This is a genomic window from Dyadobacter sandarakinus (assembly GCF_016894445.1).
Lineage (GTDB): Bacteria > Bacteroidota > Bacteroidia > Cytophagales > Spirosomataceae > Dyadobacter > Dyadobacter sandarakinus.
Genome location: NZ_CP056775.1, coordinates 4557274 through 4614944, shown reverse-complemented (window position 1 = coordinate 4614944; position 57671 = coordinate 4557274). Strand labels below are relative to the sequence as shown.

Here is a 57671-nt window from a genome sequence, read left to right as displayed (position 1 = left end):
AACTGTAAATGAATGATGGTTTGACTATCGGTCAGCTCTACTCTCTTGATTTTCACGTAGGTCGCCGACTGCTCTTCTACCTTGGGATTTTCAGTAACCTGCGCACAGGCAGCACTCACTGAAAGCCAGATGAAGCAAAAGAAACCGGAAAGCAACTTAGGGTTCATAACTGTTGACGGATGGTTTTAAAATCAAATAACAGCAAGAACGCAGGTAAGAGGCAGGATAGTTTGTTAAAAATTGTTAAACACCAAAGTTAAACCCTTTCAGGAAATATAAGCTGACCAGAACTGGGGATCGTAGCGCTCCCAGGCGTGACAGGCAAAAGGCAGTTTGTGACCGGTCAGTTCGAAGGTAGCAGCCGGGCTTTTTTCAAATGCAAAATGCAATGCCTCCCGCCACTCCGGCAATTTCAAAAATAGCTTCATCGGCAACAACCGCGTGGATTCCTGTGAAAAAAGCATATCCTCATTACCTTTCCAGGCCGGGTAAAAGCGGTTGTAAATTTGGAGATAGCGGATGATGGCAGGAATACGCCGGAGCGAAAGGCCTCCATTGAAAACCACCCGCCTGCCCGACAGCCCTTTCGCCATGATATGGGCCTGGGCACCCGCTAATGCATTAAATGCAGGCTGATGAAGAGACGGTGCACCGATATAGTCATACCCCTTGGCACACCATTCCGCGAGCTCGTTCCTGAACACGTAAGCATCGAGCTGGTAAATCAGGATGTATTCAAATGAGGAAAAAAGCTGGTAAAAACCGACTGACGTAAGCAAACTGTTGTAAGCTGCAATGCTTTCAAAAGACGCATCATCAAGCGATAAGATATCAAGTGTCGGGTATTGATCCTGCAATTCCTGTACATCCAGCCTGTGCGGCTTTATGATTTTTACAGGATAATGCCCAAGCACCGCTATGCACTGCCGCAGCGATAATGCTTCATTCGCTGATAGCGGGTACTGGTATACCGGAATGATCACCGCAGCCGAAGTGCCAGGTTTTTTCACGTTTAAATGAATATTTATTCGAGTAAATCGCCGATGGCAGGTAGCCACCAGTCTTTACTGCTGAAACGATAATAGCCGCGGATCAGCTGATTGACAATCGGTGTCACACGCTGGTACCTCTTCTCGGGCAGTGACGCCCGGCTGTAAAAGTGTTTCTGTGAAAGATGGAGCCTTGCCAGCTTTTCCCTGGGCACAAATGGTACCGACCTGAGGAGCATGTACAGATCATGCAGCTTACCGGCTTTTTCCCGCAGCGGCAGCAGCTTTTGCTCACGTTCCCTCGTAAATCTGTCTTTCAGCTGCACCTTCTCCATTTTAGCCCCAAACCCTACCTGCTGGCTCGAATGCACGCGGTAGGAGATCAGGGTGTCTGCAATGAAATCAATTTTGTTCTGCAGGCTGAGGAGCATTGCAATCCATGCGTCGTGGATCAGGTCGGGAACGTGGGTAGGAAAAGGAGTGAGCCTTTCGAGTGCAGATTTCCGCAAAGCCAGCGTAGCGCCCGTTACCACAAACCCATGGAACAGAATCTCATGCGGCTTGCCGTCTGTCCATTGCTTTTGGCTTACTTCATCAAACTCAATTTCCTGCCAGATGGTCCGCCCCGTAGGTTGGGAATCATCATTAACCATCATCGCATCCGAAAATACGGCATCAATATCTGGGTGAGTATCGAGGTAATTTTTTTGTACACTTACCTTGTCGGCCCGCCAGATATCGTCCTGGTCGCACAGGAATATAAGGTCACCACTGCATAGGGAGAGGCACTTTTCGAAGTTCCTGGTAGAGCCCAGATTCTGCTCATTAATATGAATCTGTACAGGAAAGGAGACTGTTTTTGCAAAATCCCGGATGATCTGCACGGTGGAATCCGATGACCGGTCGTCGCACACAATCAGCTCGTCAACTGGTACCGTCTGCCCTGCAATGCTCTTCAACTGCTCAGGCAGGAACCGCTCGCCGTTGTAAGTGCACATAGCTACTGAAACCATACAAATCGTAATCTAAAAGGGCTGCAAGTTAGTGCCGAAATACGGTTTTGAGAAATCAGCACATCATTTCGGGTCAGGGTTGCGGAGTATTGCATCATCGAGTTCAACCACCTTCCGGTCCACGGCCCATTGCAGCATTTCCGAGTAGGGTGCTGCTTCCCGGTAGTATACCAGGGCTGTGCCAGGGTCTTTTTGCCAGCGTTTGATTGTCTGCACCAGCCCGGTATTTGTCTTTTCAAGCTCGCGCAGATTGTTATAGTACACAACGCCCCAAAGTACAACAGACGCAAAGACAATCGGGTTAATCCATTTTTTTCGTAAAATCTTCAAATCAAGCCCAATCAGGAACAGGAGTACCGGAATACTGGCGGTAAAAAACATGTACCTTGGTGCAATGCCGCCCGCTGCTTTGGTGTCAAACCTGGATATAGATATGATGAGGCCCGTCAGGATGGGCAGCGTTAGCAGGCCGTAAAGCAACGGGTTACGGAATGCATAGCCACTCCGCAGCAGCCACAGCCAGAACACAAGTACAGCCAGCCCGGCACCCATGCAAAGAATGATGTTGGGTACCTGTCCGGCAGCCGGATTGATATAGATAAAGCTGCCCAGAAAAGTAAAAAACAGCCGTGCCATCCAGTCTATACGGAAGGGCACTACCTTGGCCGCACTTTCGGGCATGTGCAGGAAGGTTAGCAGGGAAAGTATCGCCGAAACCAGGAGCCAGCTGTACAGCATTGTTTTTTTCTTTTGTACAAAAAGTAAAAAAGCACCGACCGGAAGTACCAGAAATCCGTTTCCGAAAGTAAATACTGCAATAGTAGCCGCAGCCAGGGCCGCTGCAAAATGCCCGCTAAATGCCCTGGTCGAACGATCGAGCAGGAAGAGGCTGAGAAATGAGAAGAAAAATACCGTATAATGCTGTATTCCGCCCCAGTAATAGAATGTTACCTGCCAGAAAGCCAGTCCGAACAGGAATGTGACCGCAAAAAGTACATTTCCTGCATTGAGCAACCCATTGCGGCGCATGATGGCGAGCATGAGCCCAAAAAATCCGAATAAAAAGCAGTTCTGAAAATAAACCAGGTGTGCAAAGCTGAGCTTGTGAAAAATGGCGTAATAAAGGGCAGCAGCTGATTTGGAGATCAGGATACGATGCTCATTGTGCCGGCTGAAGAGCGTTGCAGCCTTTTCGCCGACCGTGGTGTTTTCAAAATAAAACTTCCGGATGAATGCCAGCGTCGTGTCGTAATCATCAAAAGAAGGCAGGCCGGGGGTGTGCTGTAAAAGGGTAAAAAGGAAGGTGAAAACAAGGGCAATACATAAAGCTATCGATGGATATTTGGGCATATCTGATATTTTTGTCAAAAAACTTTATGGCTTCCTGGGGCTCATAAAGTTAAGGTCAGAAGTCGGATTTCTGAATTTTAATTACCAAATACACCTTAATGGCTTTACCCGATCAGCTTAAAAAAGCGGTAATTCAGATGCCCGCGAAGGAAAAGGACAAGCTGCTGCTGCGGCTGATTGCGAAGGATAAGGCGCTGGTTGACAAGCTGCACTTCGAGCTGATTGAAGACAGCGCAACCATACCGGAGAGGCGTGAGGAGCTGACATCACGCATCATCAGAATTTCAAAATTCAACCAGAACACACCCGGCTGGGTACTGGCCGACATACGCGGGCTGAGTTCTGATATTGCCTACCATGTAAAGGTGACCAAAGACAAGCAGGGCGGCCTGGAACTGAACCTGCTGCTGCTCAACACCTTCCTGGAAACACACCGCGATACGCTCAAAACCTATTCGAGCCGCGCTGATCCGTGTGCATTGTACATCGCCAAAAAAGCACAAACCGTCGTAAACGGACTCAATCGCCTCAACGAAGATTACAGGTTCGATTATTTAGAGGATGTGAACCGTATGCTGAAGGCTGTATTCAGCCTGTGTTCAAAGCAGTACGCACGCCAGCTCGAACTGCCCGAAGTGTGGCACATTTGAGCAAAACTTGATACCGGGTCTATGAGAAAAGTTGCCTTGCTCATTATTGATGCACAGTTTGATTTCTGTAATCCTGCGGGTACCCTGTACGTACCGGGTGCTGAAAAGGACGTGGAGCGCATAGCCGCCCTGATCGCACTGGAAGGTGAAAAGATCGACAGCATTTTTGTGACGCTGGATACGCATCGGGTGCTGGATATCGCACACCCGCTGTTTTGGGAAGATGCCAACGGAAACACAGTAGCGCCATTTACATTGATTACCGCTGATGCCGTAAAAGCCGGCAGATGGGTGCCGCGCTACCACTACGAGTATGTGCTCACATACCTGGAAAAGCTGGAAAGTGAGGGAGCATTCGGGCATTTCATCTGGCCGGAGCATTGTCTTGTCGGATCAAAAGGAGCTGCACTGGACGATACCGTGCTGAGTGCGGTACTCGCCTGGACCCATCGTACAGGCAAAGACTACACGGCCATTGTAAAAGGTACCAACCCGCTGACCGAGCATTTCGGGATTTTCAGGGCGCAGGTACCTGTGGAGGGAGCACCCGAAACCAGTCTCGACCAGGCGCTGCTGGCTTCGCTTGGTACGTTTGATGAAATACTGATTGCCGGAGAAGCCCGCTCGCATTGCGTGGCAACCAGCATTGATCAGCTTCTGAAATATGTCCCTGAATTGGCTCCGAAAGTGAAAGTACTGACCGACTGCATGTCGGACGTAACCAACTGGGGCCACCTGGCCGATCCCATCTTTGCGGATGCATCAGAAAAGGGAATGGTTTTTACAACTTCCACAACTGCATTGCGGAATGGGTAAACCCATCGCCAGGCTCCTGAATCATTAAACTAAATACCCCGGCTTTTGGTTAGTAAAAGGATAGGGCTGCCGCCGGTAGCCCTCGTTTTTTCACCTGATTTTTTATGACGAACTCACCCGTAAAGCGGATTGAAGCTTCCCGATTTGATGATCTTGACCCCAGAAAATACATTCTGATCAAAGGTGCCAAGGTCAATAATCTTAAGAATGTTGACATAGCAATACCCAGAAACAAGCTGGTGGTCGTGACCGGGCTCTCGGGCTCGGGAAAATCATCCCTGGCTTTTGATACCCTTTTTGCCGAAGGCCAGCGGATGTACGTGGAAAGTCTGAGCAGCTATGCCAGGCAGTTTCTCGGACGTATGGAAAAGCCTGAGGTGGAGTATATCAAAGGGATTTCGCCGGCCATCGCCATTGAGCAGAAGGTGAATACCAGGAACCCGCGCTCAACTGTGGGGACTTCCACCGAAATTTATGATTACCTGAAACTTCTTTTCGCACGGGTAGGGCGCACGTACTCGCCGGTGTCCGGTGAAATAGTGAAAAAAGATGCCGTGACCGACGTGGTCAACTTCATACTCGGGCATGAAGAGGGCAGCCGGGTAATGGTACTCGCGCCTTTGCTGGTGCGCGAGGGCCGTACACAGCAGGAGGAACTTACCATTCTGCTTTCCAAAGGCTACAACCGCATTGAGCTCAATGATGAGGTTGTGGCGATTGAAGAAGTACTTGAAAAGCCGGAAGCTTATGCCCAGGCAGGTAACCGTATCAACATTGTGGTAGACCGGGCCGGTGTCCGGCACGACGATGAAGATACGCAGTACCGCCTTTCGGATTCGGTGCAGACTGCCTTTTTTGAAGGAGAAGGAGATTGCATGGTGCAGGTAGTGGGTGGCGAAAGAAAGTTCTTTTCGGATCGGTTTGAGCTTGACGGAATAATTTTCGAGGAGCCGAGTGTCAATTTGTTCAGTTTCAATAATCCTTATGGCGCTTGTAAAAGGTGTGAGGGTTTTGGTAAAATCCTGGGTATTGACCCGGACCTGATCATTCCCGACAAAAACCTTTCTGTATACGAAGGTGCTATTGCACCCTGGCGTTCTGAAAAGATGAGTGAGTGGCTGGTGCCTCTTGTGCGCAATGGTACCAAATTCGACTTCCCCATTCATCGTCCGTATAAAGATCTTACACAGGCTCAGAAAGACCTGCTCTGGACCGGAAACCAGTACTTTCAGGGGATCAATGCATTTATTGCCGAAATCGAAACACAGACTTACAAGATCCAGTACCGGGTAATGCTGTCGCGGTTTCGAGGCCGTACCACCTGTCCTGACTGCCGGGGCTCGCGCCTGAGAAAGGATGCGTCGTACGTGAAAGTAGGCGGCAAGTCTATTACGGATCTGGTATTAATGCCCATCGCCGAGGTTTCGACATTTTTTGCGACCCTCACCCTCAATGAGCATGAGCGCGAGGTAGGACGCCGGGTTTTGGTAGAAATCCAGAACCGCCTGGAATACATGATCCGAGTAGGCCTGGGTTATCTTACACTCAACCGGCTGACCAGTACACTTTCCGGAGGTGAATTTCAGCGGATCAAGCTGGCTACTTCCCTCGGAAGTGCATTGGTAGGGTCCATGTACATTCTGGATGAGCCCAGTATCGGATTGCATCCGAGGGATACGAAGCGCCTCGTAGGTGTTTTGGAATCTCTGCGTGACCTTGGAAATACGGTGATTGTGGTAGAGCACGAGGAAGAAGTCATGCATGCAGCCGACCAGATCATCGACATTGGTCCGGAAGCCGGCACCGGGGGCGGACATGTTGTTTTTCAGGGAAGCTGGGAAGATATCAGGGAGTTGGGCAATGAGGACCAGGAAGAACAAACCGAATTTCCATCACATACGCTGGACTTCCTCCTGGGCAAAGAAGACATTCCTCTGACTAAAATCAGGAGAAAACCATTGCATTTTCTCGAAATTAAAGGTGCCAGAGAAAACAACCTGAAAGACCTTGATGTAAAAATTCCGCTGAATGTACTGACCGTGGTCACAGGAGTGAGCGGCTCGGGTAAGTCGACGCTCATCCGCAAGGTTTTTTATCCTGCACTGATGCGCACCAAAGGCGAGTTCAGCGAAGACGTGGGCAAATTTGATGAGCTCAGCGGCAGTATTGACAGGATTGAAGCCATAGAAATGATCGATCAGAACCCGATCGGGAAATCGTCGCGGTCTAATCCGGTTACTTACATCAAAGCCTACGATTACATCCGCCAGATGATGGCCGACCAGCCACTATCGAAAGCCAGGGGCTACAAGCCTTCCCATTTTTCATTTAATGTGGACGGGGGCCGCTGCGAGGTTTGTCAGGGTGAGGGCCAGGTCAAAATCGAAATGCAGTTTATGGCCGATATATACCTGACCTGTGAGGGATGCAATGGAAAACGCTTCAAACAGGAAATACAGGAAGTACGCTATCAGGACAAAGACGTGGCTGCAATCCTCGACATGACGGTGGATGAAGCCATCGAATTTTTCAGGGATGTGGAGCCGAAACTGGTCGAAAAACTGCTGCCTTTGCAGGAAGTAGGGCTGGGTTATGTGGGTTTGGGCCAGTCGTCCAATACTTTGTCCGGCGGGGAGGCACAGCGTGTAAAGCTGGCGTCATTCTTAGGAAAAGGCAGCAGCAGCAAAGGGAAGACGCTCTTTATCTTCGACGAACCTACCACGGGCCTCCATTTTCATGATATCAAGAAGTTGCTGAAAGCGATCAATGCATTGGTGGAGCAGGGTGACACCGTGATCATCATTGAACATAACATGGAGGTGATCAAGAGTGCGGACTGGATCCTGGATCTCGGGCCGGAAGGTGGCGACGGCGGCGGGTACCTCACTTTTGCAGGTACACCCGAAGAAATGATCAAACTTTCCGGGAATTACACTGCTGACTTTTTAAAAGAAAAAATACCGCATTGATGCCGCTCCGGATTGAAGGTGTAGCCTGATCGTTTTTCAGGAGAGTAGTTATTTTAGAGTATGATATTTGTTCAAAAAGCTTATTCAGTCTGAAATAACGTCTGTTTTTATGAAACTATACAAAACTCAAAACGGCATTTTGCTTGAAAAAAGCGACCTTTTCTACCGTCTGCACCAGACAGACTGGGATGAGGTCGTCAACCGCGATAACCTGTACGACTGGCTCGAAATCCATTCAGCCGATCTCATTCCGCTGACATTTACGGATGATATCCCGATGCCTGAGCTGCTGGCGCCGATCGGTTCGCAGGAGGTGTGGGCGTCAGGCGTTACTTACTACCGCAGCCGCACAGCACGGATGGAAGAGTCGGAAGTTGCCGGAGGAGGTTCTTTTTATGACAGGGTTTACGAGGCAGAGCGGCCCGAGTTGTTTTTCAAATCATCACCTGCGCGGGTAGTAGGTAATCATGGTACGGTACGTATCCGGCGCGACTCGTCCTGGAATGTCCCCGAGCCTGAACTGACGCTTTTTGCTTCGTCTACGGGAACGCTGGTGGGTTATACCATCGGCAACGATATGAGTTCAAGGAGCATTGAAGGAGAGAACCCCCTGTACCTGCCGCAGGCCAAAACCTACACCGGCAGCGCTGCATTGGGTCCCTGCCTGTATGTACCCGAATATGCATTGCCCGAGGATACAGTCATTGACATTGCAATTGTACGTGGCGGCACCGAAGTATTTGCAGGAGAAGTTACGCTCGCGCAAATGAAGCGGAAGGCAGACGAGCTGCTTAAATTCCTTTTCAGGGAGCTGGATTTTCCGCAGGGTGCGTATTTGATGACGGGTACAGGCATTGTACCGGAGTCTGATTTCACACTGGAAAAAGGCGATATAATCCACATTTCAATCGAACCCATCGGTACCCTGACGAATGTCGTGGGGTAAAATAAAAAAGAGCTGAGGCGCACCGCCTCAGCTCTTTTTGTTGGTCTGTTACCTGGCTCAGCTCAGGGCAGGATACCCAACGAATGCATATACCACACATTTAACCATTTCAACAAGCTTGGTAACGATCGTCTTGTCGGTTTCCGCGGCTGCTTCCTTGTTAAAAAATGATTCGGGACCTTCTTCGAGTACACGCTCATTCAGCGTAGTTGCCTTGCTGATAACTTTGTTCTGACCGGCTGAAACCTGGTTTTGGGGTTTCACTTTCCAGGTCCGCGCCTTTTTTACTGCGGGCTTTTCCGCAGGAGCGTAAACACCCTGCAGCTTTTTGTGGGCTACAAACATATTGTGTGAATACCCGGTAGCACCTGCGTGAAGGCTGAAAAGTAAAAAGATAATAAACAATTTAACAGTTTTCATGGCTCAGCGTTGTTTCAGTCGTTCAGAAATCAGTGTAACTAATTGACTCTACAAATATATATGTTTCATTAGGTATCTTGCAATACATAGTACCTTGTTTTTAACAAAAATTATGAAATTTTTTTATCAGGTACTTTTTGCAGGTCAGCCGCCGGTTTACAGATGTGAAGTTACCTTCAAACGTTGCAGCTGAGAAATAAAAAATGATGAAGCGGGGTGAATGATGCCTGAAACAAAGTATGATCCCGATGAAACGTAAAATGCCAGATCGGAGACCTGGCATTTTGATATAATAAAAAAGACGTAATTACTTCTCCCTGAAGAACATCGTGATAGGTACGCCTGAAAAATCAAAGTTTTCCCGCATACGATTTTCGAGGTAACGCTTGTACGGTTCCTGAACATACTTGGGATGACTTGAAAAGAACACGAAGGTCGGCGAGGGGGTAGGCAACTGGATCATGTACTTGATATTGATGTACTTACCCCTGTGTGCCGGCGGCGGATATTTTTCAATTTCAGCCTGCATGACGTCGTTCAGCTTGGAAGTCGAGATCTTCTTCGTCTTGTTCTGGTACACTTCCATTGCTTTTTCCATTACCTGGTGTATGCGCTGCTTTTCTACCACCGAAGCAAAGATGATCGGCATGTAGTTCATGGGCGCCAGCTTTTCCAGCAGGTTTTTCTTGTAAGCATCGGCCGTTTTAGAATCCTTTTCTACAAGGTCCCATTTGTTGACCATGATCACGATCCCTTTTTTCGCTTTATCGGCTTGTCCGATGATGTTCATGTCCTGGCCTTCAAGTCCCAGTGTAGCGTCCAGCAGTACAATCACCACATCAGACTCTTCCATGGCTTTTACGGAGCGCAGTGTGGAGTAATATTCAATATCCTCTTTTACGCGTGATTTGCGGCGGATTCCCGCCGTATCGGTAAGGATAAATTCCATCCCGAATGCCTTGTAATGCGTGTGGATCGCATCGCGGGTGGTGCCGGCGATATCGGTTACAATGCTCCTGTCGGTACCGGTCAGTACGTTCAGGAATGATGATTTGCCTACATTCGGACGGCCCATGATCGCAATGCGCGGAATACCCTGCTCAGGATTTTCAACGCCTGCCGTATCAAAGTGTTTGATCACCTCGTCCAGCAGCTCGCCCGTACCAAAGCCTGTCTGCGCAGAAATCGCAAAGATCTGTTCGCCCAGTCCCAGTTCGTAAAACTCCGCTGCCGACTGGTAGCGTTCGGTTGTTTCGGCCTTGTTGGCTACGAGATACACCGGCTTTTTGAACCGGCGCAGCACGTTTGCAAAATCCTTGTCAAGATCGGTCAGGCCCGTCATGGTATCTACCATAAACAGCACCACGGTCGATTCCTCAATGGCAAGCTCCACCTGATCGCGGATCGCGCCTTCAAATATATCTTCCGAGCCAACTACGTAGCCGCCCGTATCTATAACTGTAAAATACTGATCAGTCCATTCCCCGTAACCATAATGGCGGTCGCGGGTAACACCGCTCTGGTTGTCCATAATCGCCTTGCGGCTTTCGGTGAGGCGGTTGAATAATGTGGATTTCCCGACATTCGGCCGGCCCACAATTGAAATAATATTTGTCATTACTTAGCTTTTAAATAGTCCGGACAAGCTGCGAAGCCTGTCCTTCGGTCTTTTTGTTTATAAAAAATTAATCATTGTTGTTATATCCGAACTGCCGGAGCTTGTTCTCCTTGCTGCGCCAGTCGGGCTCTACCTTTACATGCTGCTCAAGGAAAACTTTCTTGCCGAAAAATGCTTCCAGGTCCTGGCGGGCCTGAATGCCTATTTTTTTCAGCATTTCACCTTTCTCACCGATAATAATACCTTTCTGACTTTTGCGCTCCACAAGGATCTCGGCACGGATCACGATGATATCCTCCTTCTCCTTGAACTCGCTGACAACCACTTCGGAGCTGTAAGGAATTTCCTGCCGGTAGTTCAGAAATATCTTTTCGCGGATAATTTCGGAAGCGAAAAAACGCTCAGGCTTGTCGGTTAGTTCGTCTTCATCAAAATAGGGTGGGTGAAAAGGAAGGCGGGTTATAACAGCATCAAAAAGGGTCTGGATGTTAAATTGTTCCAATGCCGAAATGGGCACGATTGCAGCAGGATCCACCTCATTCTGCCACTCTTCCATTTTCAGCTTCACATCCGCTTCATTGGAAAGATCCGTTTTGTTAAGGACCAGGATAACCGGCGACGCGGTTCTGGACAGCAGGGGAAGTACTTCATGCCCGGCAGCTTTCTCACCAATTTCCACCACAAACAATACCATGTCCGCATCTTCCAGCGAGCCCTTTACAAAGGTCATCATGGAGTCATGCAACTTGTACGAAGGCTTCATCACGCCGGGTGTATCCGAGTACACAAGCTGAAAGGGAACATCTTCGTGCGTTCCGTTAAGGATACCCATAATCCGGTGACGGGTAGTTTGGGCTTTAGATGTGATAATGGACATTTTTTCGCCCACCAGCACATTCATCAGGGTCGACTTCCCGACGTTGGGCTTTCCAATAATGCTCACAAACCCTGCCCGATAGCTGCGAAATGGAATATCTGGTTCTGTTGATTCACTCATGTAAGTGTCAAAAAGCGGCTCCGCTTTTACTTTTTTTATTTTTTTTACAAAAGTAGTTGTTTTTTCCCAAACGGCCGTGTATGTTTGCACTCCCATTCACCAACACCGCGGGATGGAGCAGTTGGTAGCTCGTTGGGCTCATAACCCAAAGGTCGCTGGTTCGAGTCCAGCTCCCGCTACACCGAAAGCCACTTGAAAAAGTGGCTTTTTTTATTTTTAGCACTTTCGGGAAGATGCTGGCACCGTCCTGTTTTTATCCGGTAAAAGTTTCTGTAACAAAAAAATACCCCCGTAAAGCAACTGACTTCGCAGGGGTATTTTTTTGTTACAGAAACCTATTTTCTATCATCCGCATTTGGAGGAGCCGCAGTCTTTGCAGGTAAGACAGCCTTCCTGGTACATCAGGTTGGTGGAGCTGCAATTGAGGCATTTTTGTCTGGCAGCCTCGGTACCGTCGGGAATGTAGCGTTTCAATGCGCGCGCCACGCCCGCTTTCCAGGTGTTGATCGCTTCATCAAGCTGAAGGCTGCTGATCAGGTCTACTACCTTTTCAATGGGCATGCCATGGCGCAGGGTACTTGATATCAGTTTTGCATAGTTCCAGTACTCAGGGTTAAACTTGTACGATAGCCCTTCAATGGTCGTCTTATAGCCCCGTGCATTTTTGTATTGGAAATCATACCGGGAGCTTCCGTCATTTTCCCGGTTTTTGATGATCAAACCTTCATTTACCCAGCGCGGCAGCAGGATACCATCGTCATCATCGGCGAAGCCTGTAAATATTTCATAAGGCCGGCCGTCAAGAATGCCGATGAATGCAATCCACTTGTCCTTTTTGTTTTGAAAACGAACAATATCAGCTTCCAGCACCTGCGGACGCTCGGTAGGAAAAGGCGCCAGGGCAGCAGCTTCCGCCTTGTCTTCTTTTTCCGATGCGGCAATCAGCACGCCGGAGCGTGAGCCGTCGCGGTACACGGTTACGCCTTTGCAGCCTGCTTTCCAGGCTTCAAGGTAACATTCGCCGACCAGCTCTTCGGTCACATCATTGGGCATGTTGATCGTCACGCTGATCGAATGATCTACCCATTTCTGGATCGCGCCCTGCATCTTCACCTTTTTCAGGTAATCCACATCATTGGAAGTTGCCTTGTAGTAGGGCGATTTTTTGACAAGTTCGTCAAGCTCTTTCTGGCTGTAATTGCGCGTAATATCGTAACCATTTACCTCCATCCATTGCCTGAACCGGTGGTGAAATACGATGTACTCTTCCCAGGAATCGCCTACCTCATCCACAAAGTCCACCCGCACGTCCTTATCATTGGGATTAACTTTCCTTCTTCTTTTATAAACCGGCAAAAACACCGGCTCAATGCCCGAAGTGGTTTGTGACATCAGGCTTGTGGTACCAGTGGGAGCAATGGTCAGCAATGCAATGTTTCGGCGGCCGTATTCAAGCATTTCATAGTACAACTGTGCATCTGCTTCTTTCAGGCGCAGGATAAATGGATTGTTTTTCTCCCGCTCGGAGTCAAAAATGGTGAAAGCACCTCTTTCGCGGGCTGTATGTACCGAGCTGCGGTAAGCTTCCAGCGCCACTGTTTTATGTATTTCTACCGAAAAGCTTGTTCCTTCGTCGCTTCCGTAGCGCAGGCCCAATGCCGCCAGCATATCACCTTCAGCCGTAATGCCGATCCCTGTCCGGCGGCCTTCGCGGGCTTTGGTTTGTATGTTCAGCCAAAGGTTGCGTTCAACGCGTTTCACTTCTTCCTCTTCCGGATCTTCCTCAATTTTCCGCAGGATCGCATCCACTTTTTCAAGTTCCAGGTCGATGATATCGTCCATCATCCGCTGGGCTGCGCCAATGTGCTTTTTAAACAGGTCCCAGTTGAATTTTGCACCCGGTGTAAATGGGTCTTCCACGTAAGAGAACAGGTTGATGGCCAGCAGGCGGCACGAATCGTAAGCGCAAAGCGGGATCTCGCCGCATGGATTGGTGCTGATGGTGCGGTAGCCCAGGTCGGCGTAGCAGTCCGGTACCGACTCGCGGATAATGGTGTCCCAGAACAGGATTCCCGGCTCGGCAGACTGCCAGGCATTGTGCACGATTTTTTTCCAGAGGCCTGCCGCGTCAATTTCTTGCTTGTGGGTGGGTTCCGGGCTGTCAACAGGGTATTGCTGTACGTAAGCTCCGTTGGAGTCCACAGCACGCATGAACTCATCGTCAATCCGTACGGAAACATTGGCGCCGGTCACTTTGCCCTGTTCCAGCTTGGCATCAATGAACTTTTCGGAATCGGGATGCCGGATTGCCACAGAGAGCATTAATGCGCCCCGCCTGCCATCCTGCGCTACTTCACGGGTGGAATTGGAAAAGCGCTCCATAAACGGCACAATACCGGTTGATGTAAGCGCAGAGTTTTTGACCGGAGAGCCTTTCGGGCGGATGTAGGAGAGGTCGTGACCCACACCTCCGCGGCGCTTCATCAGCTGCACCTGCTCCTGATCGATCTTCATAATACCGCCATAGGAATCGGAATTTCCATTATTACCGATCACGAAACAGTTGGACAGGGAGGCAATTTGATAGGGATTGCCAATGCCTGTCATGGGACTGCCCTGCGGAATGATGTATTTAAAATCTTTTACCAGATCAAAGATTTCATCCTCGCTCAGCGGATTCGGATATCGTTGCTCAATGCGCGCGATCTCACCCGCGATCCGGTGATGCATATCGTCCGGTGTACGCTCGTAGAGGTTTCCATAAGAGTCTTTCAGTGCATATTTATTCACCCAAACGCGGGCTGCAAGGTCGTCTCCCCTGAAATATTGAAGTGAAGCCTGAAATGCTTCGTCGGTAGTGTAGGTACGCTCTGTTGGTGAAGATTTTACGGATTCCATAAGCGTTTATGTGCTGAGTTTTGTGTCAAATGTATTTAAACAAATATAGAAAATTGGTAAGGCAGATGAGCATTAAAAAATAGAATGTTCACAATCTACTTTCATAAACAATTGAAATACAGAATAATATTTGTAGTACTATATAAAAAAGTTTACTAAAACTTAGAACATGCTTTTGCAGCAGCGTACAGGTGTTTCCATTTTCCTGGAACAAAAAAGACCGGCTTATGGAAGCCGGCCATTTCTCATTACTATGGCGAAATTTATTTTTTGATCACAGTATCTTCAATCAGGCGGACCCAACCGGGTAATTCGGGCAGGCCGGGCTTGCGTTTACCGAAAAACTGGTTGAACATGACCCCGTCCTTATCAATAAGCTCAATACCCGTAACAACACCATCCTCGGTGGGCTTTCTCACCACCCAAGCCTGGTCGATAGCATCCTGCCGCAGATGCAGGTTGAAGTCCGGGTCCATGATGTTGAGCCAGGGACCCATCACAAATATTTTGTTGATCGGGCCGGTATGGATCTGGATGCAGTTCTGATTGGACACAAATACCATAATTGGCACCTGCCGCTCCGAGGTTCCTTCAAACACCGCTTTCAGACTTTCGGGTTGGATCTGCCAGGCGTAACCCTGGGGTGCATTGCGCAATGCCTGACTGCGCGACAACTTGTACTTGCGCAGCAATGTGAAGAAATCATGCGTGTCTTTGAGGGCCAGCCACTCCTGCTGAAATGCCGCTTTGTCCAGCGCAGGCTCCTCTATTTGTTCAGCGGCACTTTCAGGTTTTTCTTTTACAAAAAGGTTTACATCCTGATCCTCGGCCCTGTATCTGGCTACAAGTGCGTCGTAAGCTTCCCTGTTGCTTTTTTCGGTCAGGTAAATCTTGTGTGCGGCTTCGCCGAAACTATTGAAGAATTGCAGGCTGTGCCGCTCATTTTCGTGTACGGCAAAGCCAAACTTCCAGTCGCCCAGGAAAAGGCGCAGGTCAATGTCCGGTCCGAGCACCAGCCCTACATGATTGTTGAAAGACACATTTTCATAAACGCCCTTGCGCTCATGTACCACATGATCGTTCCGCGTAAGTGCCATCACCTGGCCCAGTAAGCCCACCTCCCTGATCAGATCCCGGAAGTCGCCGCTGAGCAGGGTAGCGTTTTCACCTGATCCGGTAGCGACGAGCTCGGCCTCGGAAGTGCCCAGCTCACGGGCCGCATCGCGGATGCGGGTTTTAGGATTAGTGGTCTTAAAGTCGGCCCAGCGTTCTTTCAGTTCGGCCCGGGAGGTAGGTAATTCGGTTTTCATAGCTGGTAGCGTTTTTTGTTACAATCAATTTTGCGGTATCGCTGTCGCCATGGCCACGTCAGGTACGATGACCGCGTGGCTGGCATGGGCCGGGTGAAAAATGCGGACCGGCAATCCGAATGCGGCTTTGATGTTGCTTTCGGTAAGTACCGCAGGGGGCGTGCCGGAAGCAAAGCTTTTTCCGTCTTGGAGCAGCAGCACGTGGCCGGCATATTGGAGCGCTTGGTTGAGGTCATGTACAACGGCAATCACAGAAAAACCCTGGTCCGTCATTTCCCGCGCAATCCTGAATGTTTCATGCTGGTGCAGGAGGTCCATGCCCGTAGTAGGTTCGTCCAGCAGGATGAGGCCGTTTTCCACTTCCCAGATCTGCGCCAGGGTTCGGGCGAGCTGCACCCGCTGCTGCTCTCCGCCCGACAGAGTAGGGTAGAGCCGGTCTTTCAAATTAAAAATGCCGGTCTTATGCAGGCACAAATCCACAATCGCCAGGTCGCGGCGTGCCGGAATCGTATCGTAAAAAGGATAGCGGCCCATCAGTACGATCTCCCTGGCAGTAAACTGCAGGGTAATGGTGTTTTGCTGGGAGAGCACAGCGCGTTTTCCGGCAAGTTCCCTGAGCGGATAGGTTTTCAGTTCACGTCCGTGAAAAAGAATGCTGCCTGCTGAAAGCGGGTGTTCTGCGGAGAGCAATCGGATGAATGTCGATTTGCCGGCACCATTTGCACCGGTGACTGCCCAAAACTCGCCCGGCTTCACAGTCAAACTTATATTTTCCAGTAAAACCTCGTTTTTAATCCTGAATGAAACATTTTTTGCCTCGATCATAGCCTCTTTCTTTTTTGTTCCCAAAGAATATACAGGAAAAAAGGGGTACCCAGCAAGGCAGTAAGTATGCCGATCGGCAGCTCGGAAGGCGCTACAATCGTGCGTGAGAGGGTATCTGCAAGGGTAAGTACGATTGCCCCGCCCAGGGCCGAACCGATGATCAGCGTGCGGTGGCCGGGCCCGAAAGCTGCGCGGATCATGTGCGGCACCACCAGCCCGACAAATCCAATGGTACCGGCAATTGCTACTGACGCACCCACACCGAGCGTAGCAAGTATAATAACCTGTCTTTTCAGGGTTTTAAGATTCACCCCCAGGCTGGCAGCCTGACTTTCACCCAGTACCAGCAGGTTCAACGATTTGGAGAGCTGGGGCAGGAACAACAGCGGCACACCGACAAACGGAGCCAGAGTCAGAACCGCAGTCCAGCTGGCACCACCCAGGCTGCCCAGGTTCCAGAATGTAATGGAACGCAGCTGGGCATCGTCGGCCAGGTAGGTCATCAGCCCAGTGGTTGCACCTACAAATGCATTGATTGCAATACCGCACAGGAGCAGGGTAGTAATGCTTTTTTCACCCATAACTTTCGAAAGCTGGTACACCAGCAGGGTCGTCAGGGCAGCGCCCGCAAAGGATACAAACGATATGGCATAGGTACCGGCAAGCTCATTGAGCATGCTGAAATACCTGATGTTGAGCATCATGACAAGTACTGCAAACATGGATGCCCCGGAAGTTACGCCGATGAGTGCAGCATCTGCAATGGGATTGCGGAACAAACCCTGCAGGGATGCGCCCGCTGTACCCAATGCTGCGCCTACCAGTACTGCCAGGCATACCCGCGGCAGCCGTATGACCCAGAACACAATCGATTTTTGCTCTTCAACCAGCAGCTCGGGTACAATACCCAGCTTGAAACCCACAATACGGGCGAGCTCGGGCAGTGAGATGGACAGCGCACCCGTACAGGCGGCATAAACCATGCTGGCAACCAGCAACAGTCCCAGCAGACCGATCATCCGGCCTGAGTGCGATGGCATGGGTGCCGGTTCCACTGTCTCAGGGTGTGGAGCATGCAGGGTCGGGCTGATCTTTTCTGCGAGCATGGCTATTTTACTTTTTGGGCCAGTTCCAGGGCGGCTTTCCCCAGCCTGGGACCGAATCCGGTGAGGTACTGCCCGTCCATGGTGACTATTTTCCGGTTTCGTCCTGCGCTGGTACTTGCCACGCCGGGTACTTTCAGCAGTCCGTCTATACCTTCCAGACTTTCCAGTCCGCTGTCAAACAGTACGAGTACGTCCGGGTTGGCTGCTATGAGCGATTCGGCAGTGAGTGGCTTGAATTCCGTAAAACCCTGCACGGCATTTTTGTGGCCGGTAAGCTCAAACATCTTGTCGACCGAGGTGCCTGTACCCGACACCATGAGCGTGCCGGTGCCGCGTGCGTAGATAAAGAGCAGCTTTTTAGGCGCAGCCGGTTTTTTAATTTTTGACAAATCACTTTCCAAAGTTTTCACCAGCTTTTCGGCCTGTGGCTTTGCATTGAAATAAGCGCCTGCCTCCCGGATCAGCCTGATTGTGCCTTCACGGGTGTAATCATGCCTGAACTCGACAACCTTTTTGCCGCTGCTGCCCAGCTGCTTTACTACTGCGGGCGAGAGCATGCTTTTATCCGTATAAATGACGACGTCGGGGTTGAGGGATAAAATACCTTCGGCCGCAATGCTACGGTTATGGCCGATCCTGGGGATCTTTTCAAGCGAGGCCGGGTAAGTACTTGTTACATCCACACCCACCAGCTGCTTTTCGAGGCCGATGCCAGCCAAGATTTCACTTAATGTACCATTTGCAGATACAATCCGGAGGGACTGGGCTGCTGAATCAGCGTGGATGACCAGGAAGGAGAGTGCCAGGCACCCCAGTTTCCGTAGCAGGGGAGGTAACATGCAGTTTTATTTTCGTGCCGGGCAAATATAGATTATTATTTAGACCAAATATAAATAATGTTTAAATATTTTCCCGGGCGGGTTTTGACGCGACTGCACGGCCTTTAATATTGTATATTCAAAAACCACGGCTTTGCAGCCTGCCCCTGATCCCTGATAACCTGTTATTCAAATTGAAAAAACTCTTCACAAACCTGACCTTCTGGGTCCTGACTGCCATTACCTGCGGGGCTTTGCTCGGGCACTATGATCCTGATACGGCCATCAAAATGGAATTTCTCGGCAAAGGGTTTATCCAGATCGTCAAGGTATTTATCAACCCGATCATTTTCCTGACGATCACGCTCGGCATTATCGGCATGGGAGATCTGAAAAAAGTAGGGAAGGTCGGCGCCAAAGCATTGATCTACTTTGAAATCGTGACCACACTTGCATTGATCGTAGGGATCATTGTGGCCAATATCCTGCGCCCCGGCGACGGGGTCGCCACCGGAAATCTACAGAAAGGTGACATTTCGGGTTATACCAGCAAGGTGCAGGATTTCAGCTGGTGGCAGTTTTTTCTGGACAATGTAACCTTGCAGGTACTGCTCGTCTCGCTGGTGCTCGGGATTCTGCTGAGCAGGTATGCCGGTCGCGATCAGGTGATTGTTAAGCTTAATTTTGTATCAAAATACGTGTTTCGTGCTTTGCGGTTTGTCATGCTGCTGGCACCGGTGGGTGCATTCGGGGGAATGGCCTATACCATTGGAAAGTACGGCATCCATACCTTGCTGCCCCTCGCCAAGCTGATGGGAACGGTATATGCAACCATGACAATCTTTATTTTCGGCGTTCTGGGGCTTATTCTGCGTACTTACAAGGTGAGTCTCTGGGGTTATCTCAAATACATCCGCGAAGAGCTGCTGATCGTGCTGGGTACTTCATCGTCTGAGGCAGCACTGCCTTCGCTGATGGAAAAGCTGGAACGTATGGGATGTTCCAAGCCGGTAGTGGGGCTGGTAGTCCCGGCAGGTTACTCCTTCAACCTCGACGGTACAACCATCTACCTGTCTATGGCTACCATTTTTCTGGCGCAGGTATTTCATGTGCACCTGGGCATCGGACAAATCCTTTCGCTGATAGGCATCCTGATGGTCACTTCAAAAGGTGCCGCCGGGGTTACAGGCAGCGGCTTTGTGGTACTTGCGTCAACCCTCACGGCCATCCGGGTGATCCCGGTGGAGGGACTGGCGCTGCTGCTGGGCGTAGACCGGTTTATGTCTGAGGCCAGGGCCATTACCAACTTCATCGGGAATGGCGTTGCGACGATCTGGCTGGCCAACAATGAGCGGGAATTTGACCGTACCAAAATGCACGAGGCATTCTCCAATGTCCGGCAAACCGAAAATATCGTAAGTGACAACCTCAGCCCGCGGGCCCATTGAATGGGATGAAGCAGGCATTGAATTTGTTAGATTTGTGTTTAACCTTACATGCATGAACTACCGGGATTATATAAGTGCTGATCCCCGCATGATGATGGGCAAGCCGGTTATTAATGGCACCCGGCTCACGGTTGAGGCAATTTTGAGAAAGCTGGCTGAGGGAGCCGGCATGGAAACAATTCTTAACATGTACCCTTGTCTAACCCCTGAGTCTGTCCGGGCCGTATTACAATACGCTGCCGAGTTGGTTGCAAACCAGGAGGACCTGGAAGACTTACCATGATCCCGGCCAATGAGAAAATAGAGCATGGTATTCCGGAATGCCGGCTTCAATGGATCAGTGTGCTTTACTTAGGTATGGGCTTTGAAAAACAGAAAAATCATAAAAACTTGAATACGACTACTTTCAGAGAAATCTGCTGACTTATCGGATCATTTTACGACAATTACTGTAAATGAAATCCGGTCACGTAAATACTGAAGTACTTTAAAAACAACCAGATTCTTGAATATGACAAACGAAGAGACCATTGATATACCTTCCCGGAACAGGCGGGTTTTTATTGGAGAAGAGTTTGACCTTAAAAAGTGGGAGGACCTTGAACCATTCTTTGAAAATCTTAAAAACCGCGGGATCAACTCGGCAGAGGAACTGCAGCAATGGTTTGCAGACCGCAGCGAGATCGAATCATACCTGTCGGAAAACTTTGCATGGCGTTACATCCGGCAGACCTGCGATACAGCCAATACCGGCCTCATCAACGCGCTGCAGTTTTTTATTACCGAAATCCAGCCCAAGCTTGCCGAATACGGTAATGCATTGGACAAGAAGGTTGTAGATAGTCCTTTTCTGAAAGACCTGCAGGAGCCCGGCTATGCCGTGACGCTTCGCGGAATGAAGAAGGCCATTGAGATTTTCAGGGAAGAGAACATCCCGCTGATCACCGAAATGCAAACCGAAGAGCGCAAGTACGGCGCTATTGCCGGTGCCATGACCGTGACGCTGGACGGAGAGGAAATGACCCTGCAAAAAGCATCCGACCGTCTGCAATCCACAGACCGGGAAGTGCGGGAAGAAGCCTGGCGGGCTATTAACGGCCGTCGGTATGAAGACCACGAAAAACTGGACGAACTGCTGAACAAGCTGGTTTCGCTGCGGCATAATGTGGGCAGGAATGCCGGTTTTGCCAACTACCGCGACTATATGTTTGCTGCCATGGGCCGGTTTGACTATACGCCTCAGGATTGTTTTGATTTTCATGCCTCGGTAAGGGAGGCGGTAGTGCCAATGCTCAATGAGGTAGCGCAAGCCCGGAAAAGTGCGCTGAACGTAGATCCGCTTCGTCCCTGGGACACGAAAGTAGATCCCAGAGGGTTACCGCCATTGAAACCTTTCCAGACCGGCGATGAGCTTCTGGAAAAAACCATCCGCTGCTTTTCGCGCCTGGACCCATTCCTGGGCGACTGCCTGCGTACCATGCGCGCAATGAAGCACCTGGATCTCGAATCCAGGAAAGGCAAGGCACCCGGTGGGTACAACTATCCGCTGGATGAGATCGGTGTACCATTTATATTTATGAATGCCACCTCCAACCTGCGCGATATGGTGACGCTGCTGCACGAAGGTGGCCACGCCGTGCATTCGCTTGTTACCCGCGACCTGGCACTTAACTCATTCAAGCATACGCCATCCGAGGTGGCAGAGCTCGCATCCATGTCGATGGAGCTGATCACCATGGATTTCTGGGACGAATTTTTTGAAAACGAAGACGACCTGAAAAGGGCCAAGATCCAGCATCTCGAATCCATTATCGAAACCCTGCCATGGGTTGCGACGGTAGACAAGTTCCAGCACTGGATGTACGAAAATCCGGCACATACCGGCGAGGAGCGTACGGCTGCGTGGGTCAGGATTTATGAAGAGTTTACAGACTCAGTGATCGATTGGTCGGGGCTGGAACACTTTAAAAAGTACATCTGGCAGCGCCAGCTCCACATTTACGAAGTACCTTTTTATTACATAGAATATGGTATTGCGCAGCTTGGGGCTATCGGAGTCTGGAAAAATTACCGTGCAAATCCTGAACAGGGACTGAAAGGCTACCTGGATGCATTAAAGCTGGGGTACACGGCCACGATCGGGGAGATCTACCAGGCTGCCAACATTCCGTTCAACTTCTCGCGCGGGCACATTACCGAGCTGATGCAGTTTGTGAAAGGTGAGCTGGACGAGCTGAAAAAATAGGATTTTCGTCCGGCAAGCATTTGGTCGTTAGTAAAATGGCCCCTATTTTTGTACGTATTACTATGAACTGTCGTAAGAAATGAAATTCAATAAAATAGTTGCGTTTGTGGCAGGTGTTGCGCTGCTTTCGTCTTGTGAGTACCAGAAATACAACAACAAGGAACAGAAAGACGTGAACCAGGGTAATGAGTATGTTTATGGTGTAAGCCCTGATTCTTTACCAAGACAAATGGCAAATAAATACCCGGCAAAGCCGGAGCTTGACGAGCGCGTTAATAACATCCGCGCCAAATTGTTCAGCGGTACCACCAATTCTGTTGTACAGGAATAAGGCAGCATCTTTTTTTGAAAAAACATATAAAAGGTACCCTCAGCAGGGTATCTTTTTTTGTTGTACCAATAGTATATTTTCAATACAGGTCTGCGCTAAACCTGCATTGCAGCCTCATGCTGACAGGCGTGAGTTGTGACAATTGAACATTTTTAATTTACTTTACACGTTATTGACTGCTATACGAAGGTGGTTCTGGCAGCATCAACTCATTAAAAGTACACATCTTATGAATGTAGCGTTGGTTACCGGCTCTGCCGGCCTGATAGGAAGTGAATCGGTTGCTTTTCTTGCAGAAAAGTTTGATCTGGTAGTGGGAATCGACAATAACCTGAGACAATATTTCTTTGGGGCAGACGGGAATACCGAGTGGAACCGCAACCGCATCCAGGAAGCATTTACCAATTACAGGCATTACGCAGCGGATATCCGGGAGGCAAAAGAACTTGAACCGATCTTCCGGGAATATGGTACGGATATCAAAATGATCGTTCATGCTGCTGCGCAGCCAAGCCATGACTGGGCCGCCAAAGAGCCTTTTACAGATTTTGGTGTCAATGCGGTAGGTACGCTCAATATGCTGGAAATGACCAGGCTGCATGCACCTGAGGCTGTTTTTATATTTACATCAACCAATAAAGTTTACGGCGACAATCCTAATTACCTGCCGCTCGTAGAGCTCGAAACCCGCTGGGAGATCGACGAAAGTCATCCTTACTTCATCAACGGAATCGACGAAAACCATAGCATTGACCATACCAAGCACTCTGTTTTCGGCGCGTCCAAAGTGGCTGCTGATATCATGGTACAGGAGTACGGCCGGTATTTCGGAATGAAAACGGGCGTGTTCCGCGGAGGCTGCCTCACGGGCCCCAATCACTCGGGCGCCCAGCTGCACGGCTTCCTGGCTTATCTGATGAAATGTGCCATTACCGGCACACATTACACGATTTTCGGGTACAAGGGAAAGCAGGTACGCGACAATATTCATAGCCACGACCTGGTGAACATGTTCTGGCACTTTTACCAGAATCCGCGGCCGGGAGAGGTTTACAATGCAGGAGGAGGCCGGTTTGCCAATTGCTCCATGCTTGAAGCCATTGAGCTTTGCGAAAAAATCACCGGCAACAAGCTTTCTTACTCCTATTCCGAAAACAACCGCATTGGAGATCATATCTGGTATGTGAGTGATTTGTCCAAATTCAAGTCGCACTATCCCGGCTGGAACTGGGAGTACGGCCTGGTGGAAACGCTCACGCAGATCCACGATGGTATCGCTGCAAGATTAGGAGCCAAAACGGTTTAAAGCATTTCAAGCCCATTGCCGCAGCTATGCAGGCAGTGGGTTTTCAATTTGTCGCCCATGCCCGAAAATTTCGTCATTATCATTCCACAATTCAATGACTGGGAGGCGCTTAACCTGCTCATACAGAAGATAAATGCGGACCTTGCCCCGCATATTCTTGCCCATACCACGCTGCTGATTGTAGACGATTGCTCGTCAAAGCCGCGGTTGCAGCCCTTTGCTTTTTTCGGTGGAAAAGAAATCAAGGTAATCACGCTATACCGGAACCTCGGCCACCAGAAAGCCATTACTATTGGCTTGTCCTACGCAGCCGAGCAGCTCGATGCTGATAAGGTTATTGTTATGGATGCAGATGGTGAAGATGCTCCCGTGGACATCAACCGGTTGGTAGACAAGTCGCTGGAAAAGCCGGACACCATCATTTTTGCTGAGCGGAACAAACGTACGGAGGGCTTCGTATTCCGGTTTTTTTACCTGATCTATAAGAGTGTATTCAAGCTGCTTACCGGGAAAGTGATCACCTTCGGGAATTTCAGCCTGGTACCCCGGAGCAGGCTGAAAAATCTGGTGCGTGTATCCGAAATCTGGAACAATTACCCCGGCGGTATCATCAAGTCGCGACTGCCTTACGATGCTATACTGAGCAACCGGGCCAGGAGATTGGCCGGTGAGAGCAAAATGAACTTTGTATCCCTCGTACTGCATGGGCTCAGCGCCATTTCGGTGCTGGTAGACACTACTGCAGTACGCATCCTGATCCTGTCCATTTTCATGTCCGGCCTGGCAATAACCTTCATTATCATCATTCTTTTTCTCAAAATCATAGGCAATGCCACACCCGGCTGGGCTTCCACGCTGGGCAGTGCCCTGATCATCCTGATGCTGCAGTTTTTCCTGATCTCCCTGTTTCTGGTTTTCATGGTATTGCAGTATCGCTCGCAGCAGAATTTCATTCCTGCCCTGCACTACCGGGATTTTGTTGAGAAAGTGGAAACATTTAGCTGAGGCATGATCACATTTGACAGCTCACCCACCATATACTGGCTCGCCGGGTATGTTTTGGCCGGGATTGTCATCATTGCATCCGGCTGGCGCAAAGTGCCCGATCGTCTTTTTTTGCTGCTGTGCCTGACACTGTTTGTCTTCATGCGGCTGCCTGCCATTGTTTTTAACCGGGAGCTCAATCCCGATGAAAGCCAAATGCTCAGCCATGCCATCACACTCTTTCAGGATCCCGTGTACTGGCGATCGGTGGATGGTACCACCATTGGGCCACTGGACAATTACCTGCTTGTGATCCCGCGCATACTGGGTTTTCAGATTAACTATACCTCGGGGCGGCTCATGGGCATGCTATGCAGTGCCGGTGCACTTACTTTCCTGTTTCTGAGCCTGAAAAACTGGTTTTCCGGGGGCAGGCGCTGGGCATTTGCAGCCACCGTAATCATGCTGGCATTCACGCAGGAGTTGGATTTCGTACATTATTCGAGCGAGCAGCTGCCTGTGTTCATGCTGTCGGCTTGTGTCTGGCTTTTTTCACGGCTCAGCATTCAGAAAAAACTTTCACCGCGCGCTTTGTTTGTGCTGGGACTGGTAGCAGGTGCGTCCCCTTTTGCCAAATTGCAGGTTGTACCGATGGCCCTGGTTATTGTAGCGGGTGCATGCTGGCTCTGCTTTGTGCATTTTCGTAAAAACAAAAACCTTACACACGTCTTTTCACTTCTTGCCGGCGGTTTAGCCTTTCCGCTGGTGGTACTGGCCTGGACTTTCACTTTCGGGGTTTTCAGGGATTTGATCGACTTCTACCTGCTTGGAAACGTGATTTACGCGGGAGGAAAAGGGTTTTGGTCTATTCCATCCCAATTTGCCCTCATATTGCGCCGCAGCACCGACTTTCAGATTTATTCGATGGTGCTGCTGGTACCTATAATTGCCGGCCTGATCAGGATCGTGACCATTTTCCGCAGGAAAGAAGAACAGTACCCTGTGCCTGTTACCCTGGGATTGTTGCTGCTGGCGACGATTTACGCAGTAACCAAGTCGGGCAACGATTTTGTGCATTACCTCAATTTCTGCTTCATTCCCTGGACATTGCTTGCGGCTTACGGTTTTGCAAAACCGGGTAAATGGCACCTGGCTTTTCCGGCTATTGTACTGGCTTGTTTTATAACCTGTGATGCCTTTTTGTTCCGGAAAGAGCACCGGCTCAATGATTTTCCATCCACAGGAGCCCGGGGACTGGGTGAAAGTGAAGTGGTGAAAGCCGCCCGCAAATTCATCAGAAAAGGCGACTATATGACCGTTTGGGGCTGGCAATGCATCTACTATGTGGAGGCGCAACTGGCACAGGGCACGGCCGAAAACCATTCTGAAAGGTCTATTTTTTCACATCCGCTGCGCGATACTTACCGCCAGCGCTACCTGTCCGACGTGGAGCGGACACGTCCTGCCGTGATCCTGGATGCCGTGGGCAAAAACAGCTTTTGGGTACAGGACAGGCCGACGCAGGATCTCCGCTGCTTTCCCGGGCTTTTCAGTTATGTATCAAAAAATTATAGCCTGGCCGGCGATTACGACGGAACCAGGCTATATGTTCGGAATGATCGCTTAAAGCTGTGAAAAAACGCCGCTTTGTGCTTTGTCAGCTTCCAGGAGATCACTCAGGGTAGTTTTGTCCAGTACGGCAAGGTTGGCATCCCGCCATTTTTCCAGAACTGAGCGCAGGCTGCATGTCTCTTCATCCTTGCAGTCATCGCATTTACCATAAAAAAACATGGAAACGCAAAGCGCGGGAGCAATAGGACCGTCAATAATGCGCAGTACCTTGGAAAAATTAACCTCACCGGGCGGCATTCTCAGCAGGTAGCCGCCACCTTTGCCTTTCTGACTTTGCAGGACGCCATTATTGCGAAGATCCAGCAGGATGGCTTCCAGGAATTTCTTGGGGATTTTTTCTTTTTCAGCTATATAGGAAATCAGCACGGGACCTTTCCCGAACTGCTCGGCCAGAACTTTCAGAGCTTTAAGTGCGTATTTTGCCTTTTTTGAAATCATGTGATTAGGTCAAATGTATATTTCGCGTAAGTATGTGTAAATATGAACGATTACAACAGGAAAGTGGAGCGGAATGATTCTAAATATAGAACTTTTCTTAGGCTTTCCTTTCTTATAAACACAATTTGTCCTCCCAATAATTCCCACCGGTTTTCAGCGAACTAGTTACGTGGCGGCTTGCCTCCGTTCAGTAAACCCTGCATTCTTTCCAGTGTTTTCTTTTCCCCGCATAATGACAGGAATGCCTCTCTTTCCAGGTCGAGAAGGTACTGCTCAGTGACCTGCTGCGGGTAGCTGAGGTCTCCTCCATTGATAACGTAGGCCAGTTTTCCGGCGATTTTTGCATCGTGCTCGGAAATGTAATTGGCCAGGCGCATCTGAGCAATACCTGCCAGAAACAATGCAATGCCGGTTTTTCCCTGTACCTTAATGTCTGTCCGCTGCTTGGGCTGAGTATATCCGTTATCCGCCAGATCCAAAGCAGCCTGCTTGGCTTCGGCGATGAGCCGGGAGCGGTTCAGTACGATCTGGTCTTTCTCCTGCAGGTAGTTCATCTCCAATGCCTCCCGGGCCGATGTGGACACCTTTGCGGTGGCAATGTTCATGAATGAATTCTGTAAAATATTGAGCTCGGGATCGCCGGCCTGGTACATATCCGAGCAGCGCAGCGCCATTTCTTTGGTACCGCCCCCGGCCGGAATGATACCTACTCCAAATTCAACCAGACCTATATACGTTTCGGCATGTGCTACCACCTTGTCGGCATGGAGGTTCAGCTCGCAGCCGCCACCCAATGCAAGCGAATGCGGGGCGGTTACCACGGGAACGGACGAGTAGCGGGCGCGCATCATGGTTTGCTGAAACTGCGAGATCATCAGGTTGATCTCGTCAAAATCCTGCTCGATTGCATACATAAAGAGCATGGCCAGGTTAGCACCGGCGGAGTAGGCATCCGGCGACTCGTTGCCGATAACCAGCCCGCGGAAATCCTTTTCGGCAATGCTGACGGACTTTTGTATACCCTCAATCACCTCCGGCCCCATGGTATTCATTTTGGAGCGGAATTCAAGGTTCAGAATGCCGTCGCCCAGGTCGTAAAGCCGGGCTCCTGCATTTTTCCAGACTACATTTTCCGACAGGTTACTTAGCAGGATAAGCCCGTCCTGTCCCGGTATTTTGCAGTATGTTCCGGTAGTTATGTCGTAATAAAGGCGTTTGCCTTCCTCTATGGTGTAAAATTTTTCCTTGCCGTTTTCGAGCATCCGGTACACCCAGCCGGCAGGTTTCAGGTCAAGGTCCTCCATGATCGATACCATCCGCCGGACTCCGATTGCATCCCACGTTTCAAAGGGTCCCAGCTGCCAGCCAAACCCCGCCGTAATCGCCTGATCGACCCTAAAAATTTCATCCGCAATTTCCGGGATACGCAGGGTTGCGTATTGGAAAATTTGAGAAAAGGTTTTCCTGTAAAACTCGCCTGCACGGTCTTCCCCTGCAATCAGCACCGGAAAGCGCTCAACGGGCTCCTGGATATTTCTGGTACCTTCCAGGGTGGCAAACCTGGTTTTTCCGGAAGGTTTGTATTCCAGTGTTTTAAAGTCCAGCGCAAGGATCACAGACTTGCCTTTTTCGTCCTTTATTTTTTTATAAAAACCCTGTCCTGTTTTATCTCCAAGCCACTTGTTATCATATAATTTCTGCATGATATCCGGCAATGCAAATGCATCCCGTGATTCGTCGGTACCTTCTCCCGATGCATACAGGTTATGGGCCACGTGCACGGTTGTATCCAGTCCTACCACATCCGAAAGCCGGTAAGTACCCGATTTAGGCCTGCCTGCCACGGGTCCGGTAAGCTTGTCCACTTCCTCCACGCTCAATCCCATTTCTTCGGCCGCGCGGATCGTCTGGATCAATGCGTAAATGCCCAGCCGGTTGGCGATAAAGCCCGGAGTATCCTTGCAGCGTACTGTTGTTTTACCCAAAAACAGATCGCCGTAATGCATCAGGAAAGCAATGACGGCTTCGTCCGTTTCAGCTCCCGGGATAATTTCGAGCAGGCGCAGGTAGCGGGGCGGGTTGAAGAAGTGCGTACCGCAAAAGTGCTTCCGGAAATCATCGCTCCGGCCTTCGGCCATCAAATGAATGGGAATGCCCGATGTATTGGACGTAATGAGGGTTCCGGGCTTGCGAAGCGCGTCAACTTTTTCCAGCAGGTTTTTCTTGATATCCAGCCGCTCCACAATCACCTCGATCACCCAGTCATATTTTGCGATTTCGGCCAGGTTATCATCAAAGTTGCCCAGCCTGACGCGGGAAGCAAAGTCTGTGCTGTACAGCGATGCCGGGGTAGCTTTCAAAGTCTGCTGAAAAGCCTCCGTAACGATGCGGTTGCGTACGGCGGGGTGCGCGGACGTAAGACCTTTGGCTTCTTCGGAGGGTGTGAGTGCGGCAGGAACCATATCGAGCAGTAATACTTCCACACCAATATTTGCAAAATGGCACGCAATGCGCGAGCCCATGATCCCGGAGCCAAGTACGGCCACTTTACGGATTGATCGGTTCATTTCAAGAATTTGGTTTTACAGTTCTTCCTCGATCTCGCCTGCTTTCAGTTTCTGATTTTCCTCCTCCACGAGCCGGTTTATTTCTTTAATGACATCAAAAAAAGTCACCAGCTTATCCAGCGGGATCTTGTCGCGTATCATTGTGTTGAATGATATAACTCCCTCTCGGGCAATTTCCCGCTTTTCCTTACCCAGTTCGGTGAGCATAATGCGTACAAAACGCTTGTCGTCTGCACTCACCTCCCGCCTGATCAGCCCTTTTTCTTCCAGGGTTTTCAGCATGCGTACCAGGCTGCGGGGCTCCATACCCAGGGCAGGGGCAATCTTGGTTGCGGGGGTACCGGTTTCAATGTCGATGTTGAGGAGCACAAAGCCGGTGGCCATCGTGGTATCGTACCGGGCTGCGTAAGCATTGTACATCCTGGAAATGGAATGCCAGGCTTTTTTAATCTGGTAGTCTATGGTCTTTTCCTTCCGCATCGACTCAAAAGATTGGCTGGTGTCAGGAGTACGCTCTTTACAAATGTAACAAAACACAATTTCATTATGCAAGCATACTATTAGGTGCCTGTAAAAAAGCGCGCCGGCAATTTTATGCCGGCGCGCTTTGCAATTCAGTCCTGTTTTCTACTTTTCGGCAATGAGCTTATCCATCAGTCCATTGAAATCCGCGACAAACTCATCATAGTATTTGCCGGTTCCGGGACCCGAAAAGCCGGTATGGATCTCCCTTACTTTTCCTTTTTTATCAATAAAAATGGTCGTAGGATATGACATTACCTTGTTCAGCGCAGGCAGCGCCTTGCTGGTAGCTTCATCGGTGTTGGTACCTGCGAGCAACACGGGATATTCGATGTTGAAGCGGCTGACCATCCGTTTGATCTTGGGATTGGAAACCTCAGGCTTATCCGAGCGCTCAAAAGCCAGGCCCACGATCTCTACGCCACGATCCTTGTTTTTGCTGTACCAGGGCGCCAGGAAGTTGGTTTCGTCCATACAATTAGGGCACCACGAACCCATGATCTGAATGATTACCGGCTTGCCTTTGAAGCGCGGATCTTTGAGGGATACCTGCTTTCCGTCGGCATCCGAAAATGTAAAATCAACCGTATCAAAGCCGGGTTTCAGGAAGGTGAGCTTGGTTGCATCCGGCAGCCTGGCCGCTGAGTCAGCCTTTGCCACGAAGGTTTTGTACCCTTTCAATCCCGACCACATAGCACCTTTAATAGATCCGTCACTTTGTACCGCAGCTTTAAAGAGCATCGCATTGGAGCCGTCAAAAGTGGAAAGGTACAGGCTGTCGCCATTTACGCTCCCTGTCAGAAAGCGGTAGTCGCCCGTGGGCGTCAGAAAGGAACCGGTAACATCACTGCCGTCCTGGCGAAAGCTGCCTACGGCCAGCGTAGTGTCTCCGGTTACTTCATTTTTGAAGGTAGTGGCCCAGTTGCCGGTTACATTGCGGCTGGCTTTGGCGGTACCTTTGGGGTAAAATTTATAATTCTCACCATGTGTGGCCTCAAAAGGAAGAGAACCTGCAATGATGCCATTGGGAACGCGGTAATACAGACCGGTCATCCGGTCCTTATCTACTTTTGCCACAATTTTAGCATCAAAAAGCTGCATAGGAATCACCAGTGAGTCGTTCTGGAAGTACAATGAATCCATTTGCAGCTTTTCCTCACCATTGATCGCAAAGGCGGAGTATGATTTGCCGTCGGTATTTTTATTGATCTCCAGAAGAAGCGGAAGCTTGTTGCCCTCCCGGGTGAGTGTTGCACGCCAGGTACCTTCTTTTACCTCGGGCTGAGATGAACCGCAGCCCCATACAGCAAGGGAAATCAGGCCGCCGGCCAGGAAATGAAGAAGTCTCATATCGTATTTATAAGTAACAAAATCGGGGTGAGCGAAGAAATTAAATCCCCTGTGCGGCGCAATTCCTACGCTTTAAAATTGCTAAGTTTGTAACTGCCGCCTGGCAATATTTAGTTCCTGGCGGCCTGCTTTTAACAAATGGAATCACCAAGTACGTACCATAATCCGGTTATGCTTTCCGAGTGCCTGGAAGGTCTGGCCATCCAGCCTGAGGGTATATATGTTGATGTTACATTTGGCGGCGGCGGACACTCGCGGGCTATTCTTGAAAAGCTTACTACCGGAAGACTGCTCTCTTTTGACCAGGACCCGGATGCGGCGGCCAATGCGGCTGCATTTGAAGGAAATGAGTCTTTCACGTTTGTTGCAGCCAACTTCCGCCATTTGAAAAGGTACCTTAAACTGCATAAGGCTCCTAAGGTACATGGCATTCTGGCCGACCTGGGCGTATCTTCTCACCAGATCAACACACCGGAAAGAGGCTTCTCCACCCGGTTTGATGCCGATCTGGATATGCGAATGAACCCCCACACCGACCGGACTGCCAGGAAGGTCGTCAACAATGCATCTGCTGCAGAGCTGCAGAAGATACTGGGCATGTACGGCGAAGTAGGAAATGCACGGACAGCTGCTGAAGCCATTTTTGCGGCCCGGCACAATACTCCGATCGAGACTGTGAATGATCTTAAGGCTATTCTGACGCGCTATGCACCCAGGCACCGGGAAAATAAATATTTTGCGCAGGTGTTCCAGGCTTTGCGCATTGAGGTGAATGAGGAACTGAAGGTATTGGAAGAGTTTCTGACGCAAGTCCCCGAAGTGCTCGAACCGGGCGGCAGACTGGTTGTCATGTCTTATCATTCGCTGGAAGACAGGCTTGTAAAGAACTTTATACAAAAGGGGAAATTTGACGGGGAAGTTGAAAAAGACTTTTACGGAAACGAGATCAAACCGCTGAAAGGCATTACCCGGAAGCCAGTGGAAGCCACTGCTGCAGAGATAGAGAGTAACCCGCGGGCACGCAGTGCCAAATTAAGGATTGCAGAAAAAATCTGATAGAGTAAGTGAACGTGACTATTTCTGACAAATCCTATGTCTGAAAACAAAAGACGGCCCAAACCCATACCCCCGAAGCCGCCCAAGCGGAAGCGGGAGTATCATCTTTTTAACTGGCTCAATAAAATTTTCCCCCTGGACAGGGTTTTCGGGGAAAAGCTGCCGGGGCAAGAGGAGCGTTTGCCGGTCAAATACTTTTATTATTTCGGCTGGGTGATCATTTTGCTGGTCATTTACGAGCGCATAGGGTTCCAGTCTGAGCAGTATGTCCGCAGCAGCATCAAGCTGAAAAAAGAGGTGGACGATCTCCGGGCCGAGTATACCTCCATTCACGCCGAGTACATGAAGAGCGGGAAGCAATCCGTAGTCATGGAAAAGGTGAAAACCCAGGGGCTTGAAGAAAGTCTGATTCCTCCGAAGAGGCTGGTCGTCAGTGATGACGAGCGTCCTGAATAATTTTTTAAACCCCAACATCAAACAGGTTAGGCACTTTTCCGCGCATGGCTGTCAAACACGATATTGAAAGCGGTCATAACAATAAAAAAGCGCTCATCAACCGCGCCAGGACGGTGGGCTGGTTGTTGTTCCTGCTCGCGATCCTGGTTTTTATCAAGCTGATACGTGTTCAGTATTACGATAAATTCAAGGGAAAAACCTGGGCTGAGTACGCGCTTCAGAATGACCTTAAACTGGATACCATTCCGGCTACTCGCGGTAACATCTATTCCAGCGATAATAGCCTTCTGGCCACTTCCCTGCCATATTATTATGTAGGTTTTGATACCAAAGTGGCCGACTCGGTTTACTTCAACAACCATATAGACCAGCTTTGCTCGCTGCTTGCACGGAGCTTCGGAGAAAATACGGCATCCGGCTACAAAGCCCGCATCATGAAGTACCGGAAAAGCAAAACCAAGCGGTACCTGCGCCTAAAAAGCCGGCAGATCACGCACCTGGACCGGGAAAAAATCAAGCTCTGGCCGTTTTTCAACAAAGACCGGAAAGGCGGAGGAGGTAAGTTTGAAACCATTTACCGCCGCTACAAGCCATATAGCCCCATGGCCGACCGTACCATCGGAGGTATTGATCCGCATACCGGCCGCGGGTACATCGGCATTGAAGCCAGCTTCGACAAGGAGCTGGAAGGCAAGGCTGGAGTAGGCTGGGTAGAGGTTGTGGAAGGCGGAATGAAAATCCCGGTGGGGGATGCATTCAATGTACAGCCCGAACCGGGCCGCGATATTTACACGACCCTGGATATGAACTTTCAGGATATGGCTGAGATTGCCCTCCGGAAAAAGCTGACCGAAATGCAGGCGGACTTTGGTTCGGTGATCGTGATGGAGGTGGCAACCGGCGAAATCAAGGTCATGGCCAACCTGACGAGGCGGGGCGATGAGCGGTATGAGGAAGTGTTCAACTATGCACTGGCCGGCAGTAATGATCCGGGCTCCACTTTCAAGCTCGCTACGATGATGGCCTTGCTGGAAGAAACCAAGATGAACCCCGATCAGGTAATGGTGAATACGGGAAGCGGGGCCATGCGCTTCCGCAACCACATGATCCGGGATGCCCACCGGGGAGGCTTCGGCAACATTACAGCTTCGCAGGTTCTGGAAAAATCGTCGAACATAGGGATCGTCATGCTCATGCAGCGCTACTTTGCCAACAAGCCCGACAAGTACCTGCAATACCTCAAACAATTTCACCTCACTGCACCTACCGGCATTCAGATGAAAGGTGAAAAGCCCCCGCTGATCCGCGACAGGTCCTCGAAGCACTGGAGCAACTACTCACTGTACTTTATGGCCCATGGCTATGAAATGCAGATGACACCTTTGCAGACGCTGACTTTTTACAATGCAGTGGCCAACGATGGTTACTGGGTACGTCCGATGATCGTGCGTGAGATCCGCAATGCGGAAGAAGTTGAAGATAAAAGGGAGCCCTATGTAGAGGAAAAGCCAATTTGTACGCCGGAGACCATTCGCAAGGTTAAAAAAATGCTCGAAGGTGTAGTGCAGAATGGTCTGGCCAAGAATATCAAAAGCGACCTGTACCAGATTGCCGGCAAGACGGGTACTGCCCGCAAGCTCATTAACGGGATTTATACCGAAGGAAAAAACTACACTTCCTTCGCAGGTTACTTCCCGGCCGATAAGCCCAAGTACAGCTGCATTGTGGTGATTGACAATCCTAAAAGCGCAGGTGCCGACTATACCCGGTATGCGGGCAGTGTCGCCGCGCCTGTTTTCAAGGAAGTGGCAGACCGGATTTATGCGCAGGAAGTAGGCATTCAGCGGCCTGTCAGGGATTCGGTACCCGAAGTTTCGAAAGATGTAATGTGGGCAGGGCGCAGCGCAGACCTGAATGTGATCAGCAGAGAGCTCAAAATGTCGCAGGTTCCGGACGATGCTGAATATGCGGCGGGATCTTTGTATAAAAAAGGCAAAACCAAGTGGAAGCCCAGAAGCATTCAGGACGAGGACGTGCCCGACTTGCAGGGTATGGCCATGCGAGACGCATTGTACATTCTTGAAAACAAAGGTTTCAGGGTCACTTTCAAAGGTGCAGGAAAGGTAGTGGAACAATCGCTGCCGCCGGGTACCAACAAAAGCGGCGGTAAAACCATTTTACTAACATTACAGTAATCCTTTTTGATGGATCAGGTAAAGGAATTAAGCAGCCTGCTTGGCCGGGTTGCGGATGCGGCAGTGTCCGGGCCGGTGAACGTAATGGTGAACCAGATCGTGCTCGATTCGCGGCGCGTGCTGCCGGGCAGTATGTTTGTGGCCCTGCGCGGCACACAGGTCGACGGGCACCAGTTTATAGACAAAGCCACAGCGCTGGGAGCTTCAGTAATTGTTTGTGAAGAACTCCCTGCCAACGTTTCAGATCAGGTAACCTATGTCCGGGTGGCTGATTCTGCTGCTGCCATGGGCTTGATGGCGGCAGAATTTTACGAAAATCCGTCGCGCAGGCTCAAACTGGTGGGTGTAACGGGAACAAACGGAAAAACTTCGGTTGCTACTTTCCTTTTTCAGCTTTTCAGGGCACTGGGGTACCGCTGCGGCCTGCTTTCGACCGTCCAGAACCAGATCGAGGATGAGGTAATCCCGTCCACGCATACTACACCCGACTCCGTGGCGCTGAATGCACTTTTATCAAAAATGTTGGATAGCCGGTGTACCCACGTTTTTATGGAGGTAAGCTCGCATTCCGTAGCCCAGCACCGCATTACCGGGCTGCATTTTGCAGGGGGTATTTTTACAAACATCACCCACGACCACCTCGACTTTCATAAAACATTCGATAACTATATAAAGGCTAAGAAAGGCTTTTTTGACCAGTTGCCGAAGTCGGCTTTTGCATTGATCAATGTAGACGACCGCCGGGGCTCGGTTATGGTGCAGAATACCAGTGCGCGAAAGGAAACCTACTCTCTGCAGACACTGGCGGCCTTCAAGGGCAAAATTATTTCGGATACCCTGGCAGGCATGCACATGGAGATCAACCAGCATGAAGTGTGGTTCAGGGTGATCGGAAGGTTCAATGCATATAACCTGCTGGCAGTATACGGAGCAGCCATTTTGCTGGGTGAAAATGAAGAGGCGGTACTTACCGAGCTGTCCAGCCTGAAAAGTCCTCCCGGCCGCTTTGAACAGTTCCACTCGGCTGATCATGTAGTCGGGATTGTTGATTATGCGCATACTCCCGATGCTCTCGAAAATGTACTGGAAACCATCAGGCACCTGCGCAACGGAAATGAAAAAGTGATTACCATCGTAGGTTGCGGCGGGAACCGGGATGCCGAAAAAAGGCCAAAAATGGCCGCAATTGCGTGTAAATACAGCGATAAGGTTATTTTAACTTCCGATAACCCCAGGTTTGAGGATCCGATGGATATCCTGGACCAGATGCGCAAAGGGGTGCCGCCACTGGATTATAAAAAAACGCGCGTGATTGAAGACCGGCGGGAGGCGATCAACCAGGCCAACCGGGAAGCAATGGATGGCGACATTATCCTGATTGCGGGTAAGGGACACGAAAATTACCAGGATGTGCAGGGTGTAAAGCACCACTTCGACGATAAGGAAGTACTGCTGGAAGCCTTTGCATTGCGGTAGCCAGACAATGGAATGATGGCCTGTGTGCAGCTCCCGGAAAATTTAAAAGCGGGGGCTTTTTTGTGGTGTGTTCGAAAAGAAGCAATTTTGCAGCCTTCATCCCATAACGTTTTACATGCTCTATTATCTGTTTGAGTACTTCGACAAGCACTTCAACTTGCCTGGTGCAGGGGTATTTCAATATATTACATTCCGTGCGCTGGGAGCCACGGTACTTTCACTCTTTATCGCTGCTACCTGGGGTAAATCCATTATCTCGTTCCTGCGCCGCAAACAAATGGGCGAGTCGATCCGGGACCTGGGTCTGGCCGGACAACTTGAAAAAGCCGGGACGCCTACCATGGGAGGGTTTATTATTCTGGCTTCCCTGCTAATTCCGGTGCTGCTTTTTGCCAAGCTGAGCAATGTTTATATTGTATTGCTGATCATTACGGCATTGTGGACGGGCCTTATCGGTTTTATTGATGATTATCTTAAAAAGTTCAAGAACAATAAAGACGGGCTGCACGGCCGGTTCAAGATCGTCGGGCAGGTAGGGCTGGGGCTGATTGTAGGTCTTACCTTGTCTTTCAATGACAATGTCAAGATCCGGATTTATGAGCAGCCGCTCCTAAGTTCAAGCCTGGGAGAAGTACAGCGCTACCGCGATCTCATACATCCGACTGTTACTACGATCCCGTTTTTCAAGAATAATGAATTTGATTACAAATGGCTGCTGTTTGGCTGGCTGCCGGAGGAGTATACCTGGGTGATCTATACGATTATTGCCATCTTCATCATTACTGCCATTTCCAACGGAGCCAACATTACCGACGGGATCGACGGGCTTGCAGCCGGAGTGTCGGGAATTATTGCGCTTACATTGGGTGTGCTGGCGTATTTGTCAGGTAATACCAAATTTTCGCAATACCTCAACATCATGTACATTCCCAACTCGGGTGAGCTTGTGATCTTCTGTGCGGCTTTCATCGGGGCCTGCGTCGGGTTCTTATGGTATAATGCTTATCCCGCCCAGGTTTTTATGGGTGATACGGGAAGTCTGATGCTCGGCGGAGTCATTGCGGTCACAGCCCTCGCCATCCGTAAGGAGTGGCTCATCCCGATCATGTGTGGAATTTTTATAGCCGAAAACTTGTCGGTGATCATGCAGGTGAGCTATTTTAAATATACCAGACGAAAGTACGGCGAGGGCCGGAGAGTTTTCCTGATGTCGCCTCTGCACCATCATTATCAGAAAAAAGGCATTCACGAAGCCAAGATCGTAACCCGTTTCTGGATCGTCGGCATTATCCTGGCAATCATGACGCTGGTGACTTTGAAATTAAGATAAGAGGGAGGAAGGAGAAAGGGAGGAAAGCCCTTCGACTGCGCTCAGGGTGACAAGGAAGGAGAAAAGGAAGAAGGGAGGAAAGCCCTTCGACTGCGCTCAGGGTGACAAGGAAGAAGGAAGGAAAGGACAAAGTTGACGTATTGTCATTGTCCTTTCCTTCCTTTGTCCCTTCCTCCTTTTCTCCTTGCTCCTCAACTACCGTCCTACCTGCTCGCTATACCTCCTTGGGTCGTAGCCTTTGGCGAATAGGGGGTATTGGTCAAAAATCCTTCTTACTACACTTCTGTAATGGTTGTTGGAAGTTTCTGCTTCTTTGAAAATACCGGATGCGTAGCCTCTCCATACGACCTGGTCGCTTTCGGCGTCAATGAGCGATACGATCAACGTCCCTTTATCGAGTGCGTATTTGATAGGCTCATACCGGAAACCGTCATTTTCGGTATCTACCCAGTTTTTAATGACCGGCTGCATATAGCCCTGGTAACGCAGGTTATCATAAAAAATCCCGTAGTTTACCAGGAGTGTCGGCTTTTCGGCAGTGAGCTTGTAGCCCCGGACCTGCATTTGCCTGCGGATTGCCTCGTATATTTCGGTACAAAGGTTGTTGGTATCCCTCTCACATTCCAGGAAAGTATAGGATGAGTAATCCTTGAAGTTGGTCTCGTAACTGTAATCATGTTCTACAAACACTTTACGGCCACTCGAGCACCCCGCGATGATAACTACCAATAGTAAAGCGGCATAAGTTGTAACAGATTTTAACATAAGCATTTCAATTTGTCAGGTTGTGAATAGAATTATAATTCTGTTGTTTGATATTTTACAAACCCGATCAACAGCCTATGTTACCTTCCGCTACACGGCGCCCTGGTAATAAGCTATTGACTTGCGCATTTCTGATGGTGTCACCGGAATGTCGTAGGCACATTTGCCTGCACGTTCCAGCAACGAAAACCGGATCTCCTTCCCCTTGTTCTTCTTGTCCTGCCTGGTCAGCGTGATGATCTGCTCAATCTCCTCCGGCCTTATTTCCACTTTTCCAAAACTTGCAAAAAGAAACTCCTCAATCTGGGTCAGTGTATCCTGATCGATCATCTTCCTCGCGTAGGAGAGGTAACTTTCCATGATCATCCCCACTGCAATTGCTTCCCCGTGAAAGAGCCTTTCACGCTCAGGCTTGGCCAGAAAGCAGGTTTCAACCGCATGTCCCAGTGTATGACCGAAGTTGAGGATTTTACGCAAACCCTTTTCTGTCGGATCCTGATCGACTACCTGCTGCTTGATGCCGACAGAGTGCGCGATCAGGTCATTCCAGTCTTGTTCTTCAAAGTCCTTGCGCCGTATCTCGTCCCACTTCGCAGCGTCGGCGATCAGGCAATGCTTGATAATTTCGGCATATCCTGATCGTACTTCACGATACGGCAGGCTTTCAAGAAATGCAGGGTCAATCAGTACGGTTTCGGGTAACCTGAATACGCCCAAATGATTTTTAAATCCTTGAAAGTCAATCCCAAGCTTCCCACCAACACTTGCATCTACCTGCGATAACAAAGTCGTCGGCACCTGCAAAAAATCTATTCCACGCTTGTATACCGATGCACAAAAACCACCCATGTCTCCGATCACGCCACCACCGATATTGATCACCAGCGCATGCCTGTCAAGCTCCTCTTCCGTCATCGCTTCCCAGATCTGCTCACAGGTGGCGAGCGTCTTTTGTGATTCGCCCGCCGGAACGGTTACCAGCCTGTGTTTTGGCAAACTGGCTTTCAAACGTGGATAACAATGTTTTTTGGTATTGTTATCTGCTATTACAATAATGCTGGAGTACCCTTTTTTACTCAAAAAATCCTGCAGGCTTTGGTTTACCGGTGCAATAACTACGGACTGGTTCATTCTGAAAATTTTCGGTGCAGCCCTGACGCATATACGTGCAGTGCCTTCAAATGGATGCGTTGATTACCAGGTTTTTAAAATAAAATTCTGAAAATCCATTTTAAATATAATAATTATTGTGCGGATGTGGAAGACAATTATTTTTCATTCAGCGGAGATTTATCCACAACTTCCGGTAGTGCGGCAAGGACATTTTTGCAGGCTGACTTTGGGATTTAATTTGTAAAATTGTCTTTTTAAGCAACTTCCCAATCCATATAACAGCATATTCATGAGCTCTCCCCTGATTTCCGGGATACAGCAGGTGGGCGTCGGCGTGCAGAACGTGCCCGAAGCCTGGAAATGGTACCGGCAAACCCTAGGATTTGACGTACCTGTATTCGACGAAAAGGCTGAAGCGCCCTTAATGACTCCCTATACCGGCGGCAAGGTACACCAGCGTCACGCAGTGCTGGCGATCAATATGGCCGGCGGCGGCGGGTTGGAAATATGGTCTTTTACAAGCCGGCAATCCCAACTTTCCGATTTCAGGGTTGAGCCTGGTGATCTGGGCATTAATGCAATCCGTTTTAAAGCGCAAGATGTAAGAAAAGCTCATGAATGGGTCACGGCGCATTCCCAAGAGACGGTCGGTGCAGTAATCACATTGCCGGAAGGAGAGGGTTTCTGGGGTACGGACCCGTACGGAAACTATTTCCAGGTGACCACCGATGCTACTTTTTTCCAGAAAACAAGCAAGCCCGTGGGCGGAGTGGCAGGTGTGGTGATCGGGGTTTCGGATATGGACAAGTCGGTGACTTTTTACCAGAACCTGCTGGATCCGCTTGAAGTCGTGTACGACCGCACAGGTGTTTTTGACGATCTACCGGCGATTGTACCCGGGCAGCGCTACCGCAGGGTTTTGCTGAGAAAGAAATTTTCACCCGATGGTGCATTCAGCCGTTTACTGGGCGACACGCAGGTTGAGCTGCTGCAGGCACTGGACCGTCAGCCCAAAAAGCTTTTCGAAAACCGGTACTGGGGCGATTGCGGGTACATCCACTTGTGCTTTGATGCATTGGATATGAATGCATTAAAAGCCAAACTGCAGTCACAGGGTCATCCGTTTACGATTGACAGCGAGCGTTCGTTCGGGATGGAGTCGGCAGCCGGCAGGTTTGCCTATCTCGAAGATCCGGACGGTACGCTGATCGAGCTGGTAGAAACGCACAAAGTGCCGATTTTGAAGAAATTCGGCTGGTTCCTGGATCTGCAGAAGCGGAAAACGCAGAAACCACTTGCCGACTGGATGCTTAAAATGATGGGATTGGGCAGGGTAAAGGATTGATGTCGATTGATAAAGATATGTTCAGGCCGGGCAAAGGTGATTGCCCGGCTTTTTCTATCTGTACCGGGCACCAAACCAGGCAAGTAGCGGAAGTCCTAAAAACAATGCGACACCAGCTTCCCAGCCTGCGAAAAAGCCAAGCATCAGGGAAAGCAGCACAACAATAAGCGGATAAATGTACATCAGTGCACCAAACAGGACTGAGTCGTAAAATACAGTTCTGGCTGTCATTTTAGCAGCCTTTTTCTTGAAAGCCTGGTACAAAGGCCGGTGAATGGTTCGCCCGATCCAGCCGATACCCCGCAGCAGAAGGTTGCCGCGGGAAGGTACCGGACAATCGGTAAAGAAGCTGTCCAGCAACATCTTATGCTGCCCGGCAGGCAGTCCGGCAGGAATGGTCAGAATTTCGTTGTTCATGCGCACTTCAAGCATATCATTAAACTCCCGCAGCCATTTTTCGTATTCCGCCGGGCTGGTCTGGATATCATTCATGCGGATTCCGCCTCCAAACCGCATGTACACCCGCTTGCCCGGTCCGCGGAAGTGCTCGTAGTTCATGCCCGTGGGCACTACTACCATATTCTTCAGCGGGTCGTCGCCATGCCATATTTTGTATGCCATGCGGGCAGTACCCTTTCCCAGCGGCCGGAGTTTCCATTCATTGACACAAACACCCTCTGAAAAAACAACTACAGCATCGCCCTTTTTAAGCGCATCGTGACTTTCCCGGGTAGTCACATCATGATTTTTTACATACTGCCTGCCCTCCGAGCCGCGAAATACCGGGATAAGGTTGATCTGCCGGAGCCAGAAAGCCGCTGCCGGCTTTCTGAACACATCACCACGGGTAAGCGTATGAATGGGCTGCCTGAGCTTGGAACCGATTACCACCGCATCAAAGAATGACCCGGGATGGTTGGAGGCAAGCAGCAGGGGCGTATTTCGGGGGAGCTTGTCGAAGTTGGATACGGCCAGCCTGCGCAGGTAAATGGGCAATGCAAGCCTGACCAGGAAGCGGGAAAAGTAGTAGAACAAGGTGAAACGGTTCTGATTTATAACATTCAAAATTATTCAAACTTTTGCAAAATGTGCGCCTGAATGCTTTGCTTGAAATTATCCTGAAATTTCGCATTATGGTATTATTTTAGCTGCAAGCAGTTGCACAGGGCATTTGGCAGGGTTATAGTTGCTACCTTTGCATGTTCAAACAGCAAGGTGCGTGCGGCGATATCAGTTTTGAGTAATGCGTTTAAAAGATTATCCGGAGATTATCCGTGCGGCCTGGGCCGGTTTCGATCACACCATCGGGGTGAAATTTGTAGAGGACATTAGTGCCAAGGTGTCAACCAATCACGTATTTCGGGTAACGCTCGACAATGATGACAAGGTAGTGGCAAAGCTGTCGTATTTTGGCAAATATGAGCACTTTAAAGAAGATCACCGCATCATTCAGGCACTGTCCAACAATTTACTGTACCCTTTCGAAAATGTGGTAGCCAAGTCGCTGGTGAAAAATAACCAGGTGTACACCTACCGGTACCAGGAGGATTTTGTAGATACCTGGGTAGTGTTCTACAACCCGATACGGGCTGCCCAACGATTGCCGCGCCGGCTGGGGGAAGAGCATATCCGCAAGCTCGGCCGGGAAACGGCTAAGTTTCACCAGGCATGTTTCAGGGCAAGCCACTCGCTTCCCAAAAGCTCCAAAAACCTCCGCACCGACATCCAGCACCTCCTGGATATCCTTGATACGGACACCGGCAGCTATGAGCACCGCGGCAACATCAGTATCCTGAAAAGGCAATGCGATATTTTCATGAAAAATATCCAGCGGCTCAATGTCAGCGGGTTCGATAAGATGCCTGTATTCGTTGACTGGAACATCGGCAACTTTTCGGTAACTGAAGATCTGAAACTTTTCTCGCGCTGGGACTATGACTGGTTCAGGGTTTCGTCGCGGATCATGGATTTTTACTTTTTCAGCCGGGTAGTGTCCAATGTGGGTGATCGTACGGTTTTCAGCTATCTGATCGGGCCGCTGATGGAAGATCGTTTCATGATGTTCCTGGAAGAATACCATCAGATTTATCCCCTTACAGAGAATGAAGTGCTGTTTATGAAGGAAGCTTACCGGTTTTTTATCCTTAATTATGTAATTAAGTACGGCAAATATTTTTTCCACCGGGCGTATTGCACCAAATTGCAGAAGGAAGCCTACGAGCTCTACTTTCCATCCATTGATGGCTTTGATTCAGACAAAATATTGAGAAAGCTGAAACTCTGACCCAGCATTCCCAATCACTCCTAAGACACCAACGTAATGATTCTCGACAATTTCAAGTCAGTCCTTTCCAAGTATGATGTAGTTTTTTTTGATGCTTTCGGGGTTCTTAAAACCTATAATGGTCTTATTCCCGGCATTGAAAATACGCTGGCCTACCTCAATGATCATGGGAAGGATTTTTACGTTGTGACCAACGATGCATCCCGCAGTCCTGACCAGCTGGCTGAGTCGTATTTCAAAATGGGGATCACCGACATTACTGCCGACCGCATTATCTCGTCGGGCATGCTTGCCCGCGAGTACCTCGACTATAAAGTACGGGCAGGACTGGTAGCTTATGTGGGGACAGATAACTCTGCGCATTACATTGAAACTGCCGAACTGAAAACCATTTCCATCCGGAAAGTCAACCTGGACGACGTATCGGATATCAATGCACTCGTATTTTTGGATGACGAAGGTTTCGACTGGAATACGGATCTTACAAAAACCCTGAACCTGCTGCGCAAACGCAATATTCCGGTTATCGTAGCCAATACGGACAAAACATACCCGGCCTCCAAAACCCGTCTTTCCATTGCAGTGGGAGCCCTTGCGAAAATGATCGAGGATACGATCGGGCGGCAGTTTATCCGCTTTGGCAAGCCCGATCCGCAAATGTTTATTTTTGCCTATCAGCATATCAAAAACTACCCGCATGTGAGCAAGCGCAATATCCTCATGGTAGGCGACACTCTGCACACGGATATCCTGGGTGGTAACAAGTTTGGGCTGGATACCGCCCTGGTACTCACCGGCAATACCCAGGCCGAAGATGCCGAAGTACGTATCCGGTCCACGGGCATTATCCCGACCTACATCAGCGTATCCGCCGCCATAGACTAAAACTTTTTGCAGGTAAAATCAGGGAAATACCACGTAGTACTGCCGGAATCGCTGCTCCTCCTGCCGCGCTTCCTCAGGCTTTTTCATCTTTTCCAATAATGTGGCCCGCTGGTGGTGGCACTGGGCTGCGAGGTAGGAATCAGGAAACGACCGGACGGAGCGTGTAAACAGCTCATAAGCGTCATTCAGCAAAGCACTGTCACCGGTCGTAATCAGCTGCATACCATCCTCGTAGTCCTGCTTCCATCTTTTGGCAATGGGTGTCATGCGCTCAGCTTCCTGAAACACCTTGAAAGACGGAATTACCGGTACGCGCGAATTTTTAGCGATAATCCTGGGTACAGGTTTGGAGAAAAACATCAAAATTGCTTCCGTATAAGCCAGGGCTTCATCGTGGTTGTATGATTCCTGCTTTAACAATTGCTCCTCCGCCGCGTTGGTAAAAAACGATGCTTCCGCCAGTACTGCCGGGGTACCATACGAATTCCGCAACACCGAAGCTCCTGCATCCGCAAAAATTGTAAAATCAGAAACCAGGGAAACGGGTACCTGCTTTTTGTAAAGATGCTTTATCAAACCGGCTGCCAGCGCTTTTCCAAACATCACACTCGCCAGGTTTTCAGACTGGTTTCCATGAAAATAAATAATTGGAAAATTGACGGACGAGTCTGCTGTGGCATTGTGGTGAATGGATACAAAAAGGTCAGCCTTATTGTCGAGCGCCATCCTGGATCGGTCGGTGAGGGACACCATTTGATCCTCCGTCCTTGTCATAATTACCATAGCACCTTTTTCCTGCAGCATTTTCTGCAGCACCAGCCCAACCCTGAGGTTGATCCATTCTTCGCGCTCGCCGGCAGGGCCTACCCGGTAGCTGTCGGTGCTGGCGGTACCGCCATGCCCGGGATCAATGCAGATGGTTTTGCCGGTAAGTACGCCGGCGCTGGTTTGTGCGAGCAGGCTATTTTGTAAAAACAGTATAGCAAGGCAAGCAAGTGAAATAGCACGCATGAGGTTCAGGATCTGGAAATTTTGTTCAAAATAAACATCCCTGACGGCACTACCAAGCTTTGTACCTGGGCATGATTGCATTCTCCGATTTCCTCCTATTTTTGCGAAAGTTCAACATTGTCAACCTTCAATATACACACACATGCTCGCTAAAACTTTCGGGAGCGCCGTCTTTGGTGTAGACGCCTCCATGATTACCATTGAAGTAAATGTGGCTCAGGGCCTAGGCTTTTTTATGGTCGGACTGGCCGACAGTGCTGTAAGGGAAAGTCAGCAGCGCGTGGAAGCCTCCCTCAAACATTTCGGCTACAAAATGCCCCGGCAGAAGATGGTGATCAATCTCGCCCCGGCCGATGTGCGCAAAGAAGGTTCTGCCTACGACCTGCCCATTGCACTCAGTATCCTCAAATCATCCGGACAGATCACCTGCGAGCGCAACCTCGAATCGTACGTCGTGATGGGCGAGCTGTCGCTCGACGGGCTGCTGAGGCCCATTAAAGGTGTGCTGCCGATTGCCATTGAAGCCAGGCGTCAGGGGCTCAAAGGTTTTATCCTTCCCACAGAAAACGCCCACGAAGCTGCCATCGTCAACAACATTGATATCATTCCCGTAGAATCCCTGGCTGACGCCATCGGGTACATGACCGGCGCGATCAGCATTGAGCCGCTGGTGGTGGATACGCGTGACCTGTTTTTTGCTACTCAAAACGAATACGAGGCTGATTTTGAGCATGTTCAGGGTCAGGAGAATATCAAGCGCGCCCTCGAAATTGCGGCTGCCGGAGGGCACAATGCGATCATGATAGGTCCGCCCGGTGCGGGCAAAACGATGCTTGCCAAACGGCTGCCGGGAATATTGCCTCCGCTCACTTTACCGGAAGCACTGGAAACCACGAAAATCCATTCGGTGGCTGGCAAGCTGGGCAAGAGGGCCACGCTGGTTTCGCGCAGACCGTTCAGGGCCCCGCATCACTCCATCAGCGACGTGGCACTGGTAGGCGGTGGCGGCTTTCCGCAACCTGGCGAGATATCGCTGGCCCACAATGGTGTATTGTTCCTGGATGAGCTGCCGGAGTTTAAAAGATCGGTCCTGGAAGTAATGCGTCAGCCGCTGGAAGAGCGGAAGGTAAGTATTTCGCGCGCCAGAATGGCCGTAGAGTTTCCGGCCAACTTCATGCTCATTGCCAGTATGAACCCTTGTCCGTGCGGGTACTACAACCATCCTGAAAAAGAATGTGTATGCGCGCCGGGAACGGTTCAGAAGTACCTGAGCAAGATCAGCGGGCCGCTGCTCGACCGCATCGACCTGCATGTGGAAGTTACACCCGTATCCTTTGACCAGATCTCGTCCACCCGGAAATCGGAGAGTAGTGCAGAGATCCGCGAGCGCGTGATGGAAGCCCGGCTGCGACAGATCAGGCGATTTGAAACCCGCAAGGACATTTATTCCAATGCCATGATGAGCCCCGAGATGGTAAAGGAGATATGCACGATCGGGGAGGCAGGAAAAACTTTGCTGAGGAAAGCCATGGAGCGGCTCGGACTGTCGGCCCGCGCTTACGACCGCATCCTGAAAGTTTCCCGGACCATCGCCGACCTGGCCGGAAGTGATGACATCAAGGTAGAGCACCTCGCCGAGGCCATCCAGTACCGGAGTCTGGATCGGGAGAATTGGGCGGGGTAGCAGCTGGTCGTGATCAATTTTTTAAACTTTAGATTTAGAAAAGGAACTAGTTAAGACAGAGATGGGCAGACGCTTTATTTCCGAACTTCTTGATGACCCGATGGCAAATCTTGTATTGCAGGAAGCGACTGCGATCCTGAATGAGGAACGTGAGCGCAGGTATAAGTTTTACGATGATATTACGGAAGATGATAAGATCGAGTTTATCAATGGAGAAATTACTGTGCATTCGCCGGTAACATTTGAACATAATGTTGCCAGCGGTCTTTTGTACAGAATGCTCAGCATTTATTGCAGTAAGAACAAACTTGGTTTTGTAGGAGTTGAAAAGATCATGATTACCCTTTCGCGCAATGATTACGAACCGGATCTTAGTTTTTTCAGAAAAAATAAGGCGGGTACATTCGACGGTGACCAGAAACTTTTTCCTGCACCAGACTTTGTGGTTGAAATACTATCAGAATCTACACAAAACCGGGATCGTGGAATAAAGTTTAAAGATTACCAGGGACATGGAGTTGAGGAATACTGGATTATTGATCCTGAAAAAAGGATTTTAGAGCAGTATCTTCTAAAAGGTAAGGAATATGAACTGGTACTTAACTCTTCAAATGGTACGGTTGCGAGTCCGGTGATTGATGGATTTACAATACCCATTCAAGCAATCTTTGATGAGGACGAAAATTTAAAAACTATACTGAGCTTCTAATTACTCACTGTTCCTCTATACTTACGCCGGCCAGCTCCTGGAAAAGCGTTTGCCAGTAATGTGCCACATGCGGGTTATTTTCCTTAACCGACGCGGTGGGCTCAAACGGTGAAATGATTGTTATCTGCGGCGAGCCAATGACATATTTTTCCAGTTTTTTGGCATCCTCTTTGGCCTCGGCCTCGGCCTGAGTGTCGTCTTTGGGCGGGCTGATATGAAAATCGCGGCGGTCGCTGCCTTTGACACTCTCCACCATATCACTAAAATAATAAACCTTCACCTCGGCACCCGATTCCCCCGCTTTGGCGATCACGGGCAAACTGGCCCAGATATCTGTAAACTGGTTTGATGCACCCGTATTCTGCTGGTTCAGCTTGCCCAGTACCTGCCTCAGGTAAATGCCTTTTTCTTTCTGCAAAGCCAGCTGGAATGCAGTTTCAATCGCCTCCCGGTCCGTGGCATTGGCACCTTCCAGATCATCTTTTTCACTCCTCACCGTCAGCGACAATGCACGTGCCTTGGAGGTATTTTCATGAATAAAATACACTTCCAGCTTGTCGCCCTTGTTCCGCATATGCTGTTCCACAATGTCCGTCAATGCCTGCCGGTATTTATCATTCACATAAGCCTGGTTTACATTCACGCTTCGCGTTTTATCAATAAAAACCAGCGTGTAAACCGGTGCATCAGGCAAAGCAGGCGATTTTTCCTTCTCACTGCCGCAGGAGAAGCAGAGGAGGATGGGTAGGATGAGGGAGAGGAGTTTCAATTTTTAATGATTGAATGACTGAATGATTGAATGAGTTTTGAGTTAGTGAGTGTGTGGGTTAGTGAGTGTTTAGTTTTGAATGATTGAATTTCGATAAGGTTATTGGACAAACAGGTATTCTTCATTGTCTAAATGGCTTGCTTGACTAAACGGGCTAGGCTCATTGGTTATTTTACTACACCTATTCAATCATTCAGTCATTCAATCATTCAAAACTAAACCAAAAATCCCCCCAAAGCCCGGACCTTGAAGGGATCAAAAAACGTACTGGATCAAAATCGCTACTGATGCTGCTTCTGGATCATTTCTACCAGCTCCTCAGAGATACCGGTAGAGGAGTATCCGCCGTCGTGATACAGGTTTTGCATGGTGACAAAGCGGGTAAGGTCTGAGAAGAGCGTAATGGCGTAGTTGGCGCAATCATCGGCTGTGGCATTGCCCAGCGGACTCATCTTTTCTGCAAACTCATAGAATGCGTCAAATCCCTCAATGCCGGAACCTGCCTTGGTTTTGGTAGGCGATTGGGAAATGGTATTGACGCGAACATTTTTCAATTTACCGTAACGGTAGCCGTAGCTGCGCGCAATGCTTTCCAGCATCGCCTTGGCCTCCGCCATGTCACTGTAAAAAGAGTACGTACGCTGTGCGGCAATGTACGAAAGCGCTACCACAGACGCCCATTCGCTGAGCGCATCCTGCTTCTCGGCTACCTGCAGGAATTTATGCAGGGAAATGGCTGAAATGTCAACTCCCTTCTGAAACCACTCATAGTTGAGATCGCCATATTCTTTTCCTTTGCGCACATTTACCGACATGCCTATGGAATGCAAAACAAAGTCGATCTTTCCGCCCAGGACTTCCACAGACTTGGAAAAAAGATTTTCGATGTCTTCAACGGAGGTAGCATCCGCGGGGATGATCTCAGCTTCACAATCTTTGGCGAGCTGGTTGATGGCGCCCATACGCATGGCAATCGGAGCATTGGTCAGTGTAAAAGTTGCTCCCTCTTCTTTGGCTTTCAAAGCCACTTTCCATGCAATGGAATTCTCGTCCAGTGCACCCGAAATGATACCTCTTTTTCCTTTTAATAAACCGTAAGCCATACTTTTACCTTCTATTGTTTAATGAGGATAATGTCTGTTTTAATGCGGCAAAGTAACGCATTTTGATGGGTTTTATCTATAAAATTTAGGCCTGACACCCACCTGGCCATCACTCATCAAGGTTGCGGTACCATGGTTTCTACTGGTTTCAGATGCAGCTTTTCACTGAAAAACCGGTCCGTAGCGGTAAATACTCCTTTCACATCTTTCGAGCGGTACTGCGATGCGATCACATGGTCACCGCTCTCAGGAAAAGCTTTTAAAACTTTCAGTGAGGCGGGCGTACCCAGGTGTTCAAACATATCCTTAATAGCCGCTACCGACACGACCTTGTCCTGTTCCTCTTCATTTTTGTAATAATACCCTACAAAAACGGGCATTTTGATCTTTTCAAATACTTCAGGCTTCGAAATCACATCCATCATCTGCTGCAAGGTAATCAGCCCGTTGGTATGGTATCCCTGCAGCCAGAACTGCGCCTGGGCCGGGATCGTATCCATGTGAACACTGTGCTCGCCTATCACTTTGTGCAGGATCTGTCTGCCCCACGGGCCGGTGATCAGTTTGAGAGACGAATTATTGACCTCCATGCAGGGGGAGTATAAAACAAGCCCTTTCAGCTCGGGATGATTGGCAGCGATGTACACGCTCAGCAGTCCGCCCGCTGACGTACCGATCAGGATCACGCTGTCTCCCAGCGATTTTCCAATCGCGACCGCTCGCTTTGCGCCAGCCAGGAAGTTCTCCGGCGTGAGGTCGTCGAATGCATTCGGGTCGTCGATGCCAGCATCGTGCATGCGCGAGACGTATAAATTGGCGCCGTATTTTTTGGCCAGGTCGCGGTGCACAGGGTCACCCTCCGCCCAGCTTGCCCCGAATCCGTGAATGTACACCACGCTGTAAGGTGTTTTTCTATGAGCAGAATCTGCCCAGAAAATGCGCGCCTCATTATCAGGTTTCAGGTGCGGCGTGCCCGATTCACTTTTGTTGATGTCAGCTTCCAGTGCCCGCAGGTCGGTGGCGACGGCGGGAAGTTCGGGTGAAAGATTGGCTTCCGGCACACGCGGACCAGCCAGGAAAACAATGCCCGCAACTACCAGCAGGCCAATAATCCAGAGTAAAACCTTTAACATTTTTTAAGATCGGGGAAAGTTTTGAAAAGTCGAAAGATCGCTAGTTTTGGGCGTTTATTGCTACCGGAAAGTGAATGATCCGCCCGGCGGACCCACGCGCCCGCAATAATAAGCTCCACCCTGACAGATTTACTATCTTGCACAACATTTATCCGCATCAGCAATGCCCAATCTCCTGCTCGTTGAAGACGATTCCAACCTCGGTTTCCTGTTACAGGAATATCTGACGGACAAAGGTTTTCCCACGGACCTGGCTACGGACGGGCAAAAAGGCTGGCAGTCTTTTGTGGATAAGGAATATGACCTCTGCATTTTCGACGTTATGATGCCCAAGAAAGACGGTTTTTCTCTGGCAAAAGAAGTGAGAATGAGCGGGCGCGATGTGCCGATCATTTTTCTTACCGCCAAATCCATGAAGGAGGATACCATGCAGGGTTTCAGGGTAGGAGCGGATGATTATGTAACCAAGCCTTTTGACAGAGAGGAGCTGCTGCTGCGCATAGAGGCCATTTTGCGCAGGTATAAAAAGCAGCCCGATGCACAGGACGACACCGGAATTTACCATATAGGTGCATTTACCTTTGATTACAGCCGGCAGCAGCTTACCCATGATGATAAATCAGCCCGTCTGACCAGCAAGGAGTCGGAGCTTCTGAAATTGTTTTGTCAAAATATCAATCAGCCTATCAGCCGCAGCTTTGCGCTTAAAACGATCTGGGGCGATGATTCCTACTTCAATGCCCGCAGCATGGATGTTTACATTACAAAACTGCGGAAGTACCTGCGGGAAGATCCTTCCATTCAGATCATGAATTTGCACGGGGAAGGGTTTAAGCTGATGGTGGGGTGAGATAGGGAGGATGGAGGAAGGAGGAAAAGGGAGAAAGGAGGAAGGGAGGAAAGTTTTGATATTGACTTTGTCACCCTGAGCGGCCCGGTCCGCCGGGCGGTCGAAGGGCTTTTTGGCGACCGCATCAGCCCTTCGACTCCGCTCAGGGTGACAAAGCAAGTAATTAGCTCTTCTCCTTTTATAAAACCTCTTTAAGGAAACTGAAAGTAAGGTCGGATGGTTTTTGTTTGAGACTGTTTTAGTTTCCCAAAAAAAGCCGACGGCTGTCTGCCGATCGCCGATGTAATATGATCCACATATCCCGCCGCCCGCGGCGTAACCGAAAATCTTCGGCTGTCAGAGACCTTGTTCAGGAAACTACCCTGCAGGTTTCTGATTTTATACTGCCCATGTTTATCGTTGACGGTACCGGGCAAAAATCAGAAGTGAAATCCATGCCGGGCATCTTCCGGCACTCGCTGGATAACCTGCTGGAAGAGCTCAAAGAAGTTACTGACCTGGGCATCCGTGCCATTGACCTTTTTCCCAACTACCCTGAAAGCCGCAAAGACCGGTTTGCCTCGGAAAGCTACCAGGAAGATACTTTTTATCTTAAAGCAATTACTGCGATCAAGGAGCAGTTTCCCGAGCTGGTCATCATGACCGATGTCGCTATGGATCCGTACAGTTCCGATGGCCATGACGGACTGGTTGAAAATGGTAAAATTGTCAATGACGCCACATTGGATATTTTGTCTAAAATGTCGGTAGCGCAGGCCAGAGCGGGAGCCGATATCCTTGGACCAAGCGATATGATGGATGGGCGTGTAGGCTTTATCCGCAGGGAACTGGACGAAGCCGGGTTCACGGATGTGAGTATCATGTCCTACTCGGCCAAATATGCCAGCGCCTTTTACGGCCCGTTCCGGGATGCACTCGAATCGGCTCCGAAGTTCGGTGACAAAAAGACCTATCAGATGAACCCCGCCAACAAACGGGAAGCCCTGCTTGAAGCCCGGCTCGATTTTGAAGAGGGAGCGGATATGCTGATGGTCAAGCCGGCCCTGGCGTACCTGGATATCATCCGCCTCCTGGATGAGCATTTTAATATTCCTATTGCTGCCTACAATGTATCCGGCGAGTACGCCATGATCAAGTCTGCCGCAATGAATGGCTGGCTCGATGGGGACCGTGCCATGATGGAGGTGCTTACGAGCATTCGTCGTGCAGGAGCTAAATGTATCCTCACTTATTTTGCCAAGGAAGCGGCCGAGATTCTTAATGCCTAGCAGTGCGGGGTGGCTATAATGTTATATATTGTAGCCTAACCTTAACGTATCCGCTATGTCGCAAGCCGCTGAAAGGGCAACCATGCCCAAAGGAACCAACTCGGTACTGGACCGGAGGACGGTGTTTTCCGGAAACCGCAACCTCGTAGGGGTCGTCAGACCGGGAGATGCGTTGCTCGATGTAGGATGCGGGTCGGGTTCAATGACTTTCGGAATGGCTGAGCTGACAGGACCTTCGGGTACGGTTACCGGCATTGATGCCAGCGAGCACCTGATTGAGATTGCGAGGAAAAATTTCAGTGACCATGACAATGTGCATTTTGAGGTAGCCGACATCAACAGCTATGTTCCTGTAAAGCTTTTTGATGTGGTTAGTGCCGCCCGCGTGTTGCAGTGGCTTGCCAATCCTCATGAAGTTTTGGGAAAAATGGTCAGTCTGGTGAAACCCGGAGGCTTGCTGACGATACTCGATTATAATCATACAAAAATCCACTGGGAGCCCGAAGTACCCGAAAGCATGCGCATGTTTTATGATGCGTTTCTTAAATGGAGGCAGGATGCAGGCATGAACAATGGAGTTGCTGACAAGTTGCAGGAAATGTTTGAGGCACTGGGCCTGACCGATATTACCGTAACCGACTTTTCAGAAGTTTCAGACAAGGACAGCCTCGATTTTGCGGGTGATATAAGTATCTGGAAAAAAGTAGCAGAAACCCGCGGCAAACAGCTTGTTGCAGATGGATATGTAACAGAAGAGCAGCGGCTTGCCGCGATTGCCGACTATGATCATTGGATTAAAAGTTCGGCCAGGTCTATGAAAATGTACCTGCTGGCAGTAACCGGAAGAAGACCTTGATTTTTACAAAATATATGAAAAAACAATACCTGTCCCTCGCATTTGCAGTATGTCTTGCTGCACCCGCATTTGCACAAAAAAAGAACAATACCTTACCCGAGTTCCAGATCAGGGCTGCCGAAACGGAGGCGCATATGCGTTTTCTGGCAGGGGATGAGCTGCTGGGAAGACGTACCGGCGAGCAGGGCAACCGGGTTGCAGCGCGCTACATTGCAGAACAGTTCAGAAAATGGGGCCTTCGATCTGTCCACGCAGATTCGGTTTCGGGTACCTTATCTTATTATCAGCCTATATCTTTTGATAAAATGGCTGCAGGCGGCTCCGGAGAGATCACGGCTGATGCCGAGGTGATGAAAAGCGGCGACGACTGGATCCTGATGAGCGGAGGCGCTGCTGCCATCAAAGCACCCATCGTTTATGCAGCTTATGGTCTGGAAGACGCATCCAAAGGCTGGGACGATTATAAAGGTCTGGATGTAAAAGGCAAGATCGTACTGCTTCAGAGCGGCTCGCCCGATACCAAAACGCCCTCCGAAATAGCCGCTGCTTCTGCAGAAAAACGGAAGGTGGCCATAGCAAAAGGCGCGGTGGCAATTATCGAGCTTTTCAATGCAGCTATTCCGTGGAATGTAGTGACCAAGTTTTTTGGAAGCGAAAAAATCAGTCTCTCGGATGACAGCGGCCTTGCAGCCGGCGGAGCAGGTATTCCGCACGCCTGGATCAATGGAAAAGAGTCGCGCTATGCCCGTGCGCTGCGCGGCGCCAAAGAAGTAGAATTTAAAACAACAGGCCGCATTACCACAAAGGTGACCAGCTCGAATGTTATCGGACTTATTCCCGGTACTGACCCGAAGCTGAAAGACGAGTACATTCTCCTGACCGCCCATTATGATCACATTGGCGTGGGTAAGCAGGGGGGAAGTGCCTATACGCCTGCCGACAGTATTTTCAATGGCGCGCGGGACAATGCAATTGGTACCGTAGCACTGCTGGCTGCGGCTGAGTCTTTCAGCAAAAATCCACCCAAGCGCTCGGTGCTTGTGGTTGCCCTTACTGCCGAAGAGGTAGGTTTGCTGGGAAGCCGGTACTATGCCGCACATCCGTTGCTTCCGCTGAATAAGTGCATTTTCAATATGAATTCGGACGGTGCGGGTTACACCGATACGACCATTGTTGCCGTAACCGGCCTGAACAGGACGGGTGCAAGTGCTGAAATAGAAGCAGCCTGTAAAGCTTTCGGACTGACGGTTTTTGCTGATCCGGCACCCGAGCAGGGATTATTTGACCGGTCCGACAATGTCAGTTTTGCTAAAGAAGGCATTCCAGCCCCTCAGTTTACGCCTGGTTTTAAAGAGTTCAATGCTGATTTGATGAAAAACTACCACCAGGCTACCGACAATCCTGAAACCATAGATTTCAATTATCTGCTCAAATTCAGCCAGGCATATACCTATGCGTCACGCCTGATCGCTGACCGGAAAACAGCACCCATGTGGTCAGCGGGGGATAAATACGAGCCTGCGGCTAAAAAGCTTTATGGGAAATAAGCTTTATTTCCCATTGATAAAATCAAAAAGCCGGACAACGTCTTCCTCCTTTTTCAGGTTGAGGGCGTTGTCTTTTGCATATTTTTCGGCCTGCTGTTTCTGATCCGCGAATGCTTCGGGTAGCTTTTTGCCAAGATCCAGTTTTTTGAGTGAGTTGCCGGTCGCTGCGTAGTAGTCGTGGTCAATGCGGACGATCGTATTTTTTTCGCCTGTCGCAAATCCCGGGTTATAGTTGGGTTTGGTGATGCGTGTGCGGAAATGCTTGATCAGCATCGTTTTGCCCGACGATAAGACCTCCCCAAAGCCTGTAAGGCTGCCAGGCTGCAAAGTAGCAACATTGATAAATGAAGCGCCTGGGCTGCCATCCAGTGAAAAGCTCCGCAGCATGCCGCCCTTGATCACACGAACGTCATTTTTCTTTTCGTCGGCAAGTACTTCCAGCTCGTTGTTCAGGACATTGTAGCGGATCTGGATACCAGCCAGACTATCGCTTTCGCCTCCACCGATCTGCGGAATGGCCTTCTGAAACTTTACCCCGCCCGTTTGCCACACCGAATCAGCATAAAAGTCACCTTTTACTTCCGAAGGCGGCGTCGCGGCGGTAGCAAAAGCATCGGAGCGCAGCCCTGTGAGGCCGCGGCCCGTAGTTATGCCTATCTTGGAACCATCGCTGACCTGCGCCTGGGAGGCCAGCGCAATGCAAACAAAAAATGCGTTGAAAACGAGTTTTTTCATGACAGATTATCTGGCTCCCGGAGGACAGTTCTTTTTGAGATAGTCGGTAAACAAAGTTTGCAAATGCTTTGATGTGCCCTCGCCCTCATAAATGCCGTGCGAACGGTTAGGGTAAGGCATAAACTGGAACACCTTGTTATACTTGATCAGTTGATTTACAAGCATTTCGGCATTCTGGTAATGCACATTGTCATCACCTGTACCGTGAATGTACAGCAGGTTGCCGACCAGATTTTGCGCATGCGTGATTGGGGAGCCTTTTACAAAATCTTCCCGGTTTTCCTGCGGAAGTCCCATGTAACGCTCCTGGTAAATGTTATCGTAAGTAAGCTGGTTACCCACTGCAGCCACCGCGATACCCGTTTTAAAATGCTGCGGATACTGGAAAAGCAAATTGAGCGTGGACGATCCGCCACCGCTCCACCCATGCACGGCCACGCGGGAAGTATCAATAAACGGATATTGCTTAAACATGGCAACTGCTGCGCCGTCAAGGTCGCGGATGTTGACGACGCCGATATTTTTATAAATCGCTTTGCGCCAGCCTCGCCCTTTGGGCGACGGCGTGCCGCGATTGTCAACCGATGCATAAATGTAGCCGTCCGCTGCCATGCTGCCCGCATAAAGCCGGTTGCGGCCGGTACCGTAGGTATCTTTCACCGTGCTGCCCGCGGGCTCACCGTAAACCATGAACACGATCGGGTATTTTTTTGCAGGGTCAAAGTTGTCTGGTTTCACCATCCACGCATCTACTTCAATACCTTCCTCTGTTTTTACCTTGAAAAACTCAATGTCGATCCCGGCGGGTTTGATGCGCATCATCGTCTGGGCAATGGAATTTTGCGGATCAAGGGGTTTGTGCGCAGGCAGGGTAACCCATTCCATCATCGGCGGCAGCTTGGCGCTCGAAAACTGGTGCATCGCAAACTTACCCAAAGGTGAAATCTGGTAGTCGTGCGTGCCGGCAAGTTCAGCAGGTGTTACGCGCGTCACTTTTCCCTTTCCGTCGAGTGTTGCTTTATACAGGTAACTCTGGGTCGCATTATCGGGCGACGCCATGAAGTAGTATGCGTTGTTTTTTTCGTCAATGCGCACCGGGCTGATCATGTCGAAGTTGCCAGGCGTGATCAGTGTTTCCTTTTTACCATCCCGGCTCACGCGATAGGTATGCCGCCAGCCGTCTTTTTCAGTCACCCACAGAAATTCCTTACCGCCATTGATCCAGTCCCAGCCCATGGGATCACTTTCCCACCGGCTTTTAATATCAATCCAGGCTTCGTCTTTTTCATTGTAAAATGGTTTGGAAGAGCCATCTTTTGTATTGATGTAAAACAAAGTGCTCTCATTCTGCTTGCGGTTTAGCTGCTGTACGACCAGCTCCCCCGGCATACCCGACCATTCCATTCTCGGTACATAGGTATTTTGCGGATCACCCGGAATGTTCATCCATTTGTTCTCTCCAGTATTCACATCCACCACGCCGATCTTGTATGGAGAAGGTGTTTCGCCCACCTTGGGATACTCTACCGGCACATTGAAGGAGTAAATAGAGT

Annotated in this window: 49 protein-coding genes, 1 tRNA gene and 1 pseudogene (2 of these 51 only partly in view); 26 read left to right on the top strand and 25 right to left on the bottom strand. The window is 49.8% G+C overall.

The annotated features are described in order from the left end of the window. The 4 genes from HWI92_RS18835 to HWI92_RS18820 form a co-directional block, all read right to left on the bottom strand. A protein-coding gene (locus tag HWI92_RS18835; protein WP_204658152.1) for an OmpA family protein crosses the window boundary here: on the bottom strand, positions 1-167 show its 5' portion. It extends 1039 nt beyond the left edge of the window; the window shows 167 of its 1206 coding nt (coding positions 1-167); the start codon lies at positions 165-167; its stop codon lies beyond the left edge, outside the window. A gap of 99 nt (positions 168-266) precedes the next feature. Then, positions 267-1010, bottom strand: a complete 744-nt coding sequence (locus tag HWI92_RS18830) for a DUF5672 family protein (protein WP_204658150.1) — start codon at positions 1008-1010, stop codon at positions 267-269. A 14-nt stretch (positions 1011-1024) separates the two neighbouring features. Continuing rightward, positions 1025-2002 (bottom strand): glycosyltransferase family 2 protein, encoded by a 978-nt coding sequence (locus HWI92_RS18825; protein ID WP_204658148.1) that lies wholly within the window; start codon positions 2000-2002, stop codon positions 1025-1027. Positions 2003-2065: 63 nt separating this feature from the next. After that, positions 2066-3352: a hypothetical protein gene (locus HWI92_RS18820; RefSeq protein ID WP_204658146.1), complete on the bottom strand. Its 1287-nt coding sequence runs from the start codon at positions 3350-3352 to the stop codon at positions 2066-2068. Positions 3353-3450: 98 nt separating this feature from the next. Between HWI92_RS18820 and HWI92_RS18815 the strand changes: the two genes are divergently transcribed. The 4 genes from HWI92_RS18815 to HWI92_RS18800 all read left to right on the top strand — a co-directional run bounded on the left by HWI92_RS18815 (position 3451) and on the right by HWI92_RS18800 (position 8733). Beyond that, positions 3451-4002 carry a hypothetical protein gene (locus tag HWI92_RS18815; protein ID WP_204658144.1) on the top strand — a complete coding sequence of 184 codons (552 nt, stop codon included), beginning with the start codon at positions 3451-3453 and terminating at the stop codon, positions 4000-4002. 21 nt (positions 4003-4023) lie between these two features. Beyond that, a complete protein-coding gene (locus HWI92_RS18810) occupies positions 4024-4818 on the top strand; it encodes a cysteine hydrolase family protein (RefSeq protein ID WP_204658142.1) in 795 nt (264 codons plus the stop codon). Between the two features lie 104 nt (positions 4819-4922). After that, entirely contained in the window at positions 4923-7787 is a 2865-nt protein-coding gene (gene uvrA, locus HWI92_RS18805; protein ID WP_204658140.1) for an excinuclease ABC subunit UvrA, read from the top strand. 109 nt (positions 7788-7896) lie between these two features. After that, positions 7897-8733 (top strand): fumarylacetoacetate hydrolase family protein, encoded by an 837-nt coding sequence (locus HWI92_RS18800; RefSeq protein WP_204658138.1) that lies wholly within the window; start codon positions 7897-7899, stop codon positions 8731-8733. 57 nt (positions 8734-8790) lie between these two features. Here HWI92_RS18800 and HWI92_RS18795 read toward each other — a convergent pair whose 3' ends face one another. The 3 genes from HWI92_RS18795 to era all read right to left on the bottom strand — a co-directional run bounded on the left by HWI92_RS18795 (position 8791) and on the right by era (position 11768). Then, the gene (locus HWI92_RS18795) at positions 8791-9153 is read right to left on the bottom strand and encodes a hypothetical protein (RefSeq protein WP_204658136.1); all 363 of its coding nucleotides are present in this window, start codon (positions 9151-9153) and stop codon (positions 8791-8793) included. A gap of 307 nt (positions 9154-9460) precedes the next feature. Continuing rightward, positions 9461-10771 carry a ribosome biogenesis GTPase Der gene (gene der, locus HWI92_RS18790; protein ID WP_204658134.1) on the bottom strand — a complete coding sequence of 437 codons (1311 nt, stop codon included), beginning with the start codon at positions 10769-10771 and terminating at the stop codon, positions 9461-9463. A 67-nt stretch (positions 10772-10838) separates the two neighbouring features. Then, positions 10839-11768, bottom strand: a complete 930-nt coding sequence (gene era / locus HWI92_RS18785) for a GTPase Era (RefSeq protein WP_204658132.1) — start codon at positions 11766-11768, stop codon at positions 10839-10841. Positions 11769-11874: 106 nt separating this feature from the next. Here era and HWI92_RS18780 point away from each other — a divergent pair. Next, a tRNA-Met gene (locus HWI92_RS18780) sits at positions 11875-11947 on the top strand. A gap of 166 nt (positions 11948-12113) precedes the next feature. Here the strand turns inward: HWI92_RS18780 and HWI92_RS18775 are convergent. From HWI92_RS18775 to HWI92_RS18755, 5 genes and pseudogenes are all read right to left on the bottom strand, one after another. Next, positions 12114-14666, bottom strand: coding sequence for an adenosylcobalamin-dependent ribonucleoside-diphosphate reductase (locus tag HWI92_RS18775; RefSeq protein ID WP_204658130.1), 2553 nt, complete (start codon positions 14664-14666; stop codon positions 12114-12116). Between the two features lie 263 nt (positions 14667-14929). Beyond that, positions 14930-15976, bottom strand: coding sequence for a hemin-degrading factor (locus HWI92_RS18770; protein WP_204658128.1), 1047 nt, complete (start codon positions 15974-15976; stop codon positions 14930-14932). A gap of 120 nt (positions 15977-16096) precedes the next feature. Continuing rightward, a pseudogene (locus HWI92_RS18765) lies at positions 16097-16801 on the bottom strand (heme ABC transporter ATP-binding protein); the annotation flags it as partial. Then, the gene (locus HWI92_RS18760; protein ID WP_229248305.1) at positions 16798-17907 is read right to left on the bottom strand and encodes a FecCD family ABC transporter permease; all 1110 of its coding nucleotides are present in this window, start codon (positions 17905-17907) and stop codon (positions 16798-16800) included. The gene HWI92_RS18760 and the pseudogene HWI92_RS18765, both read right to left, overlap by 4 nt. A gap of 2 nt (positions 17908-17909) precedes the next feature. Next, positions 17910-18746 (bottom strand): heme/hemin ABC transporter substrate-binding protein, encoded by an 837-nt coding sequence (locus HWI92_RS18755; protein ID WP_204658124.1) that lies wholly within the window; start codon positions 18744-18746, stop codon positions 17910-17912. Positions 18747-18919: 173 nt separating this feature from the next. Here HWI92_RS18755 and HWI92_RS18750 point away from each other — a divergent pair, with 173 nt between their 5' ends. From HWI92_RS18750 to HWI92_RS18720, 7 genes are all read left to right on the top strand, one after another. After that, entirely contained in the window at positions 18920-20173 is a 1254-nt protein-coding gene (locus tag HWI92_RS18750) for a cation:dicarboxylate symporter family transporter (protein ID WP_204658122.1), read from the top strand. A gap of 52 nt (positions 20174-20225) precedes the next feature. Beyond that, entirely contained in the window at positions 20226-20456 is a 231-nt protein-coding gene (locus tag HWI92_RS18745; RefSeq protein ID WP_204658120.1) for a DUF433 domain-containing protein, read from the top strand. A 228-nt stretch (positions 20457-20684) separates the two neighbouring features. Next, on the top strand, positions 20685-22418 hold the full coding sequence (locus HWI92_RS18740) for a M3 family oligoendopeptidase (protein ID WP_204658118.1): 1734 nt from the start codon (positions 20685-20687) through the stop codon (positions 22416-22418). Between the two features lie 79 nt (positions 22419-22497). Continuing rightward, positions 22498-22749, top strand: coding sequence for a hypothetical protein (locus HWI92_RS18735; RefSeq protein WP_204658116.1), 252 nt, complete (start codon positions 22498-22500; stop codon positions 22747-22749). Between the two features lie 229 nt (positions 22750-22978). Continuing rightward, a complete protein-coding gene (locus HWI92_RS18730) occupies positions 22979-24055 on the top strand; it encodes an NAD-dependent epimerase/dehydratase family protein (RefSeq protein ID WP_204658114.1) in 1077 nt (358 codons plus the stop codon). Between the two features lie 57 nt (positions 24056-24112). Continuing rightward, positions 24113-25060, top strand: a complete 948-nt coding sequence (locus HWI92_RS18725; RefSeq protein ID WP_204658112.1) for a glycosyltransferase — start codon at positions 24113-24115, stop codon at positions 25058-25060. Between the two features lie 3 nt (positions 25061-25063). Then, positions 25064-26674, top strand: a complete 1611-nt coding sequence (locus tag HWI92_RS18720; RefSeq protein ID WP_204658110.1) for a glycosyltransferase family protein — start codon at positions 25064-25066, stop codon at positions 26672-26674. Here HWI92_RS18720 and HWI92_RS18715 read toward each other — a convergent pair. From HWI92_RS18715 to HWI92_RS18700, 4 genes are all read right to left on the bottom strand, one after another. Beyond that, positions 26663-27109: an RrF2 family transcriptional regulator gene (locus HWI92_RS18715; protein ID WP_204658108.1), complete on the bottom strand. Its 447-nt coding sequence runs from the start codon at positions 27107-27109 to the stop codon at positions 26663-26665. The genes HWI92_RS18720 and HWI92_RS18715 overlap by 12 nt on opposite strands. A 161-nt stretch (positions 27110-27270) precedes the next feature. Next, on the bottom strand, positions 27271-29676 hold the full coding sequence (locus HWI92_RS18710; RefSeq protein WP_204658106.1) for a 3-hydroxyacyl-CoA dehydrogenase/enoyl-CoA hydratase family protein: 2406 nt from the start codon (positions 29674-29676) through the stop codon (positions 27271-27273). Between the two features lie 15 nt (positions 29677-29691). Next, positions 29692-30156 carry a MarR family winged helix-turn-helix transcriptional regulator gene (locus HWI92_RS18705; protein ID WP_204658104.1) on the bottom strand — a complete coding sequence of 155 codons (465 nt, stop codon included), beginning with the start codon at positions 30154-30156 and terminating at the stop codon, positions 29692-29694. Between the two features lie 147 nt (positions 30157-30303). Next, positions 30304-31548, bottom strand: coding sequence for a peroxiredoxin family protein (locus tag HWI92_RS18700; RefSeq protein WP_204658102.1), 1245 nt, complete (start codon positions 31546-31548; stop codon positions 30304-30306). A 138-nt stretch (positions 31549-31686) separates the two neighbouring features. Here HWI92_RS18700 and rsmH point away from each other — a divergent pair, with 138 nt between their 5' ends. From rsmH to mraY, 5 genes are all read left to right on the top strand, one after another. Then, positions 31687-32604, top strand: a complete 918-nt coding sequence (gene rsmH, locus HWI92_RS18695; RefSeq protein WP_204658099.1) for a 16S rRNA (cytosine(1402)-N(4))-methyltransferase RsmH — start codon at positions 31687-31689, stop codon at positions 32602-32604. A 36-nt stretch (positions 32605-32640) separates the two neighbouring features. Continuing rightward, positions 32641-33060 (top strand): FtsL-like putative cell division protein, encoded by a 420-nt coding sequence (locus tag HWI92_RS18690; protein ID WP_204658097.1) that lies wholly within the window; start codon positions 32641-32643, stop codon positions 33058-33060. A 44-nt stretch (positions 33061-33104) separates the two neighbouring features. Beyond that, positions 33105-35255 carry a PASTA domain-containing penicillin-binding protein gene (locus HWI92_RS18685; RefSeq protein WP_204658095.1) on the top strand — a complete coding sequence of 717 codons (2151 nt, stop codon included), beginning with the start codon at positions 33105-33107 and terminating at the stop codon, positions 35253-35255. A 9-nt stretch (positions 35256-35264) separates the two neighbouring features. Continuing rightward, a complete protein-coding gene (locus HWI92_RS18680; protein ID WP_204658093.1) occupies positions 35265-36731 on the top strand; it encodes a UDP-N-acetylmuramoyl-L-alanyl-D-glutamate--2,6-diaminopimelate ligase in 1467 nt (488 codons plus the stop codon). Positions 36732-36846: 115 nt separating this feature from the next. After that, the gene (gene mraY / locus HWI92_RS18675) at positions 36847-38061 is read left to right on the top strand and encodes a phospho-N-acetylmuramoyl-pentapeptide-transferase (RefSeq protein WP_204658091.1); all 1215 of its coding nucleotides are present in this window, start codon (positions 36847-36849) and stop codon (positions 38059-38061) included. 195 nt (positions 38062-38256) lie between these two features. Here mraY and HWI92_RS18670 read toward each other — a convergent pair whose 3' ends face one another. Together HWI92_RS18670 and aroB are read right to left on the bottom strand one after the other, a co-directional pair. Continuing rightward, complete coding sequence (locus HWI92_RS18670) at positions 38257-38832, bottom strand: DUF4136 domain-containing protein (protein ID WP_204658089.1); 576 nt, start codon at positions 38830-38832, stop codon at positions 38257-38259. Between the two features lie 84 nt (positions 38833-38916). Beyond that, positions 38917-39957, bottom strand: coding sequence for a 3-dehydroquinate synthase (gene aroB, locus HWI92_RS18665; protein ID WP_204658087.1), 1041 nt, complete (start codon positions 39955-39957; stop codon positions 38917-38919). A 271-nt stretch (positions 39958-40228) separates the two neighbouring features. On the opposite strand from aroB, the gene HWI92_RS18660 reads away from it, so the two are divergent. Continuing rightward, complete coding sequence (locus HWI92_RS18660; protein WP_204658085.1) at positions 40229-41284, top strand: VOC family protein; 1056 nt, start codon at positions 40229-40231, stop codon at positions 41282-41284. A 54-nt stretch (positions 41285-41338) separates the two neighbouring features. On the opposite strand, the gene HWI92_RS18655 is transcribed toward HWI92_RS18660, so the two are convergent. Beyond that, on the bottom strand, positions 41339-42349 hold the full coding sequence (locus tag HWI92_RS18655) for a 1-acyl-sn-glycerol-3-phosphate acyltransferase (RefSeq protein WP_229248295.1): 1011 nt from the start codon (positions 42347-42349) through the stop codon (positions 41339-41341). Positions 42350-42527: 178 nt separating this feature from the next. Here HWI92_RS18655 and HWI92_RS18650 point away from each other — a divergent pair, with 178 nt between their 5' ends. Next, positions 42528-43568: an aminoglycoside phosphotransferase/kinase family protein gene (locus HWI92_RS18650; RefSeq protein ID WP_204658083.1), complete on the top strand. Its 1041-nt coding sequence runs from the start codon at positions 42528-42530 to the stop codon at positions 43566-43568. Positions 43569-43604: 36 nt separating this feature from the next. Continuing rightward, the gene (locus HWI92_RS18645; protein ID WP_204658081.1) at positions 43605-44453 is read left to right on the top strand and encodes a TIGR01459 family HAD-type hydrolase; all 849 of its coding nucleotides are present in this window, start codon (positions 43605-43607) and stop codon (positions 44451-44453) included. 18 nt (positions 44454-44471) lie between these two features. Here HWI92_RS18645 and HWI92_RS18640 read toward each other — a convergent pair whose 3' ends face one another. Further along, positions 44472-45545, bottom strand: a complete 1074-nt coding sequence (locus tag HWI92_RS18640; RefSeq protein ID WP_229248293.1) for an N-acetylmuramoyl-L-alanine amidase family protein — start codon at positions 45543-45545, stop codon at positions 44472-44474. Between the two features lie 61 nt (positions 45546-45606). Here HWI92_RS18640 and HWI92_RS18635 point away from each other — a divergent pair, with 61 nt between their 5' ends. Both HWI92_RS18635 and HWI92_RS18630 read left to right on the top strand, forming a co-directional pair. Continuing rightward, a complete protein-coding gene (locus HWI92_RS18635) occupies positions 45607-47148 on the top strand; it encodes a YifB family Mg chelatase-like AAA ATPase (protein WP_204658079.1) in 1542 nt (513 codons plus the stop codon). A 100-nt stretch (positions 47149-47248) separates the two neighbouring features. Next, positions 47249-47857 (top strand): Uma2 family endonuclease, encoded by a 609-nt coding sequence (locus HWI92_RS18630; protein ID WP_229248291.1) that lies wholly within the window; start codon positions 47249-47251, stop codon positions 47855-47857. A gap of 4 nt (positions 47858-47861) precedes the next feature. Here HWI92_RS18630 and HWI92_RS18625 read toward each other — a convergent pair whose 3' ends face one another. The 3 genes from HWI92_RS18625 to HWI92_RS18615 all read right to left on the bottom strand — a co-directional run bounded on the left by HWI92_RS18625 (position 47862) and on the right by HWI92_RS18615 (position 50862). Beyond that, positions 47862-48626, bottom strand: coding sequence for a hypothetical protein (locus HWI92_RS18625; RefSeq protein ID WP_204658075.1), 765 nt, complete (start codon positions 48624-48626; stop codon positions 47862-47864). A gap of 281 nt (positions 48627-48907) precedes the next feature. After that, positions 48908-49729: an enoyl-ACP reductase FabI gene (locus HWI92_RS18620; protein ID WP_204658073.1), complete on the bottom strand. Its 822-nt coding sequence runs from the start codon at positions 49727-49729 to the stop codon at positions 48908-48910. A 116-nt stretch (positions 49730-49845) separates the two neighbouring features. Beyond that, complete coding sequence (locus tag HWI92_RS18615; RefSeq protein WP_204658071.1) at positions 49846-50862, bottom strand: alpha/beta hydrolase; 1017 nt, start codon at positions 50860-50862, stop codon at positions 49846-49848. Between the two features lie 163 nt (positions 50863-51025). Between HWI92_RS18615 and HWI92_RS18610 the strand changes: the two genes are divergently transcribed. The 4 genes from HWI92_RS18610 to HWI92_RS18595 all read left to right on the top strand — a co-directional run bounded on the left by HWI92_RS18610 (position 51026) and on the right by HWI92_RS18595 (position 55383). Next, positions 51026-51712 (top strand): response regulator transcription factor, encoded by a 687-nt coding sequence (locus HWI92_RS18610; protein ID WP_204658069.1) that lies wholly within the window; start codon positions 51026-51028, stop codon positions 51710-51712. 287 nt (positions 51713-51999) lie between these two features. Beyond that, positions 52000-52980 (top strand): porphobilinogen synthase, encoded by a 981-nt coding sequence (gene hemB / locus HWI92_RS18605; protein WP_204658067.1) that lies wholly within the window; start codon positions 52000-52002, stop codon positions 52978-52980. A 55-nt stretch (positions 52981-53035) separates the two neighbouring features. Next, positions 53036-53836: a class I SAM-dependent methyltransferase gene (locus tag HWI92_RS18600; protein ID WP_204658065.1), complete on the top strand. Its 801-nt coding sequence runs from the start codon at positions 53036-53038 to the stop codon at positions 53834-53836. 14 nt (positions 53837-53850) lie between these two features. Beyond that, complete coding sequence (locus HWI92_RS18595; protein WP_204658063.1) at positions 53851-55383, top strand: M28 family peptidase; 1533 nt, start codon at positions 53851-53853, stop codon at positions 55381-55383. A gap of 3 nt (positions 55384-55386) precedes the next feature. On the opposite strand, the gene HWI92_RS18590 is transcribed toward HWI92_RS18595, so the two are convergent. Beyond that, complete coding sequence (locus tag HWI92_RS18590; RefSeq protein WP_204658061.1) at positions 55387-56118, bottom strand: hypothetical protein; 732 nt, start codon at positions 56116-56118, stop codon at positions 55387-55389. A 6-nt stretch (positions 56119-56124) separates the two neighbouring features. Continuing rightward, on the bottom strand, positions 56125-57671 hold the 3' portion of the coding sequence (locus HWI92_RS18585; protein ID WP_204658059.1) for a S9 family peptidase. 637 nt of this gene lie beyond the right edge of the window; the window shows 1547 of its 2184 coding nt (coding positions 638-2184); its start codon lies off the right edge, out of view — the gene reads right to left on this strand; its stop codon occupies positions 56125-56127.

Coding starts and splice junctions, on each gene's coding strand:
- HWI92_RS18635 (WP_204658079.1), top strand. CDS start 45,607: ATGCTCGCTAAAACTTTCGGGAGCGCCGTCTTTGGTGTAGACGCCTCC.
- HWI92_RS18760 (WP_229248305.1), bottom strand. CDS start 17,907: ATGCTCGCAGAAAAGATCAGCCCGACCCTGCATGCTCCACACCCTGAG.
- HWI92_RS18775 (WP_204658130.1), bottom strand. CDS start 14,666: ATGGAATCCGTAAAATCTTCACCAACAGAGCGTACCTACACTACCGAC.
- HWI92_RS18705 (WP_204658104.1), bottom strand. CDS start 30,156: ATGCGGAAGGAAAAGACCATAGACTACCAGATTAAAAAAGCCTGGCAT.
- HWI92_RS18710 (WP_204658106.1), bottom strand. CDS start 29,676: ATGAACCGATCAATCCGTAAAGTGGCCGTACTTGGCTCCGGGATCATG.
- HWI92_RS18810 (WP_204658142.1), top strand. CDS start 4,024: ATGAGAAAAGTTGCCTTGCTCATTATTGATGCACAGTTTGATTTCTGT.
- HWI92_RS18715 (WP_204658108.1), bottom strand. CDS start 27,109: ATGATTTCAAAAAAGGCAAAATACGCACTTAAAGCTCTGAAAGTTCTG.
- aroB (WP_204658087.1), bottom strand. CDS start 39,957: ATGAACCAGTCCGTAGTTATTGCACCGGTAAACCAAAGCCTGCAGGAT.
- HWI92_RS18685 (WP_204658095.1), top strand. CDS start 33,105: ATGGCTGTCAAACACGATATTGAAAGCGGTCATAACAATAAAAAAGCG.
- HWI92_RS18770 (WP_204658128.1), bottom strand. CDS start 15,976: ATGAAAACCGAATTACCTACCTCCCGGGCCGAACTGAAAGAACGCTGG.
- HWI92_RS18720 (WP_204658110.1), top strand. CDS start 25,064: ATGATCACATTTGACAGCTCACCCACCATATACTGGCTCGCCGGGTAT.
- HWI92_RS18755 (WP_204658124.1), bottom strand. CDS start 18,746: ATGTTACCTCCCCTGCTACGGAAACTGGGGTGCCTGGCACTCTCCTTC.
- HWI92_RS18740 (WP_204658118.1), top strand. CDS start 20,685: ATGACAAACGAAGAGACCATTGATATACCTTCCCGGAACAGGCGGGTT.
- HWI92_RS18700 (WP_204658102.1), bottom strand. CDS start 31,548: ATGAGACTTCTTCATTTCCTGGCCGGCGGCCTGATTTCCCTTGCTGTA.
- HWI92_RS18640 (WP_229248293.1), bottom strand. CDS start 45,545: ATGCAATCATGCCCAGGTACAAAGCTTGGTAGTGCCGTCAGGGATGTT.
- uvrA (WP_204658140.1), top strand. CDS start 4,923: ATGACGAACTCACCCGTAAAGCGGATTGAAGCTTCCCGATTTGATGAT.
- hemB (WP_204658067.1), top strand. CDS start 52,000: ATGATCCACATATCCCGCCGCCCGCGGCGTAACCGAAAATCTTCGGCT.
- HWI92_RS18660 (WP_204658085.1), top strand. CDS start 40,229: ATGAGCTCTCCCCTGATTTCCGGGATACAGCAGGTGGGCGTCGGCGTG.
- HWI92_RS18735 (WP_204658116.1), top strand. CDS start 22,498: ATGAAATTCAATAAAATAGTTGCGTTTGTGGCAGGTGTTGCGCTGCTT.
- era (WP_204658132.1), bottom strand. CDS start 11,768: ATGAGTGAATCAACAGAACCAGATATTCCATTTCGCAGCTATCGGGCA.
- HWI92_RS18620 (WP_204658073.1), bottom strand. CDS start 49,729: ATGGCTTACGGTTTATTAAAAGGAAAAAGAGGTATCATTTCGGGTGCA.
- HWI92_RS18610 (WP_204658069.1), top strand. CDS start 51,026: ATGCCCAATCTCCTGCTCGTTGAAGACGATTCCAACCTCGGTTTCCTG.
- HWI92_RS18600 (WP_204658065.1), top strand. CDS start 53,036: ATGTCGCAAGCCGCTGAAAGGGCAACCATGCCCAAAGGAACCAACTCG.
- rsmH (WP_204658099.1), top strand. CDS start 31,687: ATGGAATCACCAAGTACGTACCATAATCCGGTTATGCTTTCCGAGTGC.
- HWI92_RS18725 (WP_204658112.1), top strand. CDS start 24,113: ATGCCCGAAAATTTCGTCATTATCATTCCACAATTCAATGACTGGGAG.
- HWI92_RS18820 (WP_204658146.1), bottom strand. CDS start 3,352: ATGCCCAAATATCCATCGATAGCTTTATGTATTGCCCTTGTTTTCACC.
- HWI92_RS18745 (WP_204658120.1), top strand. CDS start 20,226: ATGAACTACCGGGATTATATAAGTGCTGATCCCCGCATGATGATGGGC.
- HWI92_RS18630 (WP_229248291.1), top strand. CDS start 47,249: ATGGCAAATCTTGTATTGCAGGAAGCGACTGCGATCCTGAATGAGGAA.
- HWI92_RS18815 (WP_204658144.1), top strand. CDS start 3,451: ATGGCTTTACCCGATCAGCTTAAAAAAGCGGTAATTCAGATGCCCGCG.
- der (WP_204658134.1), bottom strand. CDS start 10,771: ATGACAAATATTATTTCAATTGTGGGCCGGCCGAATGTCGGGAAATCC.
- HWI92_RS18800 (WP_204658138.1), top strand. CDS start 7,897: ATGAAACTATACAAAACTCAAAACGGCATTTTGCTTGAAAAAAGCGAC.
- HWI92_RS18690 (WP_204658097.1), top strand. CDS start 32,641: ATGTCTGAAAACAAAAGACGGCCCAAACCCATACCCCCGAAGCCGCCC.
- HWI92_RS18670 (WP_204658089.1), bottom strand. CDS start 38,832: ATGCTTATGTTAAAATCTGTTACAACTTATGCCGCTTTACTATTGGTA.
- HWI92_RS18795 (WP_204658136.1), bottom strand. CDS start 9,153: ATGAAAACTGTTAAATTGTTTATTATCTTTTTACTTTTCAGCCTTCAC.
- HWI92_RS18615 (WP_204658071.1), bottom strand. CDS start 50,862: ATGTTAAAGGTTTTACTCTGGATTATTGGCCTGCTGGTAGTTGCGGGC.
- HWI92_RS18590 (WP_204658061.1), bottom strand. CDS start 56,118: ATGAAAAAACTCGTTTTCAACGCATTTTTTGTTTGCATTGCGCTGGCC.
- HWI92_RS18650 (WP_204658083.1), top strand. CDS start 42,528: ATGCGTTTAAAAGATTATCCGGAGATTATCCGTGCGGCCTGGGCCGGT.
- HWI92_RS18645 (WP_204658081.1), top strand. CDS start 43,605: ATGATTCTCGACAATTTCAAGTCAGTCCTTTCCAAGTATGATGTAGTT.
- mraY (WP_204658091.1), top strand. CDS start 36,847: ATGCTCTATTATCTGTTTGAGTACTTCGACAAGCACTTCAACTTGCCT.
- HWI92_RS18595 (WP_204658063.1), top strand. CDS start 53,851: ATGAAAAAACAATACCTGTCCCTCGCATTTGCAGTATGTCTTGCTGCA.
- HWI92_RS18730 (WP_204658114.1), top strand. CDS start 22,979: ATGAATGTAGCGTTGGTTACCGGCTCTGCCGGCCTGATAGGAAGTGAA.
- HWI92_RS18680 (WP_204658093.1), top strand. CDS start 35,265: ATGGATCAGGTAAAGGAATTAAGCAGCCTGCTTGGCCGGGTTGCGGAT.
- HWI92_RS18825 (WP_204658148.1), bottom strand. CDS start 2,002: ATGGTTTCAGTAGCTATGTGCACTTACAACGGCGAGCGGTTCCTGCCT.